The organism is Nostoc sp. DSM 114167, from assembly GCF_052692655.1.
Genome location: NZ_CP195116.1, coordinates 1,609,385 through 1,667,055, shown reverse-complemented (window position 1 = coordinate 1,667,055; position 57,671 = coordinate 1,609,385). Strand labels below are relative to the sequence as shown.

Below are 57,671 nucleotides of genomic sequence, written 5' to 3'. Positions count from 1 at the left end.
TAACGGTAATTTGGAAGGCTTACCGTATTTTAACTGTTTGCGCCCAGGATTCCTCATCTCTAGCACAACAAGTTAGAAAATAGAAAATGGGAATTAACACCTCTTAATTTATATTTAGAAAAAAAGCGTGTGAGTCGTCATGCAAATAGACCAGCCTTTTAAAATTAATGCTGCCCAACCAGACAAACTAAAGCAATTTCTTCCCAAACCTTTAATTATTTCCAGCCCAGTTACAGGTTGCAATGGTTTTTATTTTGCCTATCATCGCCAGTTAAACTATCAACTTCCTGAGACATCGCCTTTTCAGCACATTATTACCATTTACAGTAGAGAGTTTGAGGCAAAATTAAAAATTAACGGACACTGGCAAAGTAAATCTTATGCAACAACTGATGTGGGGATTTTTCCTGCTCACCAAATTTCTCCAGCAGTACAATTTAAACAGGAATTAGGGTTTATTCACTTGGGTTTTGAACCAACGATGATTACTCGTGTTGCTTACGAATCAGTAAATCCTGATGCAGTTGAAATTGTACAACAACTGCAAACTCACGATCCATTGATTCAACAAATTGGCCTGACACTCAAACAAGAAATAGAAACTAGTGGATTTGATAGTTCACTGTATATGGAATCAGCAGTAAATCTGCTGGCGGTGCATTTATTGAAACGTTACTCAACGCAAAAATTTATCATTCGAGAATACACAGGTGGATTACCAAAACATAAATTAAAAGAAGCGATCGCTTATGTCAATGATAACTTAGACCAAAATTTGTCACTTGCAGAAATTGCGGCGATCGCCCAGATAAGTCCGCATTATTTTGCTAGCTTGTTTAAGCAATCAATGGGAATAGCACCTCATCAATATGTCACCCAATGCCGAGTTGAAAGAGCAAAGTATTTACTTGCGAAGCGAGAATTATCAGTTATACAAGTCTCCCAATTAGTAGGATTTCAAAGTCAAAGTCATTTCACTAAGGTTTTTCGCAAATATATCGGCATCACTCCTCAAGCATTTAAAAAGCTACACTGAACTTTTCGGAAGATAACACTAGTTTTCGGAAGATTGCGTGAGACAGCACGATCTTGTTAAAGCTAGACTCAATAGTTATCACCACACTTTGAATCTGTAGTCAAAAAAAATGACACAACTAAAACCAGCCCAGGAAATGCCTGGTAGCTTTGGGCTACCCATTTTAGGTGAAACTCTCCGATTATTTGCTACCCAAGGATGGGGACTGGCGAAGAACTATGAACGCTATGGGCCAGTTTTTAAAACCAGCATTTTAGGAAAAAAATATGCAGTTTTGGTAGGAGTGGAAGCAAATCGACTAATTTTGCAAGAAAAAGCTGATTGTGTTTCTTCCTACTTAGGATGGAAAGTGTCTATGGAGCATATTTTTGGGCGGCCAATGATGCTTCAAGATGGTGAAGAACATCGCCGGACTCGTCGCTTAATGGCTCCAGCGTTTCATAGTAAAGCCATTGCTAATTATTTTGACATTATGCAAACTGAAGTTAACAAGTGCCTAGAAAACTGGGTGCAAAACAGTCCAATTTCCATCAAGAATGAATTTAATCAGTTAGCATTGCGAATTGGAATTCGGCTATTATTAGGTGTTCGACTACAAAACGAAGTTGAGCAAGTCGAACAGTTGTATAATACTTTGACGCAAGGAGCATTGGCGCTATTACGGTTAGATATACCGTTCACAAAATATGGTCGTTCTCAAAATGCTCGTCGTCAGTTGAAAGCTTTCTTAGAAAAAATTATCAGCGAACGTAAACTTCAAGGCAACTTAGAGGAGTCTTGTGATGTATTAGGATTGTTTTTGGCAGCATTAGATGAAGAGGGAAATGCTTTAGCCCAATCACAGATCGTAGACGAACTGATCCACTTATTAAATGCAGCACATTTCACTACTGCTACATCTTTAACGTGGGCAATGGTTGAATTGGCAGCGCGTCCCCAATGGCGTGAAAAACTTCGCCAAGAACTTATAGAAGTTGTCAAAGATGAACCTTTGAATTTGGGACACCTCAAGCAACTTAATCAAATGACTTATTTTTTCAAAGAAATAGAACGACTTTACAACCCCGCAGGTGTAGTGCTGTTTCGGGGAGTTGTAAAAGAAATTGAATATGCAGGTTATCGCATTCCTCCTGGTTGGGTGGTGATTGTTGCTCAAGGATTAACGCATCGCATGAGCGAGATTTATACTAACCCAGAAAGTTTCGATCCAGAACGCTTTGCCCCTCCCCGCGAAGAAGATAAAAAAGACTCCTTTGCTTTAATTGGTTTTGGTGGTGGCGAACATATATGCATTGGAATAGAGTTTGCCAAAATGGAAATGAAGATTTTTTTGGCAACGTTGCTGCAACGATATGATTGGAAAGTGACACCAGAATATGAACCTAACAACTATTATCAACTACCGTTTCAAGTAGAAGGAAAATTACAGGCGCAAGTCAGCAACATCGAATGGAGAAACTAAGTTAAAGACGCGATGAATCGCGTCTCTACAAATGGTTTATTTGTCGCATTCTTTTTTAAAATTTGTATAAATTATTCACTCAGTTTTTTTAAGCACAAATTGCTCCAGATCGTGATACTGTCCTTTGAAGAAGGCATACTGTTTCTGTATACCCTGACTGTGAAAACCTAACTTTTCTAGCAACTTTTTAGAAGCGATATTTTCCAGCATGACTTGGGCAATAACGAAACGCAAATCCATTTTTTCAAACCCAAATTGCAAGATAGTACTTACTGCCTCAGTCATAATACCTTGTCTCCAAAAAGTACTGGCAAGCTCATAACCGACTTCGGCTGAGTGTTCTTGTGGGTTCCAGGTAAACCCACAAGAACCAATCAAAACGTTGTCTTGCTTATGAATAATTCCCCAGCGAATTCCATCTCCTCGCTCAAACCGCTTGGCTCTACGTCCAATGAGAGCGTAGGCGTAGCCCGTCGTAGACATCGCTTTTTTAATAGAAGTGAAGGTATCAAGATCGTGAAACTGTGTCACGCTCGGATCGGAGAATACAGCAAAGGTAGCTTCAGCATCCTGTAACGTTGTCTCACGAAGAAGCAGCCTTGCTGTTTCTAATTGAGGAAAGGAAGATGGTAAAAAGCCGTTGCTCATAGTTGCGATGATCTGGGGTTAGAGCTAAATGAGCGATCGCCACCGTGACAAAACTATTCAAAAAGCTTAAGGCTGAATAGTCTTCGCCGACTGGTTAAATAACAAATTTCGTGACTTATCTGGATCGAGCGCTTGAGTTTTCAATGCTTCGGCTTTTTCGTAGGCGCGAATTGTTGCTGGACGCGCTTTAATTGTCTCAAACCAGCGCTTAAGGTGAGGAAAATCTTCTAAGTTTTGACTTTGGAGTTCATGTGGCACAATCCAGGGATAAGCAGCAATATCGGCAATGGAATAATCGCCAGCCACAAATTCTTTATCTGCTAGTTGCTTATTCAAAACTGCATATAAGCGTCCCGTCTCATTCACATAACGGTTAATCGCATATTCAATCTTTTCGGGAGCATAAGTACTAAAGTGATGATTTTGTCCCGCCATTGGCCCTAATCCTGCCATTTGCCAAAACAACCATTCTAAAACTTGAGTGCGATCGCGTAAATCTTGAGGGATTAATTTCCCGGTTTTTTCTGCCAAATATAGCAAGATTGCCCCAGACTCAAATACCGAAATTGGCGCACCTCCATCTGCTGGTTCGCGGTCAACGATCGCAGGCATCCGATTATTAGGAGAAATCTTCAGAAATTCCGGCTTAAATTGATCCCCAGCCCCAATATTTACAGGAATTATGGTGTATGGTAAGCCGACTTCTTCTAAGAAAATGGTGATTTTATGACCGTTTGGGGTTGTCCAATAATAAAGATCGATCATGGTTATTTTTCCTAAAATTGTGCGATTGTTTTGTAGGTTAATAGTGTGTTACAGACATCTCTTAATTACGAACTTGTACTGAGCGTAGCCGTTGGCGCAGCCTCTCGTAGAGAAGTATTACGAATTAGATTGTGGTGCTTTTGCGATCGCAGCCCAAACTCTGTGGTGAACCTGAAGAATTGGCGTAGGATATTGTGTTTCAAGCAATGTTGCCAATTCCTGGTCAAATACTTCTACCTTTTCTGGTGTCAAACTGGCTCCTACACCAGCACTAGCACGAATTCGTCCCCGCCAAGCTTCGTGTGTATAAGACACAAACATATCGTAAGAAAATGTGCGGATTTCTCGGAATCCTCCTTCGCCAATATCTTGTAACCACAGGGGATACAAACCATTACCACCGCCCAAATTCCACGCGGGATTATGAGCTTTGATTAGTTGTTCCGTTGCGTGAACTACATTACCTTTTAAGGGTATCCAATCAAAATGTGCGATCGCAAGCAAGCCATTTACTTTCAATATGCGAGTAATTTCCTTGACAGCACGCGGACGGTCAAACCAATGCCAACACTGTCCAGCTGTCACCACATCCGCACTGGCGTTTGGTAACTCGGTATTCTCGGCACTTGCAACTCGATAATCTACTTTAAGTTGCACAGATTCGCTTAACAGTCTGGCTTGTTCTAAAAGTGAGGCTGATGGATCTAGGCCAATTACATAAGCACCTCTATCGGCAAACCCCCGCGCTAGTGTCCCTGTTCCTGTACCGAGGTCAACAATATTCTGCCCTGGTAAACCTATACCATATTCAGACAATTTATTAAATAATGAACTAGGAAACCCAGCGCGGTGTTTTGCATAATCAGTAGCAGTTGCACCAAAATCAATTTTCATACCTACAAAACTATTCTTGTAACAATTGTCTAGGCTAGAAGTTCTCTACCCACGGACGTAGTTCTATTTCCCATGTCCAAGCACTGCGGGGTTGGCGTGAGGGCTGATATTCCATAATTCTGCACCTCAGACAAACTCATCTGTCCCCTTCTTTTTCCCCTTTTTTACTCCAGGCTTAGTACTCTTTGCCTATTGCGCGCGTAGTTGTTGAATAGACCTCTTGCAAAAGTAACTTTTGCACTCTTGCGGTCAAAGGGGAAAGGTCAAAGGGGAAAGGTTTTTTTATTCCTTTTCCCTTTCCCCCAAACCCAATTCCCTACAAATGCCAAGAAGTCTAATGTCGGCGGTGGAATTGTGGAAGCGGTTGTAAGTTTTAGCTAATCTTTCAGAGAATGCAAATTATCAAAATGTTGCTGCACATTTTATAACTACTTGCGATCGCAGCTTAATTTCCACACTTTTTTAGGGTAATGTATACAATGGACGGCTTCTATCGCCAGCAACGGAGGCAGTAACCCTATGAGCAGCATTTTCAGCAGGAGAAAAAAGATTTGAAAAGGGTTGGGGTTTAAGTATGACACTAATCCCCTTAACCCTTACCCATTCTTAACCGTTAAGCGCTTCTTCTTGATGGGTTTCGATAACGCAATCAGAAGTGGGGCGGGCAACGCAGGTAAGAACCCATCCTTCGTCAATTTGATCGTTGTCTAAGAAGTTCTGATCTGATTGGTCAACTGTACCTGAAATTAGCTTCCCGGTACAGGTAGAGCAAGAACCAGCGTTACAGGAATAGGGCAAGTCAAGCCCATTTTCCTCGTTAGCGATCTCTAGGATGTACTCACTATCAGGGACTTCAATTACGTGTTCGCCTGCGTTTTCTTCACCTTCTGGGATACGTAATGTAACTTTGTAAGTTGCCATGTAAAACTTCCTAACTCAATATAAACTCCATTTTCGATACTACGGGTTTATGTGCAGCTAGTCTAGAGTGAAATTTGGTTGATTATTTTGCATCTGAAGATGCTTAATTTTTATCGCAAGTAAGAGTACAAAATGCTGCGATCGCTTCAGCAAATCCCTCGAATGAATTATAATCTCTAGCCACGATAGAGACATTCATACCCAACTTTTGTGCATTAGCACTGGTGTAAGGGCCAAAACATGCAATAACACAATGTTCGTAATCGCTTTGCGAGTTGACCATTGTCAAAAAGCTTTCTACTTCCGCCGTGCTACTAAAGGCAATTACATCAATAATTCCTTCGCGCATCAGGTTTAATTCCATACCATAGATAGTTTTATCTAAACCCTGCGTAATATATGTGGGTACGCGAGTTACTTCTGTGCCCAATTGCTGCAAATCCCTAATTAAATTGGGTACAACATCAGGTTCAGGCAAACCCACAACTTCTGGAGCCGGGATCAGCACTTTTTTCTCGTGAATTTGCGGGAGTTTCGCTAATTCAGCCACAATTCCGGCTGGGCTAGATTCTGCTGGGATCAAATCCACCTTGTCACAAAAAGACAATAAGCTTTCTGCATCTTTTCCTAATGCACATAAGTGACATTTTTCCACCGCAGAGATGGGAATATGTAAATCATTTATGCGGTGAAAAAATGCAGTGATGCCATTTCTACTTGTAAAGACAATCCAATCAAATTCATTTATATCGGCTAAAGCGGCATCTAACTGAGTGTAGTTTGATAAATAGCAGGTTTCGATGGTAGGCATGAAAACAGGTAAACCACCTTTTTTGATGATTTGTTCGGATAACCTATAAGCATAATTTCTCGGTGCTGTTACTAAAATTCTCTTGCCATAGAGAGGTAAGTTTCTCGATGGAGTCAGCAGGTTGATTTGTTTTGATTGGGTGTGCATTTGTTTCTTGAAACAGAATTCAGGAGTCAGGAGTCAGAATTCAGCATGAATTCTGGATGACGGCTAGAGTGAGCGCTCACCTCGCTGTCGTAAGCTGAATAATATAGCGCAATACAAGATGTAGAGAGCAATACGCATATTGAAATATAGCGGTTCTTGCTTGAGTGAAGTATAAAAATTCAGCAACGCCAAAAAGCTGATATATAGCGATCGCCAGGTAGGTTAGGACATAAACTGAATATAAAACCTAGACACCAAGAGACTTTCAACCTTGTCCTCTGTCACCTGTTTCCTGTCCCCTGCTATAAATCCTAGCCATTTTTCTAGGGTGAATTCTCCCCATTTTTCCGATGTCATCTGTGTCGATCAAACGGCACGATATAAACATCTAAAAACGTTTGCGGGAAATCTTATGTCTTCATTACTGGCTTTGTCCAACAGTTTAGCTGATACCGTAGAACAAGCTGGGAGTGCTGTGGTTGCAGGGGCATGGTTATTAACTTTTGCAGATTTACTATCTAGACTAGGAGCAGTAGAACTACCAGTAGGTTCCGTCGCTGCGTTGCTGGGTTCACCGTTATTTATTTGGTTACTTTATCGTCGTTCTACTGGGTTTATTAAATTTTGAGCTAATAAGTAAAAATATCGGGAGTTTTGTCAACGATATAAACCAAAAGCAAAACCAGCCAAGCTTTCTTTCTGGAGATTTTGCTGCTGGCTGGTCATAAAATTAGCCGGAATAAGGATAAGCACAAATTCAAAAAAGGTCAGTTGACACTTTTCGAGCAGTGCCAAGTATTGGAATGCCCCCAAGTAGCAGAAGTGGCAAAGAAGTTTGTTCAAGCTAATAGAGCTTTTGACGGAAGTTGGATGAGTGAGATATGACTAACACAGTAGAAAAAAAATGAGAAATCCATTGGTCAATTGATGTATCTTAATAAGATATTACTATCTTGTTAAGATTAATGACCTCGACTTGGCTTTACCTGATGGGTTTCCAACTTCTACTCCCCCTCCATTTACTTTTTCTTCTTCCTTCTCTGACAGATTCGTGTACATTGGGTTTGGGTTGGTGAGTGCTGGAGCATCTTGTTTCATATCACACAGTTCTCCTTTTTTTAATTTATTTTTTATTTATTTCTAATAACACCATACTTCAAGTAACTATCTTTGCTAACCATTGGTTACATGACTTTAAAATACTTCAAGTAACTTTATAGCTAACGATTGATTAGATTAGTTTACATTATCTTTATCAGATTGTTTTAGTGTATTGTGCAAACTTCCTATAAGTGGCTAAAAACTTTACCCCCCACTACTTATATAACTTGAACTTTCATGCAAAGTAGTGAAAAGTGGATTTTGTAGTGGGATGTCTTGGTAAACCCGATGATACATGAGCCGCCTAATTCCTATGCCTCATCAACTTGCATTTATATATAAAACCTAGACACCAATAGACTTTCAACCCTGTCCTCTGTCACCTGTTCCCTGTCCCCTGCTATAAATCCTAGCCATTTTTCTAGGATGAATTACTCTCCATTTTTCCGATGTCATCTGTGTCGATCAAACGGCACGATATAAACATCTAAAAACGTTTGCGGGAAATCTTATGTCTTCATTACTGGCTTTGTCCAACAGTTTAGCTGACACCGTAGAACAAGCTGGGAGTGCTGTGGTTGCGGTGAATGGGGGTACACGTGTTTCCCCAAGCGGCATTCACTGGCGTAATGGCATCATTGTTACCTCTGATGAGTGCCTCCAGCGCTATGACGATATCACGATTACCTTATCAAATGGTAGCACTGCACCAGTAACACTCATCGGTCATGACTCTAGCACCGATATAGCTGTTTTTAAACTAGAAAATGCAGAAATACCTGTGGCCAAAGTTGGCGATGCTAAAACGCTCAAAGTTGGTCATCTCGTGTTAGGACTGGCAAGAGGTAGCGAAGGTGATTTAAGGGCGGCGATGGGTGCAGTAAGTGTGGTTAGCGGTACTTGGCGGAGTATGAGTGGCGGGAATATTGACCAATTTATCCGCCCAGATATCACCCTTTACTCTGGCTTTGCAGGTGGGCCGCTCGTAGATGCGGCTGGTTTTGTGGTAGGGATGAATACATCGGGGCGGCGTGGTACTGCTCTAACAATTCCCACTGCTACAGTCGATCGCGTAGTTGACCAATTAGTAGCAAAAGGACGCATTTCTAAAGGCTACTTGGGTGTGGGAATGCAACCTGTACGTTTACCAAAGAATCTAAAAACTGCTCTCAATTTAAGTTCGGCAACTGGGGTAATTGTTGTCAACGTTGAGGCTGCGGGGCCTGCTGACAATGCAGGTATACTGCTTGGCGATGTTTTGGTAACATTCGATGGCGTAACTGTGAGCGATACAGGTGATGTGTTGGCGCTGCTCAATAGTAGCGATCGCATTGGTAAAACTGTCAACGTGCAAGTTGTCCGGGGTGGAGTGTTAATTGAGTTAGCGATCGCAGTTGGCGAACGACCTACTAAGGAAGAATAATACCAATTTGGGATGGGTTAGAGAGACGCGATAAATCGCCGTCTCTACAGGTAATTGATCCATCAATTATTTATTGACAGACTACTAGCTTTGTCAAGATTTATCTAAATGTTTTGATTCATTCGACCTTTTTGCTCGGACGTTGAGCTTCTGAACTCGGAAGTTGCACCTTTTTACTCGAACGTTGAGCCTCTGAACTCGGAAGTTGCACCTTTTTGCTCGGACGTTGAGCCTCTGAACTCGGAAGTTGCACCTTTTTACTCGAACGTTGCACCTTTTTGCTCGAACGTTGCACCTTTTTGCTCGAACGTTGAGCCTCTGAACTCGGAAGTTGCACCTTTTTGCTCGAACGTTGAGCCTTTGAACTCGGAAGTTGCACCTTTTTGCTCGAATCGTCATTAGTCATTTGTATTTCTCAGGACAAATGATAGACGACAAAGGACAAATCACAAAGGACATCACTAGATTCTACTTTGACACGCTCAAAAACTGTATAACATGGCAAACACAACATTAATTAATGTCGCTGCTGAATTGACAGAGGTAGCTGCTAATCTACGTCTACGCACTGTCAAAGTAAAAAGCGGCTCTCAGGGAGTCGGTTCTGGTGTCATTTGGCAATCTGACGGATTAATTATCACTAATGCCCATGTGGCAACTAGCAACCGCGCAACTGTGGAATTGGCAGATGGAAGGGTATTTGATGCGGTGCGTACCCAATTCGATCCACAGCAGGATTTAGCAGCTCTGAAAATTGTCGCCACTGATTTAACTGCTGCAACTATCGGCAATTCTGAAGCGCTACGAGTGGGTGAATTAGTCTTAGCTGTGGGTAATCCCTTTGCTGACAGTGGCGCTGTTACCACTGGAATTATCCATGCAAAAAATCCACGAGCAGTTATGGCGGATTTGCAGCTGTATCCTGGTAATTCTGGGGGGCCACTTGCCGATTGTCAAGGCCTGGTCGTGGGAATTAATACGATGATTGTTAATGGTTTGGCTGTGGCGGTTCCCAGCAACACCGTTGAGCGTTTTTTACGAGGAAATAGTCGTCCGCAGTTGGGAGTTACACTGCAACCTGTGCTTTTAAGTAGGCGTAGCTTGGGTTTATTGGTGCTGTCAATTTTACCTAACAGTGCGGCAGAAAATGCTGGTATACAAATCGGCGATGTTTTAATTGGAGTTTCGGGGCGATTATTTACTAGCATGAATGACTTAAGCAAATATCTCCATGAAAGTAAAGGATCTGTGCCGCTACAACTCCTACGCGGTAAGCAGCAATTCGTGATTTATGTTGCCGTGCAGTCCGATAAAACTGCTGTGGAGGCGACATGATCCGAGTGATGGTGGTTGCTACTTCCCCTGTGGTGCGGGCAGGGTTATCAGCTGTGGTGACTACCAATCCTCGGTTGACAGTTGTGGGGAGTGCATCCGATTTGGATGTATTGGCGAGTGAAGTTGGGCAATTACAGCCGGATGTGGTGCTGGTAGATTTGAGCGGGAATTTTCAACAAGCGGTGTGGGAAAAATTGCTAGTTATTCAAGAACAGCAATATCCATTAGGAATAATCGTCATTGTTGAAGAACTCGACAGCATCGACTTAGAGACGGCGTTACGTTCTGGTATCCGCGGGATATTGCCTAATACTAGTACAGAGTCAGAAATTGTTGCGGCTGTGGAAGCGATCGCTTTTGGTTTGTTGGTGCTGCACCCAAATGCTGTAGAATTACTGTCTATCCGCGAAAAAATCGAAACAAATCCCGTACAAACCTTGACACCACGGGAGATAGAGGTTTTAGGAATGCTGGGATCGGGGTTGGGAAATAAAGCGATCGCAAAACGTTTGCATATTTCTGAGCATACCGTCAAATTTCATCTCTCGTCTATTTTTCAAAAGCTCACTGTCTCTAGCCGTACTGAGGCTGTTGCTGTGGGTGTGCGACTGGGTTTGATTATGCTTTGATCGATAGACTTCTTGGCATTGGGGGGAAAAGGGGAAAGGTTAAAGGGTAAAGGTATGGAATTTTCCCTTACCTTTAACCTTTCCCCAACATCTTATAAAAACAATTTTTGCAAGATGTCTATTAAAAACATGAGAGCATTATCAATGAAGAAACAATTACTTCTAAAATTTGAGTAAGAAAAAAGCACTCAAAGTTTTAAGCTAATGAGTACCAAAATTATATAAAATGTGAATGGAGTGTCTTCAGAGCATAAGAACCATATCAATAAAAAACTTTTGATAGGAACAAGTCAAATTCTCCTACCTCTATTGTGCATATCAGACATTTTATCGCTAACAAATTTATTAAAGGATCTTGGATAATATGAGTTTTCAAAAACATACTTCCAACATTGATAAAACGCAGGTCTTTTAAAAGCCGATGTCATCCCAAATTCCCAAAGTTTCCATAACTTTTGATCAATTAACTTTAATTCGTGATACAACATATGTTCTTCATAACATAAATCAAAGTAAAGCCACACATAACGCAGTAACTTCTCTTTTTCATCTTCTGTAAGAGAACCAAAGTCAAAGTTTTCATCAAGTATGTTTTTAGGTAGCTTTTCAAAAATTTCTTGGTATCGCTTTGTATATGCACTAATATTTGCAACTAGTAATTGCTGTTGGACACCTTTGTTCTGCATCCAAACAGCATAAAGAGAAATAACCACAGCAATAAGGGCAATAAGGTCACTTGTTTGCATTTTATTTTCCTATTAGTAAAAGTCAAAATTTGCTAAAAATATTTTCCTAAGTTGATGATTGAATTAACTGCATCTTTAAAAACAGCGTTAATGCCATCGACAACATCATCAATAGGATTAGAACTTACTAATTTATTAACAGCGAAATTAATATCGTGCAACTCACTGCTGTGCAATTTCTGGATGACGATAGCAGCAATATCATTTTTTACTTCTTCGATAGCTGTATCGGTGTTATAGTCAGCAGAAGCATTCAAACATTTGGTTGTCATTAGGGTCAGGGAATTCTTCTTAAAATCTTCTTTAAGTAGCTCTATAAATTCCTCTATTAAAGTAGGTGTCCATACAGGAATTCTCCCAAGTACTGATCCACCAGCAATTGAAAGAAGTGCAGGCGTACTAAGTCCGCCAGTTACAGCTATAGCTACTCCACCCACTATTAAAGACGCAACCACGAGATGCTTATTCTTTATTTCACCTTTATCTCTAAGCGAACAAAAAGCACATAATTCGGAGGAGCAATCCAATGAACTTCTAATAACATTGGCTATAAATGTGGAACAATTATTAGAAATTGCATGATACATTGAACCCTGTACTGTTTGGTAATATGTTAACATTTTATGTTCATTAAAGTCGGCTAGTTCAATAGTTCTATCTGCTTGACGCCCTTTATCTTTACATTCTTGATAATAACTGTAATTTGTAGAATCGGCAGATGGAACAAGGTCAACATTAACATATTTCTTTGTAGTGTCTTTCTCACTTATTTGAACTGGTGATACATCCTCAACTTTAATTGAATCTGATTCTGAGGATAGTAGACTTTGCAATGCATATTCTATCAGATGAGTCCGGGCATTATTATTCTCCAGGATAGGTCGATAACTAATGTCAGTATTGATATTATTTTCCAAAGAAGGTCGATGACTAATGTAAATATTGTTAATCTGCATTGAAACATGACCCACATCACTAAAAGTCAAAGCACTCAAGCCACTACTTCTAAAGGCTTTAGGATACCAGATATAAACTTTTACAGCCATAAGTCTTTTTCCTGTTCTAATTCTAATGGAATGAACAAGAGTTACTACACGGAACATTCTAGCTATTTCGGAAAAGATTTTATTTGTTCAGTCAGGTCTTGGCTACTATTGCAATTTGCTAAATTAGTCATTTTTAGATCAGTAATAACCGTACATTACATCGAATAATTATGTATTAATAGAAAATCTCAAGTGCATATACAAGTATAATTTAATTTCTATTTTCATAAAACTTAAGTATTGTTACATTTATTTAGCATTATTTTTTAGCTATGAAATAATCTGATGTATCTGACAAATCCTCAAAAAATTGCAGCACACAAATTAACACCAATCGCCAAGGTGTAATTCTTGGTTAACCATGAAGGATACAAAACGTCAAAGTCACTGTCACTATAAAGTGTGCCAATTTCATCTCGCAGCGTAAGATAAAGGTTCCCTTTGGAGAAAGCAAAAGCAGCATGGGTGACACGAACTCTTTACCTGGCACAGGACTGATGGGTTGCGGTTTGACATCATATCCCTAAATCTCTTGGATATATATAGTGCCAATCTTAAGGTGGCACTCTACGGAACTCCTGTCTACTTTTGACTTCGCCAACAGCGTCCATTAGTACTTGTGCGCGCTTTTTTGCTCAACAGACTTTTCAAACAGCTAAGTTCACGTCCTGCGGTCACGTGCGATCAACGCTGGGTTATGAGCCGCAAACTTAATATTTTCAAATGTTGAGCTTTATTTAGCCTTAGAGAACTTATGAGCTGGTTGGGAATGCTAAAGAAAGCACTTGATTGTCCTTTTGTTTGACAGTTATAGATAACGTTCATTAGCATCATGCCCAGTTCATCGTATTACTTAGGCTTAGAAAAATGATACCTGTCCTTCCCGGTTACAACTTTATTGAAGCTCTGCATGAAGGTGTGAATACTGTTATTTATCGCGCTTCCAAGCAGTTAGATCGAAGCCTTGCGATCGTTAAAGCCCTGAAAGCCGAGTATCCCAGCCTCGAAGAACTAACCCGACTCAGACATGAATATAAAATATCGCAGACATTAATAGATATAGAAGGAATTGTCAAGTCCCTAGCTTTAGAAAATCATCATAACGGTTTAGCCTTAATTTTGGCAGACTTTGGTGCAGAATCTCTGAAAAAGTATATTAGCGATCGCCAATTATCATTAACTGAATTTCTCACAATAGCCATTCAGCTAGCATCCACTCTCACTCAACTGCATCAAGCCAAAATTATTCATAAAGATATTAAACCTGACAATATCGTTATTAACCCAAAAACCGGGCAAGTTAAAATTATCGACTTCAGTATTGCATCGCGGTTAGAAAAAGAAAATCAAAGCATCAGCAATCCCAATTTATTAGAAGGCACTCTCGCCTATATGTCACCGGAGCAAACCGGAAGAATGAATCGGTCAATTGATTACCGTACCGACTTCTATTCTTTAGGCGTTACTTTTTATGAAATGCTGACAGGTTCGCTGCCTTTTAATGCCGCTGACCCTCTAGAATTTGTTCATTGCCATATTGCCAAAACACCAATAACCCCTCAAGAGTTCAATCCCAAAATTCCTTCAGCGGTTTCTGACATTGTAATGAAATTGTTAGCTAAAACCGCTGAAGATAGATATCAAAGCTCTCTCGGACTAAAAGCCGATTTAGAAACCTGTCTGACTCAGTTGCAGACGGATGGCGAGATTTCTCACTTTATTGTCGGTCAATTAGATTCATACAGTCAATTTTCGATCCCGCAAAAACTCTACGGACGGGAAATAGAAGTTGCTACTTTGTTAGAAGCATTCGATCGCGTCAGTTCTGGTAGTACAGAAATGATGCTAGTTTCTGGTTACTCAGGCATCGGTAAATCTTGCTTAGTTTACGAAGTTCACAAACCAATTGTCCGCCAGCGGGGTTATTTTATCTCCGGGAAATTTGACCAGTTCAAGCGGAATATTCCTTTTGCTTCTTTAATTCAAGCATTCAAAGATTTGATGCGGCAATTGCTAACAGAAACCGACGAGCAAATCGCTGTTTGGAAATCAAAACTAATAGATGCTCTTGGCTCCAACGCTCAAGTGATTATAGACGTTATTCCCGAATTAGAACGGATTATTGGCCCGCAGCTAGCAGTTCCTCAATTAGGATCGTCAGAATCACAAAATCGATTTAATCGGGTGTTTCAACAATTCATTCATGTATTTAGTCAACCCGAACACCCGCTAGTTTTGTTTCTGGATGACTTGCAGTGGGCGGATTCAGCTTCCCTCAAGCTGATCCAGTTAATTATGACCGACCCAGATAGCCAATATCTATTGCTAATTGGTGCATATCGAGATAACGAAGTAAATGCCACTCATCCTTTTATTCAGACCTTAGAGGAGATTCAACAGACTGGTGCGATCGTAAATAACATTATCCTCCAGCTATTGGATATCGCTCACGTCAATCAGTTAGTAGCCGATACTCTTCGTAGCGAACTTTTAAAGGTAAAGCCGCTAGCTGAGTTAATTTTTACAAAAACCCAAGGCAACCCCTTTTTCTTAACTCAGTTACTCAAATCTCTTTATCAGGATAACTTGTTATTATTTGACTTCGAGCGCGGTTTGTGGCAATGGAATATTGAGTTTATTCAGGGAGTTAATATAACTGATAATGTCGTTGAATTGATGGTCAGTCAAATTCAAAAACTATCTGAAAAAACCCAGAATGTGTTAAAGTTTGCCGCTTGTATTGGAGACAAGTTTACTTTAGATATGTTGGCAATTATTAATAAAACATCTCAGTCAGAAACAGCAGCCGATTTGTGGGAAGCTCTGCAATCAGGTTTAGTTCTACCCCTCAATAATTCCTACAAAACACCGCTCGTTTTCGACTCAGAACAAATGGAGACTGAGAATAAGCGATCGCCCATTACTCAGCCCCCATCACCCATTACCTATAAGTTCTTACACGACCGGGTACAGCAAGCGTCTTATTCTCTCATTCCAGACGATCGGAAAAAACAGACTCACCTAAAAATCGGCGAACTATTACTAATACATACCTCGGAAACGGACATTGAAGAAAACATTTTTGAAATTGTCAACCAACTAAATGTTGGTGCCGAATTCATTACCCAACAGCCTCAAAAAGATAGACTAGCTCAACTCAATCTTATAGCTGGACAGAAAGCAAAAGCAGCAACAGCTTATGAATCATCTGTTAAATATTTAAATGTAGGTTTGGAACTTCTTACAGCAGATAGTTGGCAATGTCAGTATGACATGACACTCAACCTCCATGTAGAAACAGCAGCAGTAGAATTCCTCAACACTAATTTTGAGCGAGCAGAAATGCTTTCTGATGTAGTTTTGGCACGGGCAAAAACCCTGCTCGATCGAGTCCAGGTGTATGAGACAAAAATGCAGTTTTATATTGCTAAAAACCAAATGCAAGCTGCGTTAAATACTGGAATGCAAGTGCTAAAAATGCTAGGGTTGCCTTTATCAGAAAACCCCCCAATGAGACTGACTAGATTGAATTTAGGAGGAAAACGGATTGAGGATTTAACAGAATTGCCAGAAATGACTGATGTTTATAAATTAGCCGCACTGCGAGTCTTAATCAATCTGATTCCTCCGGTTTATATTGCAGCTCCCGAACTTTATCCCCAGGTCGTTTTTAAAATGACCAATCTCTGTCTCAAATATGGAAACTCTCCTCTGTCAGCTTATACGTATGTACTTTATGGAATGTTCCTATGTGGCGCTTTTGAAGACATGGATTCTGGCTATCAATTTGGTCAGCTAGGCTTAAAGCTGTTAAATCAATTTAATGCCAAGGAGATGACAGCGAAAATTTATGAAACATTTAATTATTTTATCAGACATTGGAAAGAGCCAGCTATTAATACTATAGAACCGTTAATTGAGGGTGTCCAAAGAGGGCTGGAAACAGGAGATTTAGAATATGCTTCTTATTCGGCTTGTTTTTATTGTACGCATTTATTTTTTATCGGTGAAAATCTAGAAATAGCTCTCCAGAAACAGGCGCATTATATTGCTTTGATGCAAAGAACAAAACAAGAATTTCAAATTATTTATGCTAAGATAGTCCGACAAACAGGTTTGAATTTAATTAAAAAAACGGCTGAACCATATAGATTAATTGGCGAAAGTTTCGATGAAAATAAAATGTTGCCAATTCTGATAGATAGCAATAATTATATGGCTATTTATCCTATCTATGTTTCTAAACTGATTCTGGGTTATTTATTTAAAAATTACGATCGCGCTGCTGAGGATGCCCTGCTGGCAGAAAAATACGAACAAGGTGGACGAGCGTTGATGTACAAAGCCGAACACAAGTTATACTCCTCTCTGACTCTCTTAGCTTTGTATCCCAGTGCATCAAAAAGCGAGCGCCAAGAATATCTCAGCCAAGTGGTAGCGCAGCAGAAAAAAATGAAGCAATGGGCGTTGCATTCTCCTGCAAACTATCAGCATAAGTACGATTTAGTGGAAGCAGAAAAGGCGCGAGTATTGCAACAAGATGCCAAAGCGATCGCGTTTTACGATCGAGCCATAACTGGAGCCAGAGAACATGGATATATTCAAGAAGAAGCCCTAGCCTCGGAACTAGCAGCAGAGTTCTATTTTGCTTGTGGGAGAGAGAAAGTTGCTAATACCTACCTCAACGATGCCTACTATGGATATGGTTGCTGGGGAGCGAAGGCAAAAGTCAAAGACTTGGAAAAAAGATATCCTCAACTATTTCGGATATCAAAGCGCGAAACCGTCAGTACAAACGTGACTCGGATAATTAGCTCTACGAGTGAAAATGCTTCAGACTCGCTGGATTTAGCCACAGTTATGAAAGCATCTCAAGCTCTTTCTGGAGAAATAGTTTTGAGCAATTTGTTAACTAAGTTAATGACAATTGTGCTAGAAAATGCTGGCGCTCAAACAGGCTACTTAATTTTAGAAAAATCAGGAGATTTGTTAATAGAAGCATCAGGAGCAGTAGATAAAACTGATGTAACTGTGCTACAAGAAATCCCAGTATCAACTAGTCAGCAGTTGCCAATTTCACTGATTAATTATGTAGCTCGAACTAAAGAAAATGTTGTCCTCAGCAATGCAACTAGTGAAGGAACATTTACCACAGATACATACATCGCCACCCATAAACCTAAATCGGTTTTGTGTACACCGCTCATCCATCAAGGAAAACTTAGTGGCATTCTTTATTTAGAAAATAATCTTACCATTAGTGCATTTACATCAGATCGCTTAGAAGTATTACAACTGTTATCTTCGCAAGCAGCAATTTCCATTGAAAATGCTCGTCTTTATAAAGACTTAAAATTAGCCAACACTAACTTAGAAGCTAAAGTACAAGAGCGAACTTTAGAGTTACAGGAAAAAAATGTGCATTTGCAAAAAGCAGAAGAAATCGCCCAATCAGCCAACCGGGCTAAAAGTGATTTTCTTGCCAACATGAGCCATGAACTGAGAACACCACTTAATGGCATTTTGGGTTATGCCCAAATCCTCAAGCGTGAAAAAAGTTTAACTAACTCACAAAAAGATGGTGTGAATATTATTCATCAGTGTGGCGACCACCTCTTGAATCTGATCAATGACATTTTAGACCTCTCTAAAATTGAAGCGAGAAAAATGGAACTCCACCTAACGGATTTTCATTTTCCAGAATTTCTCGAAGGCATTGCCGAAATCTGCCGTATCCGTGCCGAACAAAAAGGTATTTGCTTAATTTTTGAACAGATTACTCAACTTCCTACAGGTGTCAAAGCTGATGAAAAACGGTTACGGCAAGCTTTGATTAACTTACTAGGTAATGCCGTTAAGTTTACTGAAACTGGAGGCGTGGCTTTCAAAGTCGGCTATCAGGAAGGTAAAATTCGGTTTCAGGTAGAAGATACAGGAATTGGTATGGCACCAGAGCAATTAGAAGAGATATTTTTGCCATTCCAGCAGGTAGGAGATCGCGATCGCAAAGCAGAAGGAACAGGATTGGGACTGGCAATTACCCGCCAATTAGTTCAGATGATGGGTGGCGAAATCCAGGTGAAGAGTACTTTAGGGAAAGGGAGCGTTTTCTTCTTTGATTTAGATTTACCTGAAGTTTCTCAATACGCTGATGTTGTCAAAAAAGTGCAACGAAACATCCAAAGTTTTAAAGGCGATAAACGGAAAGTTATTGTCGCAGATGATAGAGCAGAAAATCGGGCAATCTTGGTTAAGATGCTATCGCCTTTAGGATTTGAAATTATGGAAGCAATAGATGGTCAAGATTGCCTCAATAAAGCATCTGAATCGAATCCAGATTGTATCTTAATGGACTTGTTGATGCCTCAAATGAATGGCTTTGAAACTACCCGTCGCATTCGGCGATCGCCTGAACTAAAAAATGCGATCGTCATTGGCACTTCTGCCAGTGTTTTTGATTTCGATCTCAACAAAAGTAAAGAGGCGGGTTGCAATGATTTTCTACCTAAGCCTATTCGCATAACAGAGCTTTTAGAAAAGTTACAGTATCACTTAAAACTGGAATGGATTTATGATGATGGAGAAACTCAAGTATCTAAAGTTAATCAAGCAGAAAATTCTCAGCAATCATTGGTAACTCCTTCGACAGAGGAAATAGCTACTCTATTGAATTTAGCAATGAAAGGCGATCTTAAAGGTATTGTGGAGCGAGTTAATCAATTGGAAGAAATGGATGTGAAATATGCGCCTTTTTCTCTAGAGTTGCGTCAATTAGCTAAAGGTTTTCAGGTTAAAAAAATCCGTGAAATTTTAAAAAATATAGGAGTAAATTAATGAGTATTTCCAACATTGAAAATGGCATTATCTTAATTGTTGATGACAACCCGACAAATTTAGGAGTGTTATTCGATTTCTTGGCTGATTCTGGCTTCCAAGTTTTAGTAGCGCAGGATGGCGAGGATGCAATTGAACAGGTTGAATACGCTCTTCCCGATCTAATTTTATTAGATGTACTCATGCCTGGTATGGACGGGTTTGAAACTTGCCAGCATTTGAAAGCTCAAGAATCAACGAAAGATATCCCCGTAATCTTTATGACGGCGCTTTCTGAAACGGTGGATAAGGTTAGAGGGTTGAATCTTGGGGCAATAGATTATATCACTAAGCCGCTTCAGCATGAAGAGGTTTTAGCCCGTGTCAAAATCCATTTAAGCATCCGAAATCTGACGAAGAAACTGCAAGAGCAAAATGTGCATCTAGAGCAGGAGATTCAAGAGCGAACTAAGGCAGAGAACGCCCTCTTAAAACTGACATCTGAGTTAGAAGAACGCGTGGAAGAAAGGACATCTGCACTTGAGCAATCTAATCAGCTGCTGCAACAGGAAATTCAAGAGCGCATTTGTACAGAACAAGCATTGCAAGAATCAGAAGCACGCTATCGAGAACAAGCCAATCGCCTAGAACTCGCCTTTCGCCAACTTCAACAAACTCAAAGCCAACTGGTTCATAGTGAAAAAATGTCCAGTCTGGGACAATTGGTGGCAGGTGTCGCCCATGAAATTAACAATCCTGTCAACTTTATCTATGGAAATCTGACTCACGCCTATCAATATACCCAAGACTTGCTCGACCTCTTGAACCTCTATGCCAAGTACACTCCCTCACCTCTACCTGAAATTCAAAAGCTGACTGAGGCGATAGATTTAGAATTTTTGAGTGAAGACCTGCCCAAATTGCTGAGTTCGATGAAGGTTGGGGCTGACCGCATCCGCGAAATTATTCAGTCGTTACGGATTTTTTCCCGCGTCGATGAAGCCCAAATGAAGCTGGTAGATATTCACGCTGGACTAGATAGCACGCTGCTGATTTTGCACAATCGCTTTAAAGCCAGTTCTAACCAACTAGGTATTCAACTCGTTAAAGAGTATGGCGATCTACCGCTTGTGGAGTGTTATGCAGGACAACTCAACCAAGTGTTTATGAATCTACTGGCGAATGCAATTGATGCTTTGGAGGAGTATGATAAAGAGCGATCGCCCCAAGAAATTTACTTTTGCCGCAGCACGATTCGGATTCGCACCGAAGTAACTGACAATGAGTTTGTGACTATTAGGATTGGCGATACTGGCCCTGGTATGACAGAGGAAGTACGCGATCGCCTATTTGACCCCTTCTTTACAACAAAACCCGTAGGTAGAGGTACGGGTTTAGGCTTGTCGATTAGCCAGGAAATTGTTGTTTCTAAACATGGTGGTCAAATAACGTGTATTTCAGCACCCGGTCAGGGAACAGAGTTTATGATTAAAATTCCGCTGCGATCGCACCCTTTAGAATTGACTTTGGCTGCACCTTCCTATTTTGGCTCAACCAAAAACTTTTGAAGACGCTGATATGAACATTTTAATGCTATCTTCCACCTTTCCTTACCCAGCAACGCGTGGAGGAACCCAAGTTAGGACATTTAATTTACTCAAGTACTTGAGTCAACGTCATACTGTCACCCTCGCGACTCAACGCGAGGGTGATGTTACAGACGCAGAAGTAGCAGGATTACGCGATTGTGTAGATCGTTTAGCTATTTTTGAACGCCCGCCAGATTCCCAAACCACGGGAATATTGCAGAAAATACAGCGATTTGGCAGATTTTTGCAGCAGGGAACACCGCCAAGCGTACTTAACCGCTACTCAGTTGAGATGCAAACATGGGTTAATAACTGGGTGGAAGCGGGAAAATGTGATGTAATTACTTGCGAACATAGCGTCAATGAGATTTATGTGCAGCCACATTTTCAGAAACAGCTAAAAACCATTGTTAATGTTCATAGTTCTGTTTACGCTACCTGTCAGAACCAATTAGCAACAGGCATTTCCGAAAATTCACTCAGAGACAAAATTAATCTGCCACTTTTGCGGCGTTATGAGCAAAACTACTGCGCTAAATTTTCGGCAATTGTGGCGACAACAGCAGAAGATAAAATTCAACTACAAGAATTTAACCCCAATAGTGAGATTACAGTTATTCCCAATGGCGTAGATTTAGTTTCTTTCCCCAAGCGTACCACCGATCCCGGAGGACATCGCCTAATTTTTATTGGTGCAATGGATAATTTAGCAAATATTGATGCTGTCTGCTTTTTCAGCAATGAAGTTTTGCCAGAAATCCAAAAATTGTATCCCGATACTACTTTCGATATTGTCGGTTCTCACCCAGTGGCAGAAGTTTTGGCACTTGATAAAAAACCAGGAATTAATGTGCTGGGGCGTGTACCTTCGATGGCAGAATATTTACATCAAGCCACCATCTGCGTTGTACCGATGCGGACTGGGTTTGGTATTAAAAATAAAACTTTAGAAGCAATGGCAGCTGGTATACCTGTAGTAGCCAGCGATCGCGGCTTAGAAGGATTAGCTGTAGATGCTGCTGGTTATCCATTACGGGCATTACGAGCCAATAAACCAGCAGAGTACGTCACCGCTATTAGTCAACTATTCGATCGTCCACATCTGCGTTCAGAATTGTCTCACAATGGCAGGCAACTGGTAGAAACAGAATTCACTTGGGATATTGCTGGTAAAAGCTATGAACAAGTTTGTCTTGCCAGAAGTAATACTAATCCGTAATTTGTCATAACCCTATATCAGCTATCGCACCACAGTAACTGGTGTTCCCATATTAACCTGATAGAATAATTCTCTAACATCGTTGTTGTACATCCGAATACAACCGTGTGAGGCAGCCTTACCTACTGAATCAGGATTAGGGGTACCGTGAAAGCCAACCCAATTTTTACCGTTTGTCCAAAATCCAATCCAGTATTTGCCAAGCGGGTTTTCAGGGTCTCCTCCTGGGATAGCTTTACCTGTAAAAGGGTTTATCCAAGTAGGGTTTTCTAACATTGTACGCACTCGAAAATTACCAATTGGGGTTTCCCAGTCTTGGCGACCTACTGCTATGGGATAACTTTTAATTCGGTTTTTTCCTCGATATAGGGTTACTCGACGGTTGCGAAGGCTGATCTCTAGGTGAAGAGGTTGAATAATTAAATTATTATTAATATAAGCCGTTTGAGAGACTAAATTCTTGGTTGAAGTATGAGAAGGAACTCTTAGTTCAGAAGCTAAAGACATAGCCGGATTAAAATTTAATCCAGATGCACAAATAAAAATAACTAATTTATCTAATTGCTTAAACATTTTCAAATTTTAAATTCTGCCTCTCAATATTTTAGTACCAAATTAATTATCAATTATTTAATTTTTGAGCTGATTATACTCTGTACTTATTTGAGGTATCATTCTGATGAATAGACTATAAGACTCATATTTGATTTCTGAAAAAACTCAGTACACCCCTAAATCACTTTTTTCCTGTTCCACGTTCCCTGTTAAGAGTTCCCTCCCTATCGCGCTTGCGCTGCGCTTCTCTGCGAGACGCTTTGCGAACGCGCGCCACGCAAATATGTTCATTAATCAAATCGGATTCCTATAGTCTAGGATTAGATATGTAATTTTGTGAGGAAGGTAAAACAAAATTGTCAAAAGTAGTTGCAGTAGAAATCGAATCAATTGACATAGCATCTCATCTTTTCTACTGCATTTACTGTTGATAACAGTCATGATTTGAGATCATCTAAGTAGAGGAAGCAAGCTTAACAAGCTCTCTAGCCTGTATCGTATAGGGCTAAGAAATTACCAAAGCGCTCTGACACCTCCACCAGTGTTTTGTCCACCTGTAGTGTTGTTACCTCCTGTATTGTCCTGCGTTCCGGTAGTGCCATTATTTGGATACTGCTGCGTTCCGGTAGTGCCATTATTTGGGTACTGCTGTGTTCCGGTAGTGCCATTATTTGGGTACTGCTGTGTTCCGGTAGTGCCATTATTTGGGTACTGCTGTGTTCCAGTACCATTATTTATTCCATTAGTGCCATTATTTGGGTACTGCTGTGTTCCAGTACCATTATTTATTCCATTAGTGCCATTATTTGGGTACTGCTGTGTTCCAGTACCATTATTTATTCCACTAGTGCCATTATTTGGATACTGCTGCGTTCCACTAGTACCAGTTCCACTACCACTAGTGCCATTATTTGGATACTGCTGCGTTCCGGTGGTAGAATCACCTCCTGTAGATTGCCCTGCTTGAGAGTACAATCTATCACCTATGGGGGCTTGACTAGTTTCCAAATTTCTAGAGATGGGTTGGGGCAGAGCGTATACTGGAAGACTTATTAAAGCACCAGTACTAGCAACTCCCACGAGGCTAGCAAGCATTTTGAGCAAATTTTTACTGTGGTTTAAGTTCATTGGTATCTCCTGAAGCTGAGTTTGAAGTTAAATGGTTTTTATGCTAGTAAGCAATTTGTTGAAATATAGAAAAAGTTTTTCTATTTCTCAACTCTAAGCAAGGATTTCAATCAAAAGTATTGAGCCGATAAGTTGTTATTTAATTAACTAAGTTAGCTGAATTAATTCTCTTACCCTTCTGCCTAAGGTATAGTCTGGTATTAAATTAATTTGTGATAATTTAAACAGTATTTGTTTAGTTTATTGTTAATTAATCTATTTCTTTAGATATATGTTTAATGTACTACTTTATTTATTAAAAAATAATTTTTTAAATTTCATATAGCGTTTCCTAATCTAGCGAGGCTTAAGAGGATGTTTGAAAAGTTATGATTGATGTATCAAATATTTTTTACCCCACCCTAACCCTCCCCTTGTAAAGGGGAGGGAACTGGATTTTTCGGTTTCCCCCCAATACATCGGGGGGATTAAGGGGGGTGATTAAAATCACAGCCAACCACTTTTCAAACAACCTCTAACCTCACTCTCAACCTCTCTTTTTGGTAAAGCTATCCATTACCCAAATCGTGAGTTTTTTACTTTTACTAAAGAGTTATATATTTTAAAATAAGCTAATTGATATTTTCCGAGAAGAGCGGATTTGTTTTGTTTATAATCTCATCAATGACAGTTATCGAAAAAGGCAGAGGGCAGAATGAATACTGTCTTCTGCTCTCTGCCTCATGCCTTCTTCAATTAGATAACTTGAGAATCCTTTTGATTTTTTATTAGTAAATAAAATGCGTTTGCCCTACCACTAACTCTAGATAAATTGTTATTGTTGTTTATTGTCTTTTTGAAACAAATGTGCGGAGACGTTGTAATACAACGCCTCTACATCAGCCGTGCAAATTATCTTATCTAAATCGTATTGGTTTTTAGTTAACTGGTGAATAAACACGTCAATTATTGTCAAATCTAGTCGAACAACCTAACACAAGTAATTTCTTCTGCTTACGCTTCTTCTTATTTTTGAGAGTAATCAAATAATTATCAACGTAGCGAAAAGCAGCTGCACCGTCGTAATCAGCAATGGCTATAGCTTGCAAGAAAACCTTTGAGGGAATTTCAAACCCTAAATATTTTTCTGTTAAGATTAATAAATCTTCATTTGTGGCAGGAAAGGTAGTTTCTTCTGTATCTTCGGAATCAGAAAATATATCATCAATTAATGCTTTATACACTTTGTACCTCCCCAAAAGCATAAGATGCAAAGCCTGTAATGAAATTTAGCTGCTGATCGCGAGTTTGTAAGTTAACTGGGAGTTCAGTACCAGCACATCCGATTTCCCGTAAAATTTCCAAACAATAAGCACCGAGTTGAGTGTATGGAGCTTGCTCTAATTCTTGAGCTACTTCTAGAGCCATCTCCAGATTGACTTGGATAACCGTCTTTACAGGGTTGGTCATAAATCCGCCCTCATAAACTGGATGCTCTAAGTTTTGATCGCAAACACAAATAGCGTAACGGTGTTTTTGCGGAATTTATGAAGAGGAGAAATTAAAGTATCAGCGCATTTGCGGTAATGTACCCAAAATTATGCAAACTAGACCCAGAGTAGGCAATTTCTATCTAAGTGCGATCGCCTGCCAAAATACGTATAAATATCTACAATTATTCCCAGATTATTGCCAATATACTTACTTTTTGTGGGGTAAGCCACAAAACCCACCCCACAATATCGGATAATTTATTTGTTATAAATCATTGATATCTAGTCTTGCACAGTAGTTCCACAACAGAAGCAAGAGTCAGTGTTTTGACTTCTACCTCCTGCCTTCTTCAGGCTTTGACCTTAGCTTTAGACCAGACACCATTTTCATCTTCTTCGTATTGTTGGTGAATAGTCTCCCAAGCAGCTTGTTCGGCTGTGAACTCGTCACTTTTTTCATTGAGTACAGCATTATATCGTTCAATGAATGTACTCTGAGCTTCATCAGAAAGATGAGCGCGAACTTCAGGAGACAAGTCTGCTGGACTGTTACACTGTCCAGAACAAGGACGAGCCAGAGTTTTCTCAATCGTGTTAATTTCTTCGCCACCAGCACTTTCGAGCAGCAATTGAAATTCGCCAGTGCGATCGCTCGGAACTTCTGCCATCACGAAAAATTCGCCAGCTTGTAAGCGAGTTTGGTAGACAGCTGCTTTATCTTCTGGCATTCCCAAAGTAGTCAGAACCGATACTAGACCGGCACCTGCACTACCTGCGATCGCTCCACTAGCAGCCCCCAATAGCACTGCACTAATAGGCCCTGCTGACACGATTGGGCCGACAAAGGGAATAAACAATAAGCCTACACCCGTAAGCAAGCTGAGAAAGGAACCAAACAAAGAACCAAAAACTGCTCCTGTTCTCAAACCTCCCACTATCACATCTTTTTTACTAATAAAGCCAGCAATTCTGGTTTCCGACTGGAAATTTCTGCCCATGACCGAAATATGATCTCTAGGCACACCCCTGTCTAGTAAACGTCGAATCACATCATCAATTTGCTTCTGTTCTTTAAATACAGCAGAAATAGTACGTTCTGCTTTGTATACTTCTGACACTTAAAAACTCCTTGTACTATCTTGTTTTTGCAATGAAGATGACCAATCAATTTTTATATTGTTAGATTGATTGCACCGATCGGGATGAGCCACTGCACTAGACAGATTCCCCAGCCTACATAAATGAACCAGCCGCGTAGGCGGAATTCCGACTTGAGCGGACTGGCGTTAAGTGGGATTGGCGCATGAACCAATTTTCAATTCCCAAATTGGCAAGGTGAATGAGTAGATCCAGGCAGATTAATTCTTTCACATCAATTGAGGGAGGAATCGATCCTCCCTCAATTGATTTCACATACAGCCTTCACTAACTCAGATGTTATGAGCTATACACCTACGGGAGTCTTAGTCCCTGCTGTTGGCTGTCTGCCATCTGCATCTAGTGCCTCGCCTTCAATAAATGAACGCAGCATCCAAGCTATTTCTTCATGCTGTTCGAGTAGTCCAGTCAAAAAGTCGGCAGTTCCTTGATCGTGGAACTTTTCACCAGCCTGATCTACATGGTCTCTCAAATTACGAATAACCTGCTCGTGATCGTCCACTAAATTAGCTACCATCCCTGTTGCTGTGGGCACATTACCACCATGTTCCTTAAGGGTAGCAAGCTTGAGAAATCCTTCCAATGTACCAACTGGATAACCGCCCAAAGCGCGAACCCGCTCTGCCAAAGCATCAATATTTAAAGTCAGCGTTTGGTAGTGTTCTTCCCAAAGCTGGTGCAAAGAGCGGAACTGAGGGCCAACGACATCCCAGTGATACTTTTTGGTTTTCACCAGCAGTAAATAGGCATCTGCTAAATCCTGATTCAACAGATTAATTACACCTTGACGCTGTTCGTCTGTCAAACCAATGTTTATCGCACGCATTATTTTCCATCCCTAAGCAAACTTATTTATTAACTTGCCAAATTTTCCACATAATCCACATCAACCAAAGGAAACATTATGAGTTTAAATTAATCATCACATTCCATAGCTATACTTACACCTTAATAGGGATGAACATATTTTTATATTTAATTTCAGTTGCGATCGCCACATTAAAAAGTAGTAATGGGTGACTGCTTTCATGCAATCACCCATTACTACCAAAAAATTACTAAGATACTAACTCTGTTATTTACCTGTAATTTTGTCAAATAATTTATTTGCTTTTTCTTCGATAGTTCTTGCACCCTGAGAATTTTCAGGACGCTTCTGCTTATCAATATCAGCGGCTCCCTGAACCTCATTAAGTCCTTCGTTAGCCTCCTTTTGAGTCTTTTCCAATCCTTCTGGTGGTTCTTTAGCGGCTTCGTCAGTTTTGCGCTGAATGTCAAGCAGTTGTGTAGTACCTTCAGTAGGGTTACTTGGGTCGGTACCAATTGCAAAAGCAGGAAAAGCATTAGATAATAAGACTAGGGCACAAGTAAAGGCCACTACTAAAAAACGTACTGGACGTAAAAAAGATAAAACAGAAGTAATCATCTTCATTTGAAATCCTCCATAACAGCTTTAACAACGCAGAACTTTTAGTGAAAGAGCGAAGCATATACCTTTACTTACTCAGCAATTTTAAGCAATAATAAAACTGGCAAGCTCCGCTTCAACTTAGAAGTTCTTGAAAAACGAACCTGACGAAGAGATTTTTTGTATTTCTGCATCGAATTAGTAAGGGATAATAAGCAAATACCACCTTAATTCTTTAGCAAAATTATTAGATTTCATAATTGAAATCCTTCATTTCAGTTCCCTGTTTACACTTTTACTTTGAAAAAGCTAGGGTATGCATCAATCTCTAGAATGAATTTTACTACATCTTTAGTTAGAATAAAATCAGTCTCTAGGTATATCGACTTAATCTAGTTTTTTCAAGCTAAGGCTATACTATTTATGTTCAGTTAGCTGGACTTTATCAAATTAAAGGAATTGCAGGAAGATGCACTTTATAGGACATTTGTAAAGGATAAATTTATATAATTATATAAAGACTCTGCTTAACCCCTTCTAATAAATAAAAGGAGAAAAATAAATCTTTTTTTTAAACTTGATAAGTCTGCCTTATAACCTCTTCTATTGAATTTACGTGATGAAACATTTCTATTAATTCATGGGATCTTGTTTTTCGCTTTTCCAGCAGCACTTTTAAGGGCGTTAAATAATGAACATCTGGGTCATCTCCTAAAGCAACTTCGGCTGCTTGGAAGATTTTTGTCGCATTTTCAAAAATATCTTCGTTTTCAAACGCTTCTTTTGCAGAAAGTTGGTGTAACGCTGCATCGGGTGCAGTTGCTCTACCCAGTAAGGTTTCATCTAACACCAAACCTTTCAATAATACCAGCAAAGCTGCATAGATTAAAAAATTATCACAACTATCACAAGCCTTAAATTCGATGCGTCCCACTTCCGCCGGAATGCGGGCAATTTTTGTTAAGGCAGGTATGCTATGAATAAGTTGTTCTTCTTTTTGAACAAAAACCAGAGTAGCTGGTCTTTTGCCAGTTCTGATAAATGTTCGTACCGATAGTCCATCCCATAAACCTCCATTATAAAAGGGAGAGCTATAACTAAAAGGAACGATATAGGGACTGTAATAAGTGAATTTTCTGCCAATATCAATTACATCTTCAGTTGACAAATCTGCCACGGAAATATTTAAATCTGGCCCATAAGATACCATGTGAATATTAGCAGTTTGTTCGTCAGGATAAGCTTCTAGCTGTTTAATTTCATAATTGTTTAATGGGGGTTGAGGCTCAAAAGCTGGATTGTAGGGATTAAAACTTACCAAAACTGGTGATAAGCCAAAGTCAGCGGCAACCTGACGTAGCAAGTTAAAACTTTCTGATAATTCAGTAATAGCGCCTAGAATATTAGAATGGATAGTTGTTCTAATTTCAATACCTTTAACATGACAGTCTATGACTTCATCAGAATCCGCAAATCTTTCAAATCCCTCAATGTACCATCTCTTCATTTTAATACCCGCATCGCCAACGCGGAGTTGAGGATAGTCACTGGGGTATGTAGGTAGCCTTGCAATAATTTGATTGAAATCAGCAAATTTTGTGTGGGAGAAATCAGCAAATTTTCCCTCATTGTTCAAAAAAGCGACTTCATGTTCAATGCCAAAGAAAAACATTATATATACCTTAATTTTTTAGAGTTAACCTAATTTCACTAATGCCAAGCGATCGCAATTCCATAGAGAAGTAAGTAACATCAGTAAACGATTCATTAGAGAAAAGCGTCGGCGATATTTAGCTAGCAGGTTCGCATACTTAGAAAACTCCATCATTCTGTGGCGCAAATTACAGTCTTGAACCTTATAAATATTTGAGATACTCCAATCGAATTCACTTTAAGTATAAAAATTCTCAATAATCGTACAAATGAATTTTACCTTAAGACCGACTATTGCGATTTGAAAACTTCTCTGATTTATTTTTCTGTGCTGCTTCCACTATCTTCATAGTCACTGGTTAGGGTAGCGTAGTAGTGACTGAGGAAAGCTTGAGACATAGAGTTTATGACAAGTACCGTTCAATCCCCCTACAGCAGCGAACAGATTGCCGCTTGGTTGCGTGGACTGCTTACTATTGCTTGGGCTGATGGTAATTTTGACGACCAAGAACAGGAATTAATTGCCAGCATCACCGAAAATGAATTAGCTCCTAAAATTAAATTTGACTCACTAGAGGTAATTACGCCAGAGGAATTAGCCGCAGCGTTGGGTAAAAAGACACCAGCAGCAGAAAATTTCTTAAGGACAGCGATAATGGTAGCGATCGCAGATGGTACTTATTCTCCCAGCGAAGATGAGGTTCTGCAACAGTTCTGTCAAGCTTTGGAACAGCCACAGAAGTTACTCGAAGCCCTTCGCCACACTCTGGAATACCCACAGCAAATTACCCCCACTATCGCCAGCACTGGGCTGACAAAGCGTCAAATCAATGCCCTACACCCCCTGCAAGACTGGCTTGATGGGCTAGATATCCAAGACCCAAGAGTAGCCCGCTTTTTGTGTAAAATGATTCCCGCCCAGTGTCCCTTTGAACGGGATGTCACCCTATTTGGACGCAAGATTGTGCATATTCCACCGATGTGTAAAATTAACCCCTTATATGAGCAACTGGTAGGCTTACGTTTCCGCGCCCTCTCCTATTTAGCAGATAAATGTGGTGAAGATGTATCGCCATATATTTGAGTAGGGAAGCAGGGGAGCAGGGGAGCAGGGGGGCAGAGGGGCAGGGGAGACAAGGAAGACAAGGGGGACAAGGGGGAATTATTGAACAAGTCTCCCTTGTCTCCTCCTCTTCCTCGTCTACCTTGTCTCTTGTCCATGCCCAATGCCCAATGCCCAATGCCCAATAAATAGTTCTGTAATTGAGTGAAAAATCTAACTCTGCTTTTGGGAATACTTGATTTATTCACCTGACTAATCTAGAACTCAGGCATTATCAATATGAAATGGATGAAACCATCTTTATATTTTGTACCCTTTTCCTTACCTTTGTATTTGCTTTCTGCTTTAACAGCAGAGGTACAAGCTCAGTCGTACCATGCCAATAAAACTTGGCAAATTAGTCAAACATTTAAACCACCACAGCGGGGAAAACTTCCCGCAAGTGCTGGTGGTTCTACCCGTGGTAGCTCTTGCCTAAAAGGCAAACAACTAATAACTCCCTTAATACCTCCAGATAAATTAGGGCTGACATTTGCTCAACATCCAACATTTTTCTGGTATATACCTCCATCTCAACTCAAAACAGCCAAGTTTTTGCTTTTGACTGAAGACCAGAACGTATTTTATGAAACCTCTTTTACACTTCCAAATAAATCGGGAATTATTAGCTTTAAACTTCCTGACAGTGCCCCTGCACTCGCTGTAGGTAAAACTTATCATTGGTATCTAACAATTATTTGTGATAATCAAGACAATAGTGAAAATCCGACTGTAGATGGTTGGGTGGAACGCACTCAACCAGGAGCAACTTTGTCAGAGGCGTTAGCAAAGGCGAATTTGTACAAGTTGCCCACTATCTATGCAGAAGCTGGGATTTGGCATGAAGCGCTGACTAGTTTGGTGCAGCTACGCCGGACTGAGCCGAATAATTTCAAAGCGAGATTGGATTGGAAACAATTTTTCAAGTCTGTAGGTTTGAGTGCGATCGCTTCCGAACCATTGATTGATTGTTGCACATTTACGAAAGAAGGGCACGAGGCATTGGGCAGAGGGCATTAGGCTGAGGAAAAATTCTTAACTCCTAACTCCTAACTCCTAACTCCTAACTCAGCACTCAGCACTCAGCACTAAATATTATGTGGACAAAGCTGAAACCGCACATTTGGCAATGGTGGGGTGTTTTACTTGCTGTTCCCAATATTACAGCCCTGGTGATTGCAATACGCTTGACTGGATTACTGCAATTGTTGGAATTGGCAGCACTAGATCAATTTTTTCTTCTTCGTCCAAGAGAATCGGCTGATACCCGCATTGTCATAGTTGAGATTAATGAGGCAGATGTCCGCAAGCAGGGACAGTGGCCTATGCCTGATGGAAAACTTGCTAGTTTGTTAGAAAAAATCAAACAGCAAAAACCCAGAGCGATTGGTTTAGATATTTATCGTGATTTACCTGTAAATCCCGGTCATCAAGACTTACTTAAGGTGTTTAAGTCTACTCCTAATTTGATTGGAGTCCAAAAAGTCTCTGATACTATTGATAGTTCGGCGGTTGATTCATCTCCAGAACTGAAGAAACTTAATCAAGTTGGGTCGAATGATTTACCTATAGATGGAGATGGCAAAATTCGGCGAGCATTATTGTACGTAAATTTAAATAATGACGAGATTCTGGAAAGTTTTGGGTTAAAACTGGCATTGTTGTACTTGAAACCTGAAGGTATTACTGCCAAGCCATCGGCAACTAACTCTAATTACTTGCAGTTAAATCGGGGTATTTTCCCAATTTTTGAACCTAATGATGGAGGTTACGTCCGAGCTGATGCTGGAAGCTATCAAGTGCTGTTGAATTACCGAGGACGGATAGAGCAGTTTACTAAAGTTTCTCTTACTCAAGTGCAAGAGAATCTCATTCCACCAGATTTAATGCGAGACAAGGTGGTACTAATTGGTGCTACTGCTGAAAGTTTAAAGGATCTATTCTATACACCTTACAGCAGTAATGTGTTGACCGATCCGGAACGGATGGCGGGTGTGACAATTCATGCTAATTTGATTAGTCAAATTTTAAGTTCGGCAATGGAAGGCCGTCCATTAATTAAGTGTTTACCTGACCCGCTAGAATGGCTATTAATTTTGATCTGGTCAATTATTGGTGCTAGCTTGTGTTGGCTGCAACGCCACAGTAGCAACCAAAAAATCCTCATGGCTGTTAGTGTTTTATTCGCAGGTGGGGGTTTAATTGGTGGTAGTTTTCTGGCGTTTTTGGCTGGTTGGTGGATTCCCGTTATACCTTCATTGCTGGCTTTTGGAGGTTCTGCGATCGCACTTACTCAGTATATTGCCCAAAGTGCTACCGAGATGCGAAAAACCCTCGGCCGCTATCTAACTGATGAAATCGTCGCCAATATCTTAGAAACTCCATCTGGGTTAAAGCTAGGAGGAGAACGCCGAAAGGTTACAGTTCTCGTATCTGATTTAAGAGGATTCTCGGCTATTTCCGAACAATTGCCCCCGGAAGAAGTAGTAAAGATTTTGAATCTTTATCTGGGAATAATGACAGATGTGATTAACCAGTATAAAGGCACGATTAATGAGTTCATGGGTGATGGGATTTTTGTGGTGTTTGGTGCGCCAATTAGTCGCAAGGATGATTCTCAACGAGCCATCGCTTGTGCGATTGCCATGCAGTTAGCAATGCAGCAAGTGAATGAACAAAATCAGCACATGAATTTCCCAATTCTGGAAATGGGAATTGGGATTAATACAGGAGAGGCTGTAGCGGGAAATGTTGGTTCTCAAAAACGCGCTCAATATACAGTTATTGGCAGTCATGTTAATTTGGCTGCTCGAATTGAATCTTATACAGTGGGAGGACAAATTTTAATTTCCGAAAATACCTGTAAGGATGCCAATATTGACCTACAAATTGCTGGGCAATCACAAATAGAACCCAAGGGCATAAAACACCCTGTGACAATTTGTGAAATTCGTGGCATTGGTGGTAAATATAATTTATTCTTGCCTAAATATGATGAAGAAATGATCGTTCTTACTCAAAAAATACCTGTAAAATACTCCATTTTGCAGGGAAAACATGCAGTAGGAACAGTATTTATGGGTGAATTGATTAGCCTCTCAGAAAAAGGAGCGCAGCTGCGATCGCCACATTCTTTAGAACTCTTGAGTAATCTCAAACTCCAGTTATTGATTGAGGCAGAAATGGCTACAGAAGAAGATATCTATGCCAAGGCAATCGAACAGTCTAATGTTGACGAGCATCTTTTTCTGCTTCGGTTTACAGCAGTTCCCCCAAAAGCGATCGCAATTCTCAATGCACTGCGTCAACTAGGGTGAGATGAAAGCATCAATCTTGAAATGATAACAAATGGAGGTGTATGTAAATAGGGTAAACCGAAAAAGTAGGTAGTATAGCTTTTTCTAAAACAGTAACAATTGTTGCTGATACAATCAAGCGATCGCGGTAATATTTTGGACTTAAGCCCGATCTAACTCCAATAACTCATAATTTTCAACGAATAATTAATAATTCGTAATTTCTGCTATATAGCAACTCACTTGAGTTCTGGAGTTAAAAATATGATTTCTTCTAAAACTGAGATTCAATTACATCCTAAGAACAAATGACAAACGGAAACAAATTTCAAAGATTAGTAGAACTTGCAAATGATTATGGAATTATTTGCGAACCAACACCAGAAGAATGTTTGATTGCATCCTTGCCTGGAGACGATGATTTCTTATTAGCTTTTACTTGGTCTGGTACAGTTGAGGGAGAGCCGCCAGAGCATGAATTAATCGCAGTTAGCGTACAAGATATAGTCAAAGAAGTTACCGTTGCAGCTTGGCAGATTCCTTTTTATTTATTCGGAAACGTTTTAAGGCAAGCTCAGATGCTTGTCGCTGCTCACAAAGATTTTGTTAGCTAAGAGACAAGCTATTATCTCAAAACTGCTATCCCTGTCAACTGTCTGTGACAGGGATTTTTATTTCAACTACTGCTTTAAAGATTTAAGTAGGTAGACATAATTAAATATAAAATAAACTCCTAGTTTGTAGTGAGCGATTTATCGCTCAGAGCAAGGATAATCGGCACTAAAGTCCTTACTACAAACTTGAAATTTATTATGCCTAGATACTTATAAAATAAATCTGTTGAAAGCTTAAAAAGATCGCGATTGCTCGAAGTGTACTTGATTATAATGCGATCGTGCGGTTGGAAAAATCTAAATCAAGCGCTAGGGACGGAAGACCTTGTGCCCCTACAATCAATGTGGTTCAAATACATACCTGAAAACTGTTATAAAATGAGTCAACCGACAGATATTAACTTTCATCAAGACTACCGCAAAGATGAGCATCTCTGCGGTAGTTCTAAGTTAAGGTCTATTAAAGTAGAGTAAAAACAGCCAGGTCTAGCTTAATTTACTACTTTCAGTTATCCCCAATTCTAGAAAGTTTGAAAATTCTTGGACTTAACTAACCGAACGTTTCCACAACACTCAACATAAAATTAATCCGTTGCTCAAACTCCAGATTTTTGATCGATGCGACAAATTCATCCGTTTCACCAGGAAGTTGATAGTCGGAGGGCACTTGAATTATGCTTCCATCCTCCATTCCTTGTGCCAGCAGAAACCAAACGTCTAATTTGGCATTGGGACTTAGACTATTATAGGTTTGGCTGATATCGTTAGCTGCACCATTAATAATGTCGCGTTGTGCTTGCAGTTGCTCTTCTTTAGACAAGTCCAGGAATTTGTCAAACACTGCTTTGGCAGGCTGTTCAACGCTTGGAGGAGGTGCTGGTTGTAGCTGCTCTTTAAGATCGAGATAACCGAACCAAAGTAGGGCTAGCTGAGTATCTACATCAAAGCGTTGAAAAGTTTCTAAAGCTGGTCTTGTTGCTTCATCAATTGTGTAAGTCATAAAAAACTCCAACTAAGTTAAGGGTATTTTGCTTTCAACTTCATACAACTTAACGAACAAATACAGATAGATAACCCTACTTAGGGTAGGTATAGAACTTATTACATAAGACAGATATAGATAACTGAAATTGCTAGTTACAAAAATGCCTGCTTCGATGTATATGAAAGCTCTCAGCGATCGCTTGAAGGGGTTCCTGATTATGTAGTATAAGATGTAGCAATGAATATTTGCGTCATACTGTGGTGCGATGGCGTACCCGCCCACTGTAGGCGACATCAAAGGAAAACAAACAATCATGTTAGATTTGCTGATTCAAAACGGGTTAATTTTCGATGGCTTAGGCTCTCCACCTGTTCGCAGAGATATCGGCATTCAAAACGGACTGATTGTCACCCTCGCACCCTCCTTAACTACTCCAGTGCGTGAAGTGGTTGATGCTTCGGGGTTATGGGTGACACCGGGATTTATAGATATTCATACTCATTACGATTTAGAGTTAGAAATTGCACCAGGATTGAGCGAATCAGTGCGTCATGGTGTTACCAGCGTGGTTATTGGTAACTGTAGCTTGTCTGTTGCGATCGCCCAACCCCAAATCCTGGCTGATATTTTTCAGAGAGTAGAGACACTTTCCCATCGGCTGATTGCAAAATGGCTACAAAAGTCGGTTTCCTGGCAAACACCAGCAGAATATTTACAGCATTTGCAACAGTTACCCCTCGGCCCCAATGTTGCCCCAATGTTTGGACACAGTGCCTTACGCGCTCATGTGATGGGATTAGAACGCAGCTTAACTGTTCAGCCGACAAAATTTGAACTAAAACTTATGCAGCGCATAGCCAGAGATGCAATAGATGCTGGCTTTATTGGCATTTCTATTGATATGTTTCCCTGGCATCGGATGAGTGGAGAATGGCAAGGCTGCACAATTCCCTCTCAACACGCGAAATTTAAAGAATATGCAATGTTAGCGGATTTGTGTCGGCGGTGCGATCGCGTTTTTCAAGTCACACCCAATTTACAACGACTCGCTTCCTTTGTGGAGATTCTGCGGATGGGTTCAGGGATTGGACAAAAACCACTGCGGCTAACAGTTCTTTCAGCCTTAGATGCCGTACACGATCGCAATTTATGGCGAATATTTTCTCCCCTACTTTTTATTTGGAATCGGCTTCTAAATGGTAATGTGCGCTTTCAAACCTTAACCGAACCCTTCACCATTTACTCTGATGGATCTGTGACTCCCTTATTTGAAGAATTCTCCACAGGCGCACAACTCAATGGTTGTCAATCACGAGAAGAAAGGCAACAATTATGGGCATCAGAAATTTTTCGTCGTCAGTTTCGCCAAGAATGGCTCAGTAAATGGCGTAAATCATTCCATCGTCAGTTAGATTTAATGGAAGTTATTCACTGTCCCGAAGCAAGTTGGCAAGGGTTAAGTTTTGCCCAAATTGCTCGTCAAAAGCAACAAGAACCAGTGGATTTATTTATCCACGCATTACAAAAATACGATACAGATTTACGCTGGGTAGCGACGGGAGCGAACGATCGCTTAAAACCCCGTTTAGCGATGATGAAGCATCCGCATATTTTGCCTGGTTTTACCGATGCTGGCGCTCACGTGCGTAACCTGGGCTACTATGATGGAGCTTTGTCTTTGCTCAAACAAGCAGTTGCAACGAAATTTCTTTCACCGGAAGCTGCGATTTGCCGCGTTACCGGAGAACCTGCTGGTTGGTTTCGTCTTGATACGGGAGTTCTGAAAGTTGGTGCAAAAGCAGATATAGTTTTACTCGATCCCAATGCTTTAAATCAGCCAATTAGTCCGCAAGTGCAGATATCAGATCCAGTTTTAGATGGTGAACCTCGGATGGTTAAGCGCGGCTCAGATGAGATTGTGCAAGGGGTTTATATTAATGGAGTTCGGGTTGTTTGTAAGGGTGAAGTGAGCGATCGCTTGGGGCATGAAAAGTTGGGAACGGTTTTGTTTCCTTGTTGAATTATCTTAGAGGTTGTTTGAAAAGTGGTTAGCCGTGATTTTAATTGAATTACTACCCCCCTTAATCCCTCCTTTACAAGGGGGGAAACCGGAAAATTTAGTTCCCTCCCCTTTATAAGGGGAGGGTTAGGGTGGGGTAAAAAAATATTTGATATATCAACTATGACTTTTCAAACATCCTCTTACACAGAGGCGTAAAGACAAGTTTGAGAGTTTAGCATTGAATTGCTTTTACCCCACACCAGCAATCACCTGTCCAATATCTTGAGGAGTTGCACCTGTTGCTAACATTGCCCGGATCAACAATTCAATTGATACTGAAGCATCACCATTTTCAGCTTTAGCAATCCGAGGTTGGCTGGAACTAATCTTAGCCGCGAGTTCACTTTGAGTCATCAGTTTTTGCCGGCGCTCCTTCAAGTTTTGGCTGAGAGCTAGCTTAATTTCAACTAAGATATTTTCTTCGGGCGTTAACTCTAAAAAATCTGAAACTGTGCCAATTTTCCAGCCTTTAGATTCCAAACGTTCTCTCTTCGCTTGATCCATCACATTACTCCTGTTGATCGGTATCGTATTTGCTCAGACGCTTTTTGCAAACCTCAATTATCTTTTTGGATGTTGTTCTCGTTGTTTTATTAAAGACTTCAACAATCAAGATTGCATCGTCATCAATTCGATAAATGATTCTCCAGTTTTTATCTGTATCTCTAATACGTAATTCATGACAGTGAATTCCTATACTTGGCATAGGGCGTGAATGTGGCAACCCAATGGATTCACCTTCCTGTAATTGTCTGAGCAGAACACCCGCTTCTATGCGTGCTTCTTGAGTGAAAGGTGGGGTTTTAACTTCACCATGTAACCAAACTAAAGGTTTACTTTGATCTCCCATACTGTATTTATATCATATCTGATATATCGATATAATATACTATGAAAGGGAATTTTATCTGTAGAGCGATGCCTACAGCGATCGCACTCTTCGCACTAAACGGATATAGTTTTACTCGATCCCAATGTTTGAGATAAGGTGAAATACTTGTGAATTCAATAGTCCTAGAACTACAAAGAGATGCGCTCGACCCCTCTATTTCTGTCCTCAGTCTTCTCCGTAAGGCTTATGTGGTGGCTAGGAAGCTAAACATCAGGCAATTTCAAGAATGGATCGAGTTGGAACTTAATGGCTATAACGGGCATCCAATACCTAAATATCGCTCTGTGAGAGGTCAACTAAGAGCATTGAATCCCTATTATGGGTGGCAACAAATAGCCACAGATAACCAGAACATTTTAGATTTTTTTGAATACGTTTGCAATTGCTCTATTAGGCAATCAATTAGTGAACTATCTACTTTGACTAATGATACAGATAAGAAATTAGACTTCCAACTGCCGCCCACAGTAGAATCATTTTTGGCTTCTCTTGTAGATACTTCGGTAAAAGTTAGCATCAGCAACGCAAGCGTAAAAAGGATTGTGGAGTCTGTTAGAGATGTTATTCTTGAATGGGCTTTAAAGCTACAAGAAGATGGAATTACAGGCGAAGGAATGGTTTTTTCTCAAGAAGAGAAACAGACTGCTGCTAAACAAGATTATAGTGGTTTAATTCAGATTATTAATAATATAGAGCAGTCACAAATGCAAAATTCTTCATCAGAAAGTCAATCAAGCTCAGAATCCTTCAAAAATGACCTTCGTGGAGCAAACGTGGGCAATTTTGCAAACCAAGTTTCGGGTAACGCACGACAGCAAGCAAATCAGCATATCCATTTATCCGAACCGAAGAAGACTCTTGCGGAAGCAGCCAAGGAGATTCAGCAACTCTTGAACCAGTTAGAACAAACGAATCCGACTGCAACTGAGCTAGAAAAAGTGGCTTATGTTAACGATGAAACTACTCCAAGTTTCAAGCGTCGTGTCGCTGGTGCGCTGCAAGCAAGTGGTGAAACAGCAATTGACGAGTTGATCTTAGAGAATAAGTATCTTAAAGTTGTCAAAGCGGCTATCAAGGGTTGGTTACAGCCAGGTAGTTGAGTGCGATCGCTTTTCCTGTACGCTACGTTAACGAAACATAACGCACCATTTTTATGAGAGTGATACCTACGGTGGGTGGAGCGATCGCTTTATTCAGCAATTGTGCCTCACAGATAATCACTTCTCAATAACTTGTAAAATTTAAACAGCAAAAAATCCCTCAATTTTTATGAGTGAAAAGCTCCAGACCGAAAAAGACAAGCTACAGGCAAGCACTAGTATAGAGATAAATCAAGAAACAGAAAACGAAAAAGTTCTATGTCCTCATTGTCAGCGCACTGCTACAAACGGTATTAAATGTAAAGGTATTTGTGTCGCTGATAGTGACTATTAAGGTATAAAATTTATCGCTGTTCAACCATTGTCGTCATTACAAAAAATCGGTAGCATGAGGGTATAACTATGGTTATACCAATTTATGAAAACAGCTATTTCCATCCCCGATCCTCTCTTTGAGGCTGCTGAAGAATTTGCAAAACGCATGGGGTTATCCCGTAGTCAGCTTTATGCTGTAGCACTTCAAGAATACTTGCGATCGCATAAACCGGATCAAATTACTCAACAGTTAGATGCCGTATATGCCGATGAAGACAGTAGTCTCGCTCCATTGTTTATAAAGCTACAAGCTCATACTATCTCTGAGTAAAATTTATGATGTAGCGAGGTGAAAGTTGCTAAGGTTTTGATATGAATTATAATCCTCAACAAAGTTTGAAAAATAAGATTAATAATCAAATTTTGGATCATCCTTTTACAGACTATTGGGATATTTTTATTCTTAAACATCAACACCCAATTAATATTATTTTACACGTTTTAGGAATATTATTTTTCTACAATTTACTTTTTTATACTTGGAAGTTGCAAAACTTTTGGTTGCTCTTAGGCTTACCGTTAACTCAATTATTGGGATTAACTGGACATTTTTTATTTGAGCGCAGCCATATTGATTTACAAGATGCTGTATTTTCTTGGCGAGCTTCTTATTGTTTAGGTAAAATGTTATTTAGAATTTTGACGGGTAAATATCGAGATGATATTCGCCAACGACAAGAAATATTAAATAATTATTTATCAAACAATTATGCAAGTATTCAATAATTGGGATGTAATTGCTAAGGGTTGGTATATTGCCTGTGCTAGTCATGAAATCCCTAAAAAAACAGCAAAATCTGTAGAAGTATGCGGTCATAAAATTGTCATTTTTAGAGGTGAAGATGGGCAAGTACGGGCTTTAGATGCTTATTGTCCTCATTTGGGAACAGATTTAGGAATTGGGAAGGTTGATGGTAATTGGATTCGTTGTACATTTCATCATTGGGCATTTGATGAAACAGGAATTTGTCAAAATATTCCCTGTCAATCAGAAATTCCTGCTCAAGCTAAATTGCAAGCTTATGCAACAGAGGAAAAGTATGGATTTATCTGGATTTATCCAGATGCTAAAGCACCAGAGGGAGTGGCTGATTTTGATGAATTGAAGGGAAAAGAAATTGTTGCACAAGCTGATATTGCATTTACCAGAGGTTGCCATCATCATATTTGTATGATGAATGGGATTGATGCTCAACATTTAAAAACAATTCATCATCTAGACATCAAAATGGATTTGTCGCTATATCGCAACGAATTAGGCACACAAATAGACTTTACAATGCGGGGGCAATTCCCTCAAACTACTTGGAGAGAAAAGTTAGGTCAAAGATTTCTGGGTTCTACATATCAATATTCAATGCGTTATGCTCATGGTTGCATTGGTTTGTTAACAATGATGAAAGATGTTAGCCTTTTTCCGCCACTGTATATGATATATGCTTATACTCCAATTGCACCTGGAATAACTATAATTCAACCGATTTATGTAACGGAAAAACGTCAAGGTATTCTAGGGTATCTGCTTAGTCAGTTTTTGCTATTCTGTACTCGCTTGGCTTATTATATGCTTAGAGATGAAGATGGCAAAATTTACGATAATATTCGCTTTAATCCGAATTTACTCCTTAGTATCGATCGGCCATTAGCTGAATATATGAAGTATGTGAATCAGCTAGAACCGTCTCGATGGTCAAAAAATAGAAGTATAGAATAGTAGATTGGGTTAGCGATCGCGTAACCAACAAAAGCTTTGGTAATGTTGCGTTTTGTTTCTCAATCTTAATACATCTTAATTATTTTGTAGAGTGCGTGATTTACATCAACTCTGATTTAAAAGGTGCAAGATGTAAATACAGAATTGTAATGTAGATAACCATTCTGGAATCTGTCACATTGCACCGTAAATTTACCATAATGGTCGATAAAGTTTTAATTAAATATAATACAAATCGAGTTTAGGTAATTTCCGCGCAATGAAGAGTTTGCTGATTCCTGTTGAAAATTTGCAACAAAGCGATCGCACCGCCATGTATGCTTTGCTGCAAAATCACTTTCAAGGTATAACCTGGGATGGTTTTGAAATTGATCTAGAGCGCAAAAACTGGGTTTTGTTGTTGAGAGATGAAACATCCAACGCACTCAAAGGATTTTCAACTTTGCTGTTATCCCAAAAGACTTTTTTGGGAGAAAAAATTAGTGTGGTGTATTCTGGCGACACTATTGTTGATCCTAGTGCTTGGTCGAGTACAACACTACCACGTAGTTGGATTGCCGCCATCAATTTTCTTCGTCAAAATTATGCAGAAAATAAACTTTACTGGCTACTAATCTGCTCTGGTTTTCGCACTTATCGTTTTCTCCCTACTTTTTGGCAAGATTTCTATCCGCGTTATGATGTCACAACACCTACTGATGTTAAGCATCTAATGGATAATTTGGCACAGGAATATTATGGTAACTTATATCAAGAAGCAACTGGTATTGTCCGGTTTCCACATCCCCAAATTTTACGGGAAGGGTTGATTGAAATTCCATCAGGACGACAAACTAATCCTCATATCCAGTTTTTCGAGGAAAAGAATCTTGGCTATCGGTTAGGCGATGAATTAGTTTGTTTAACTGAAATTAATTATGACAATCTCACTCGTTCTGGACAACGGATGTGGAAGTCAGAATCATCGTTACAATTTGTGCAAGATTGTGTTCTTATTTAATTTTTATGCCATCTAGCAACCCACATTTAAACTTTAATAATCCAACACAATTTATAGAGGGATGGTACTGGACATTACCATCAAAAAAATTAAAGCTTGGCCAGGTAAAAGCTATAACTTTGCTAGGTAGAAATCTGGCAATTTATCGGGGAGTTAGTGGTCAGGTAGTAGCTATAGATGCTTATTGTCCACACATGGGCGCTCATTTAGCAGAAGGTAAGGTAGAAGGTGATGGAATTCGCTGCTTTTTTCATAATTGGAAGTATGATAGTCGCGGAATTTGTGTAGATGTTCCTTCTCTCGGAAAACCGCTACCTGTGTGTATTAAAACTTGGCATACAGCAGAAAAGTACGGCATGATTTGGGTTTGGGTGGGAGAAGAAAAGCCAAGTTCGCTGCCTTTTGTACCAGAACTAGAACAAACAGATTGCGATCATATATTGGGGACTCGATTTGTCAAAAACTGCCATCCCAATGTCTTACTAATTAATGCGATTGATGCTCACCATTTCAATACAGTACACAATTTACCTTTAGAGATTATATTTTATTCTCAAAACCTCAACCCCAATGCTATTACCTTCAGCAACACTACACGGGGAGGGGATGATTCCTGGTTAATTCGCCTGATTCGTCCTCTATATCGCAACGAAGTTACTTATAGTATGTGTTACTGGTATGGCAGTACTGGCACTGTGACGCTAGGGCCAGATTTTCTGCACTTCTACATTATATTTACACTGCGAATGATTGAAGGTGGTAAAACTGAAGGGCAAACAATTCTTGTTACTCCCAAGCGTCCGGGATTTTGGGGATGGGTTTTAAATCGTGGTTTGTTATGGTTAACTCAGCAAGTTGGTAATTACTTTGCAAAAGGGGATACACAGGTATTTCAAACAATTCAGTTTGATTTAAAGACTCCTACTAAAGCAGATCGATCTATTCTGGAATTTATTCAGCACGTTAATCATCAAAAAGCCTTAAGCTGGGGAAATTGGGAAACTGTTAATTATCCAAATATTCAAACCCCAATTGAACAGGAAAAAAATGGATTTAAAATATAACATTGTCGGTCTCGATCTACCACATACAGATTCTGATAATCGTTTGCGACGGATATTAACAGCAGCTTTATCTAATCAGAATAATTATAATAATTATCCACAATTAAATTATTGGGATGCTGATTTTTTTAACTTACATCAAGTCAAAATTTTTCAAGAGTCTAATATTACTGAACAATCTGCTATTCTGGGACTTGCCAACCGTAGTCTGTTAGAAGAATCATATTTCATAGAGAAAGCAGGCGTTGGCTACATGGCAAAAATGGTACTGTTAGCAGAAACAGTTGAAGAACGAATGCTTTATGGATTGTTTACGGCTGATGAAGCTACCCACCTTCATCAAATTAGCCATTTTTTACCAGCAATGGAAGTAACTAATACGGACGATCCGTTTTTGCACTTACTATCAGAAGTGGTTGAAAGTGCAGATAAAACAGTTTTATTGTTTGTGCTGCAAATCGTTTTAGAAGGATGGGGTTTAAGTCATTATCGGCGTTTAGCAAAGGAATGCCGCTATCCAGTTTTAGCAGAACTTTTTTCTAGTTTTTTACAATCTGAATCCCGTCATCACGCCACGGGAACCACCTTGTTTAATCAAATTACTGTTTCAGCATTCAGTCAAACAACAATTCTTGATGTATTGGTACAGTTTTTGTTTATGGTACAGGTGGGGCCGCAAAGTGTACTAACAGCAATCGAACAAGTTAAAGGACATCTGACGCGATCGCAAAAAATCCAAGTTCTAGAAGAACTAGATACTCAAACCCATAGTGGAACGCGATTACAAATATTGCGATCGCTCATGGGGATAAAATCAGCCCAGTCTATTCTGCAAATTTTGGAAGAACGCGGAGCCTTTCAACCTTTCCCCGCCTATCTATGTGTGTAATCAAGATCAATCTTATCTCTGCGTTAAATTAAAACGGATATGGAAAAAACTATTCATCGCAAATTACAAATTAACCACACTCGCAATAAACAGCAAGACCATACTGCTTTAATGGATGAAGCTGTCACCAATTTTCGCTATGAAGATTGTCAAAACGAGTATTGGAATCCAGAAGAGTTTTCCCTATTATACGGTACACCTTTATGGGAACAGTCGAGCCAACATCAGCGTATAATTTTGAACCAACTTTACTGGGTAGCTTATTACTCACAAATTGTTTCTGCTGAAATTGCCACGATCTTTTTCAATCAAACCAGTGCAGCCGGACTTTACGCACAAGAAGATTTCCGCTTAATCTGCGATACATTAGATTTGGAATCTGCCCAAGAGCGATCGCACATTAACGCTTTCCGCACAATTGCCAAACAGGTTGAACAAACGTTATTTGGGGAACTTATCTTTACCTACCCCATGCGCGGCCCCTTTACAGAAACGATGGTTTATGCTGACACCAATGCTCTAAAAACTTGGTGGAAAAAAATTCAACTTCAATACTTTGGGCTAATTTCTGCGAATAATACTTTTTTGGCTTGTCAGTATTTCACAGTCCGGGGAGTGCGGACACTAAACGGCAAGTTAGTGCAGCACAAACTCAGCAATTATTATCAAAAACATCCCCATCCTGAAGCGGCTCCTATTCCGGCTAAAGTCTCCTATTATCACTTCATGGATGAAAGTTTTCATTTCAATAGTTCGACAATTATATCTCACGATGTTGTCACTTGCCTGAAGCCACCGACTGCTTTTGAGCGACTCGTTGCTAATTTAGGATTGCTGGGATGTCAGCGCGATCATTTTCATTTTTCGGCTGCAATAAACGGGATTTTTTGGTATGATCCGGCGCTGTATAGTAAGATTTATCGGGTGTTGCGATCGCTAATTTTTGAGATGAGTGATATGGATGCTAAAGAAATGATGCGCCGTTGTTTTACAGAAGAATCGGAAGGATTACAGCGCAGTTTTTCAACTCATCAAGAGGCGATGAAATCTTATCAGGTGTATGTTGAAAAGCTTGATTATCTTTGGCAACGTAATCGGGATATGTCACTGATGGCGACTAACTCAGTTTCTCGATATTTGGCAACTCAAAAAAAGGCATTTCAAGGTTTTGAATATAAAGAGGATTTATTTTTATCTCACGCAGAGACGCAGAGGCGTAGAGGGGAATTGGAGAGTGTTGTTTAGGTAATATTGTTGTGTGTTATGACTGATTTCTGTCAGATATCGTTTCCAGAAAGTGATTTTGTTCCTATAATTTTGGAATGTCATCAAAATTTATCTGAACATCTCACAATTCAGAATTCACCTGTTTTGTTTGGTTGTCGGACTGGTATTTGTGGCACTTGTTTGATTGAAATTATTGGTAATATTCCTCCTCCCCAACTTGATGAACAGGAAATGTTAGAGACTTTAGCACCTAATAATCCTCATGCGCGGTTAGCTTGTCAGATTAATGTTACAGGTAATATTGAAATTCGTAGAATGTAAAGATAAATTTAGTTAAACTTAGTTTAAAGACTTAGTTGAATAAAATCGTGGAAACTGTAAATATCCATCAAGCTGAAACGAATCTCTCACAGCTTTTGTTGCGGGTAGAGCATGGAGAAGAAATCATTATTTCTGACAGAGGCATTCCTGTTGCCAAATTGGTTCCGTTTCGCGCCTCATCAAATCGCCGCGATAGTTTAGGACAGGATAAAGGGCGTTTTGTAGTGCCAGAGGACTTTAATGCTCCTTTACCGGATGAGATGTTGGTAGCATTTGACGGCGGTGAGGAGTGAAACTTTTGCTAGATACGCAGTGCTGGTTATGGTGGTTTGCCCAACCAGAGCGTTTGAATGAGGAGGCGATCGCCCACATTGCTGATGAAAACAATGAATTATGGTTATCAGTTGCCAGTATTTGGGAAATAGGTATAAAAGTTGCTATCGGCAAGTTGCCACTCCCAGATCCTTTAGACAGTTATATTTCTAGTCGGATCGCACAGTTAGGAATGCGATCGCTGGAAATTACAGCGTCTCACGCTTTACAAGCGGCTGCTTTACCGTTGCATCATCGAGATCCTTTTGACAGAATGTTGATTGCACAGGCTCAGATAGAAGAAATGATGCTTGTCAGTGCCGATTTAATGTTCAATAAATACGATATTTCCCTGCTTTGGGCTGCCAAATCGTAATATTTTACTTGAATGGTTCTTGCTTGTGGTGCAACAATTTGCCAATATGTATGTTATTAAACTGGCGAGCGCACTTGTTTGTTTTTGGAAAATGTGATATTTTCTACATATCCACACAAATTAGCTCAACTAGCATAAGAGGATATATCGGTTTCTTCAAGTTTTAATTCTTTAGGTTCAAAGCTTGATTCAAGTTTATCCAACATCTCTTTAAATCCTTCTAAACGAGTACCAAACATTAAATAAAAACTATGTAAAGGCAGATTAGAAACTAATACAGAAAATCCTTGCATTTGTTTAGACTTCAAATTGAGAAAACGATTCCGTAGTTCCAGAATCTCAGGGTTACTTAAGAATAACTTTAATTTGCCGTTTGTATCACATCCTATATCGATAAGCATCCGAGCGCTATCTACTGAATCATCTAGATCCATATCCTCACTGAGGATATTTGCAACAATTCTTTGGTAAGAAAATGGTGTTAATGGATCGTTATCACCATCAGAGGCAGAAATTGCTAATACTTGTTCCTATAGTTTGGATATGCTTGTGTCTAATTGGGCAAGTGTCTGAGAAATTTCCCGAAAACTTTGATGCCAATCTTTTGGAAAAGTGTGTTCGCTCTTGTATACCCAAGCACGAGAAATAAAATTATATGCATGTTGTAATATCGTTTGTAGCTGGATTTCAATGCGTGTAGGATATACCGAACGTGAGTAATGACCCTGAAATTTAACTACTATATGTCTCGCTCTATATCCATTACTTTTTTGAATAGCTTCATCTAGCTCGATTATTAAGTCATTAGAATCTGCTTTGCGTGATAAAAATCTGGCAAGGACATCAACTTCTTCAAAAGTTGCAAGAACAATTCGTATGCCAGCAATATCCTGCATATCAGAGATGTTTAAATTTTTCAATTTACGAGACTTTTCTAAGGCACTTTCATAAGTTTTCAAACGACTTTGAACAGAGTAAACGTTCACACCTTTTACTTCCTCTAGAAAGAAATCAAGCTCTAGTCGAAGTTGGCGTAATGCTCTATCGTAAGGTTTTATAAATTTAAGATACTCAGTTATGTTCATGATAGTGAAGACTTTATGTAAGTTATAGCTCAATATCTAGCACTTTATATTCAGCAATATCTTAACGGCTTCTTAGCGCAATACACCAATATTAGCTTCTGAGGTTGCCATAATTTAAATACGATCGCTCTCACCCACTATGCAATTTGCAGACTTTTGGTATATTGTCGCACTCAGCAACCAACTACAACCTAACAAGGTATTATCACGTAGCATTTTAGGAGAATGGTTAGCGATATTTCGCGGTGAAGATGGACAACCTGTAGCTTTGCGCGATCGCTGTTTACACCGCAATAGCCGTCTATCTACAGGTAAAATCTGTGATGGTGCTTTGCAATGTCCCTATCATGGTTGGGTATATGACGGTGCTGGAAATGTTATTGCAGTTCCAGCCGAGGGAGATGATTTCAAACCTTCCCCACAGCGTCGAGCCAAGTGTTACGCTACCAAAGAACAAGATGGCTATGTTTATGTGCGGTTAGCTGATGCCCCAAGCGTCGATCTTGAACCCTTTTCTATGCCTCACTACCAACAAACAGGATGGGAAACGGTGCGGGTAATTAACCGTTTTGCGAACAATGTTACTAATTGTGCAGAGAACTTTATTGATATTCCCCATACGGCTTTTGTTCATCCTGGGGTTTTCCGTACTTCTCGCCAACAAAAGTTAGAGATGACTGTAGAACGCTGCAATGGTTCGGTTTTGGTGGAGTATCGCAACGAAAATAGTAACTTGGGATGGTACAGCCGTTTTCTGAATTTGCAGAATGCAGAGATTAAACATAGCGATCGCTTTTATATGCCAAATATTACCTCTGTAGAGTATAAAATGGCACGCAATCGCCATTTATTCATTACCAGTCAATCTATTCCAGAAACCGATAATTCAACCCTGGTTTACACAGATGTCACCTATAACTACGGTATCTGGAATAAGTTAGCGCGTCCCTTTGTGCGGTGGACTGCTCAACATATTATCCGTCAAGACGTGGAAATTTTAGGTATTCAGGGGCAAGCGATCGCTAAATACGGGACACAATTTTATAATACACCTGCGGATACAATTCATATATTTGTCGAGTCAATTATCGCAGCTATATCTCGTGGAGAAGATCCGCGTTTATTGCCAAATCAATCAGTAAAAGTTACATTTTGGGTTTAAAAAATAATATCATCTCCACATAAATTAGTTATGATTTTCCCAGTCATTTTTCCTTGTTCAATCCATCACAGCTAACACAGCTTTTGGCAATAACTTATCTTTAAACCAAACAATTCTGGCGGGGACATCATTTAATTTTACTCCCGCTTTCTCTAAATTAAGTCGCTCAGAAATTGCCAAAATTAAATCATCACGCCCAGCCCGCCGCACCTGAGAAAACTTCTTTTGTAAATATTCTGGTCGCCAATAACCAACAATTTCTAATAAAAAAGTACGTCCATCAGAATGTACCAAGCGAAAATCAGGAATCATCACACTACCAGGAATTGGTATTAAATCAACTTCTCGCTCTAAAGCCCAACCACTTTTCAATGCATCCCATTTATCAGCAAAAGATGCTTCTAACATACTATCGTAGGGCTTACCTGGTGGATAGTGAGATACTAAACCACATTCAGAATTAAGAGTAAAACGTCCAGTTTTCCAGGTATTTGTATAAGCGTCACGGGTTTGCAGAATCGAAGAAAGACTCCATTTAGTAACGTGAAGTAAAGCCGGAATAAGTTTAGCGATCGCTAACCCATATCGCGTACTAGGATTAAACAAACTCGTCGGCCCGTCAATGGTAATTGTAAACCCGTGGTCAGCATCACCTTCAATATAAGCCATTAATTGAAACAACTTTAAATAGCGAAATAACAACTTATATTCTCCCGGAACATTCCGGTGAGCATTTAACACCAGTTGACTGGCCTTATAAAACACACCTTGCACCTGAGATAAGTTATATCTATTTAATAAATCTGGCGCTGTTGGTGCATCAAACACAGTCAAAATTTTATTTTCAGATAAATCAGCATATAATCCATTCCGAACCTGTTCTAACAAAACTTCCCGCTCAAGTTCTTGAGTTAACTCATCAGCAATTTTACTCAAAGTAACTTGGGTTGATTCTCGACTATAAACAGACTTTGCTGCCAAGGAAAATACCCGTTCTCTTAACATCTGTGGTTCCAACGGACTAACTACCTCAAAAGTGCAAAAACTGCTTTTGAGAATATAAGCTAACCCCCGCTTCACCCGATAATCTGTAGAATCTCCTTCAAAATCAGTCAATTGTCGCTCAAGCACACCTTGAGTCTTCCCCACTGCTGATTGAAAATAATTAATTAACTCAATCGCCAAATCTGAAGTTGCTCGATCAATCTTCAGTCTCTTCGGAACGATCTCCTCCCCGTTTTGGCGATGCATCAGTAAGTCTGTCGGTAACATCTGAATTTTGGATTTTAGATTTTGGATTTTGGACTGAATAATTAATTTCTAACTGTTCCGCCGCCTTCAAACTCCGTTCCTTCCCACTCCCATAGACAACCTGCAAATTCCCTTTTTTCTCCCCTTGTCCCCTTGTCTCCTTGTCTCCTTGTCCTCTTCTCCTAGCCGAAGTCCCCTCCTCACTCGTATCCTCCGCCACCACCTCATACAAAATCGCCTGTTTATTCTCAATATTTCCCTTCCGTAAAACTCTACCCAACCGTTGAGTATACTCCCTAGCCGAACCAGTCCCCGATAAAATAATTGCAACAGTTGCCGCCGGGACATCAACACCTTCATTTAACACATGAGAAGCAACCAAAGTATTATATTTACCCTCTCGAAACTTGGTTAATATCTCATGCCGTTCTTTCACAGGAGTTTGATGAGTAATTGCCGGAATCAGCAACTCTTGAGAAATGCGGTAAACCGTCGCATTATCCGCAGTAAAAATCAAAATTCGTGATGGATAATGTTCTGCTAATAAATTAATCAGAATTCGCAACTTTCCATCAGTACCCAAAGCAATCTCTTTCGCTTCTCGATGCGCTAACATTGCCCTACGTCCAGATTGCGATCGCGCACTCATTTGCACGAACATTTGCCAACCTTGCAAACTTCCCAAAGAAATCTTTGATTGCTTCAAAAAGTCGTTGCGAGTTTGAATTAACTGGTTGTATCTTTCCCGTTCAAGTTGCGATAACTTTACCTTAATTTGGACAATTTCATGCTCTGCTAACGCCTTTCCTGCCAAATCTTCAGCGCGTTTGCGATATACTTCTTGACCAATGAGGATATTTAAGTCAGCGTGCTTGCCATCAGTACGTTCCGGTGTCGCGGAGAGTCCCAGGCGATAAGGTGCGATCGCATATTCTGCAATTACTCGATTAAAATCTGTTGGTAAATGATGACATTCATCAAAAACAATCAATCCATATTGATTTCCCAACGTCTCAGCGTGAATTGCGGCGCTATCATAAGTTGCAACTAAGATAGCTGTTCGATCCCGCGAACCACCCCCCAGCAATCCCACCTCAGCATCGGGGAAAGCCGCTACTAAATGTGCATACCACTGATGCATCAAATCCAAAGTTGGTACTACAATCAGCGTCGTGCGTGGCGTTGACTGCATCGCCATTTGCGCCAAATAAGTCTTTCCCGCCGCCGTGGGAAGCACAACCACCCCTTGCCTACCCGCTAGTTTCCAAGCTGCTAGCGCCTCAGTCTGGTGGGAATAGGGTTCCATTTCCAGAGTAGGAACCAAATCTACAGGATAAAATTGCTTGGCCTCATCGATAAAATTCACATCTTCCGCTTGTAGTGCTTCCACTAGCGATCGGTATCTAATTGCTGGGATGCGGAATTTTTCAACTCTATCATCCCACGTAGCATAGTCCATCCAACCTTTACCGCGTGGTGGTGGATGCAAAATTAATGTGCCACGATCAAAATTTAATGTAGGGGTACGAGCCATTTGAGAGTGCTGAGTGCTGAGTGAGGAGTTAAGAGTTAGGAGTTAGGAGTTAGGAGTTAAAAGTTATTCTCTCTTATCTCCCTTATCCCCCCACTCCTTTGATTACTAATAACGCAAAAAGTGCATGATTCATCCAACTAACTCCGACAAAACCCAACTAGATGCGCTCATTAGTCATGGAATGTCCTATCGGCAAACCAACAATAACCTGTCCGAATCCTACAAAGAACAGCGACAGAGCTTTTTGCTGAAACGGTTGCAATTGCAGGCGCAGATTATATTAATAGCTGGCTTGACTTTAATTGCTTTTTTTCTTTGGGTAAATTCACAATTAGAAGGCAAGATATACGCCTTTAAAATTGGTCTTGTAGTAGAATTATTCACTCTTATTTGTTGGGGTTTATGCAAAACTTCTATCGGTCGCCGTTATCCTGATTTAATTTTTTTAAGTTTGTGCTGGTCTGTAACTTGTGTTGTCCAAATTGATATAGCTTTGCTGTTCAATAATTTAGAACCGAGAAGCCATATTTGGACTTTGATGTTTATCACTCAAGCTACAATCATTCCAGTCCAATGGTGGATGCATTTAATATCTCAAATCGGCACAATACTTTGCTATTTAACTTTATATATTGTATATAATCCTATCTTGAAAAATCCCTTAGCTTTTTATATTGAGCAAGGATTATATTTATTTTGGACTTGCATAATTTGTGTTTTCTCTGTTTATTTATACGAACGATTACGAAAAAAAGAATTTTACGCTAGTAAGGCAATGGAACTAGCGCAGCATAAATCTGAACGGCTGCTACTAAATATTTTGCCAGAGATGATTGCAGAACAATTAAAACAACAGCCAGCAACTATTGCCGATAACTTTCTGGAAGTTACGGTGCTATTTGCTGATATTGTTGGCTTTACAGAGCTTTCATCTCATACCTCCCCGGCGGAATTAGTCGAGTTATTAAATACAATATTCTGTCTATTTGACCAATTAGCAGAACGTCATGGGGTAGAGAAAATTAAGACCATTGGCGATGCGTATATGGCTGTTGCGGGGTTGCCAAATCAATCTAACAATCATGCTCCAGCAATAGCTGACATGGCTTTGGATATGCAAAATGCTGTAGCTACTTTTAACGAAGAAAATAACCAATCCTTTAGCATTCGTATTGGCATTAGTACAGGGCCAGTAGTTGCAGGGGTGATTGGGCTGAAAAAGTTTGCCTACGACCTCTGGGGAGATACAGTCAATATAGCTAGTAGAATGGAATCACATGGTATTGCAGGTAGTATCCAGGTTTGTGAAGTAACTTATCAACTTTTAAAGGATAAATATTTATTGGATAAACGAGGTTTAATTAAAGTGAAAGGTAAAGGTGAAATGATGACTTATATACTAAAGGGAATTAATTTAAAAACTTAATAAATAGAAGTCAGAATTAATAATTCAGAATATTTTACCATTGAACATTTGTTAAAACTCAGTTTTACTACTTTAGATAGATTTGCAGCAACTAACTGATTAGGTGGGTATTTTTCCGATGCATAATTTAGGTGTTGAGCGAGGTCTAAGACGATCTGTGACGCTCGATAACTCGCTAATGCTGCTATCGCCCTTGGAAGAAGACTCGCTATCGGCGTCACATTTTCTAGCTGATTTTGGGAATAATCCTTTAGCTAGCTGCATAAAAGGAGAAGCCACATTGAGAGGAACACGTTCTCTTCTAGCGCCTTATGTTGTGGCACTATTGGCTGTTGGTAGCGTATTGCTATTAACACTATTGCTACAGCCACTACTCAAACCAAGTATTTTTCTGCTATTTTTTGCTGCCGTAGCGGTTAGTGCCAGGTATGGCGGTATGGAAGCAGGGTTACTGGCTACTGCTTTGTCTACTTTAGCCGTCAGCTACTTTTTCTTAGAACCAGTGTTTTCGCTCTTGGTTGCAAGTCTAGACAACATACTGCCCTTAGGCTTGTTTGTGCTGGTAACAACAATTATTAACTTGCTGAACCTAGAATTACGCACTGCCAAACAACATCTTCAAACGAGTTTGCAGAAACTACAGGTGAGCGAAGCCAGATTTAAAAGGTTGGTAGAGTCCAACATTATTGGGGTAATTGTAGCCAATATGGACGGGGCGATGCCTACGGCGGTCACTGAGCTTTGTCGAAGTGCGGGCTACACCTACGCAGAAGCTAATGATGCTTTTTTACGAATGGTAGGTTATTCTCAGGAGGATTTGCTAGCAGGACGAGTCAGATGGCACGATATGATCCCACCAGAATATATTGAAACTAACAACAGTGCAATCGCAGAACTCACAACTAAAGGCGTGTGTCAGCCTTTTGAGAACGAATATATCCGCAAAGATAAGAGCCGCGTTCCTATTCTGTTAGATTCTGCTTTGTTAGAAAATAGCCAAAATGATATTATTTCTTTTGTGATTGATATAAGCAAACGCAAACAAGCAGAACTTGCCCTTTCCAAAAGCGAAGAACGCTACCGCACTTTTTTGGAGCAGAGTTCAGAAGGTATTTGGTGTATCGAACTGGAAGTACCAATTTCAATAGATTGTCCAGAAGATGAACAAATTCAACATTTTTACCAATATGTTTACCTGGCAGAATGCAACAATGTTATGGCACAGATGTATGGCTGTTCTCGTGCCGAAGAAATCATCGGTGTCAGATTAGGAGACTTTCTTGTTGCCTCCGATCCACATAATATTGCATACCTGCGTAACTTTATCCGTTCTAACTACCGACTAATTGATGCCGAGTCCCATGAAATAGATAAGCAAGGTAATTCCAAATATTTTTTGAATAATCTAGTGGGAATTGTCGAAAATGGATTTTTAGTCAGAGCGTGGGGAACTCAACGCGATATTACAGAACGCAAACGAGCGGAAGCAGCACTCCGTCAACGAGAAGATGAACTGCGCCTAATTACTAATGCTGTGCCCGTCAAGATTTCTTATGTTGATAGCGAGCAGCGTTATCGCTTTAATAATAAAGAATATGAAGACTGGTATGAGCTTCCTGCTTCCGAAATTTCTGGTAAACATATTAGAGAAATTTTGGGAGAGTCGGTTTATCAGTCTATTCTTCCTTATGTAGAAGCAGTACTTTCAGGAGAGCAAGTAACTTACGAAACCCAATTACCCAATAAAGATGGCACAAACCGTTACGTGAATGTCACTTACATTCCCCAATTCAGTCAAGAGGGGAAAGTTGCAGGATTTGTTGCCCTTGTCACAGATATTACACTTCACAAGTTAGCAGAAGCAGCTCTCAAACAAAGCGAGAAACGGTTAAAAACACTTACCGAAAAAGTCCGCGTGATTCCTTGGGAGGTAAATGCCAATACTGGGAATTTTACTTACGTAGGGCCACAAACTGTTGAGATTCTAGGCTATCCATTGTCAGACTGGTACACCGATAATTTCTGGGAAAAAAATATGCATCCAGAAGATCGGAAGTGGGCTATTGAGTATTGCCAAGAATCTTCTCTATCACTAAATAATTACGAATTTGAATACAGAATGTTGGCTGCTGATGGCAGAGTTGTCTGGCTATATGACATTGTAAATGTAGTGCGGGATGAAAATGGGCCGCAGCTACTGCATGGATTCATGATTGATATTAGCGATCGCAAGCAAGCAGAGCAAGAACGCGAAGAACTGCTCAAACGCGAACAAGCAGCACGCGCCGATGCCGAAACTGCAAACCGAATGAAGGATGAGTTTCTCGCCACACTCTCCCACGAACTCCGTACACCTCTCAATGCTATACTCGGCTGGACGCAGCTACTTAGAACTCGCAACTTCGATCGAGCTACTACTGACCGGGCACTAGAGACAATTGAACGTAATACTAGATCCCTGGCACAACTAATTGAAGATGTTCTCGATGTATCACGAATTATTAGAGGCACACTCCATTTAAGGATGGAGCGGGTTGAACTTGTATCGCTTGTAGAGGCGGCAATTGATACTGTGTATCCAGCAGCCCAGGCTAAAGAGATTAGCATCAAATGTAAATTCGACCCGAAAGTAGAGATAGTTGTGGGCGATGCCAACCGCTTGCAACAGGTTGTGTGGAATTTGCTCTCCAACGCCGTCAAGTTTACACCCAAGGGCGGCAGGGTTGATGTGCAATTAGAGTGCATTGAATCTTACGTGCAAATTCGGGTGAGTGATACGGGAGCGGGAATTGCTGCCGAATTCCTACCCCATGTATTTGAACGCTTTCGTCAAGCTGACAGTTCCAGCACGCGATCGCATGGCGGACTAGGATTAGGGTTAGCGATCGTCCGTCACTTGGTAGAATTACACGGTGGTACAGTGTTAGCCCAAAGTTCAGGAATTGGACAGGGGGCGACATTCATTGTCAGTCTGTCAATGAAAGCTATTTAGGAGGCAGGAGGCAGGGGGCAGGGGGCAGGGGGCAGGAGGCAGGGGGCAGGAGGCAGGGGGCAGGGGGCAGGGGGCAGGAGGCAGGGGGCAGAAGTTCTTTTATTTTGAATTTTGAATTTTGAATTTTGAATTGATTTCTCCTGTTCTGTCTGGCTTTCTTAATTTTGAATTTTGAATTTTGAATTTTGAATTGGTATTAGTGTTTCCCAATCTAAATCTGATGCTATTTGAGCAAGTTTATCTAAATCAGTCAGGTTATCTAGATAGGGTAAGCAGCCTAAAACTGGCGTGTTAGTAAGTGATTGAATCAATTGAGATGGTGTCCAATCGGCTATTTCTGCATCCGTTCGAGGTTGTACGCAGTTCAAAACAATGCCTTTGAGATTGACGCGCGATTGTCTAGCTAATGCTACATTCGCCACTGCTTGAGCGATCGCACCCAATCTCACTGGTACTACCAATACCGTTGGTAAATGCCATTCCCCCGCTAAATCAGCTACCGTTAATTCTTCAGTTATTGGCGAACCTAACCCTCCCAAGGCTTCTATAAGTACAAAATCACGCTGCGATCGCAACTTAGACAAAGCTTGCCACACAAGTGCTAAATCTACTTGGCGATTTTCCCGTGCTGCTGCTATAGGCGGAGCCAGAGGTGCTTGAAAGTATAAAGGTGTAATTTCTTCAGCAGATTGTTCTAGCACGAATAGCTTTTGATACCACTCGCGATCGCCAATCCCCGATTGAATTGGTTTCATAATTCCCCAGCGACGCTGCGGGTAATATTTTTGCCAATAAGCTGCTAACGCTGTTGTTAAAACAGTTTTACCAGCTTCCGTATCAGTTCCAGTAATCAGTAGTGTGTTTAACATTAATTTCTTTGGCCAGAAAATGGTTGTGTTCCATCAGTCGGCGGCAAAGTCGGCGCTTCAGTAA

General features: G+C 40.1%; 55 protein-coding genes (1 of these 55 cut by a window edge). 28 read left to right on the top strand and 27 right to left on the bottom strand.

The window, feature by feature from the left end:
• The first annotated feature begins 139 nt into the window (after positions 1 to 139).
• Positions 140 to 1,036, top strand: a complete 897-nt coding sequence (locus NSTC731_RS07065) for a helix-turn-helix transcriptional regulator (RefSeq protein ID WP_445630190.1) — start codon at positions 140 to 142, stop codon at positions 1,034 to 1,036.
• Positions 1,037 to 1,145: 109 nt separating this feature from the next.
• Positions 1,146 to 2,498, top strand: coding sequence for a cytochrome P450 (locus NSTC731_RS07060; RefSeq protein WP_445630189.1), 1,353 nt, complete (start codon positions 1,146 to 1,148; stop codon positions 2,496 to 2,498).
• Between the two features lie 75 nt (positions 2,499 to 2,573).
• On the opposite strand, the gene NSTC731_RS07055 is transcribed toward NSTC731_RS07060, so the two are convergent.
• The 5 genes from NSTC731_RS07055 to NSTC731_RS07035 all read right to left on the bottom strand — a co-directional run bounded on the left by NSTC731_RS07055 (position 2,574) and on the right by NSTC731_RS07035 (position 6,684).
• Positions 2,574 to 3,146 carry a GNAT family N-acetyltransferase gene (locus NSTC731_RS07055; protein ID WP_445630188.1) on the bottom strand — a complete coding sequence of 191 codons (573 nt, stop codon included), beginning with the start codon at positions 3,144 to 3,146 and terminating at the stop codon, positions 2,574 to 2,576.
• Positions 3,147 to 3,212: 66 nt separating this feature from the next.
• Positions 3,213 to 3,911, bottom strand: a complete 699-nt coding sequence (locus NSTC731_RS07050; RefSeq protein ID WP_445630187.1) for a glutathione binding-like protein — start codon at positions 3,909 to 3,911, stop codon at positions 3,213 to 3,215.
• Between the two features lie 117 nt (positions 3,912 to 4,028).
• A complete protein-coding gene (locus NSTC731_RS07045; RefSeq protein WP_445630186.1) occupies positions 4,029 to 4,805 on the bottom strand; it encodes a class I SAM-dependent methyltransferase in 777 nt (258 codons plus the stop codon).
• Between the two features lie 606 nt (positions 4,806 to 5,411).
• Positions 5,412 to 5,726 (bottom strand): ferredoxin, encoded by a 315-nt coding sequence (locus NSTC731_RS07040; protein ID WP_445630185.1) that lies wholly within the window; start codon positions 5,724 to 5,726, stop codon positions 5,412 to 5,414.
• A gap of 103 nt (positions 5,727 to 5,829) precedes the next feature.
• On the bottom strand, positions 5,830 to 6,684 hold the full coding sequence (locus NSTC731_RS07035) for a uroporphyrinogen-III synthase (protein WP_445630184.1): 855 nt from the start codon (positions 6,682 to 6,684) through the stop codon (positions 5,830 to 5,832).
• A gap of 328 nt (positions 6,685 to 7,012) precedes the next feature.
• Between NSTC731_RS07035 and NSTC731_RS07030 the strand changes: the two genes are divergently transcribed.
• Positions 7,013 to 7,312, top strand: coding sequence for an iron chelate uptake ABC transporter family permease subunit (locus NSTC731_RS07030; protein ID WP_445630183.1), 300 nt, complete (start codon positions 7,013 to 7,015; stop codon positions 7,310 to 7,312).
• A gap of 984 nt (positions 7,313 to 8,296) precedes the next feature.
• A complete protein-coding gene (locus tag NSTC731_RS07025) occupies positions 8,297 to 9,208 on the top strand; it encodes a S1C family serine protease (RefSeq protein WP_445630182.1) in 912 nt (303 codons plus the stop codon).
• A 118-nt stretch (positions 9,209 to 9,326) separates the two neighbouring features.
• Here NSTC731_RS07025 and NSTC731_RS07020 read toward each other — a convergent pair whose 3' ends face one another.
• Positions 9,327 to 9,614 carry a hypothetical protein gene (locus tag NSTC731_RS07020; protein ID WP_445630181.1) on the bottom strand — a complete coding sequence of 96 codons (288 nt, stop codon included), beginning with the start codon at positions 9,612 to 9,614 and terminating at the stop codon, positions 9,327 to 9,329.
• Positions 9,615 to 9,706: 92 nt separating this feature from the next.
• On the opposite strand from NSTC731_RS07020, the gene NSTC731_RS07015 reads away from it, so the two are divergent.
• Together NSTC731_RS07015 and NSTC731_RS07010 are read left to right on the top strand one after the other, a co-directional pair.
• The gene (locus tag NSTC731_RS07015; RefSeq protein WP_445630180.1) at positions 9,707 to 10,543 is read left to right on the top strand and encodes a S1C family serine protease; all 837 of its coding nucleotides are present in this window, start codon (positions 9,707 to 9,709) and stop codon (positions 10,541 to 10,543) included.
• On the top strand, positions 10,540 to 11,172 hold the full coding sequence (locus NSTC731_RS07010; RefSeq protein WP_445630179.1) for a response regulator transcription factor: 633 nt from the start codon (positions 10,540 to 10,542) through the stop codon (positions 11,170 to 11,172). Before NSTC731_RS07015 ends, NSTC731_RS07010 begins: the two co-directional genes overlap by 4 nt.
• Before the next feature lie 290 nt (positions 11,173 to 11,462).
• Here the strand turns inward: NSTC731_RS07010 and NSTC731_RS07005 are convergent, their stop codons facing one another.
• Positions 11,463 to 11,918 (bottom strand): hypothetical protein, encoded by a 456-nt coding sequence (locus tag NSTC731_RS07005; protein ID WP_445630178.1) that lies wholly within the window; start codon positions 11,916 to 11,918, stop codon positions 11,463 to 11,465.
• Positions 11,919 to 11,950: 32 nt separating this feature from the next.
• Positions 11,951 to 12,964, bottom strand: a complete 1,014-nt coding sequence (locus NSTC731_RS07000) for a hypothetical protein (protein WP_445630177.1) — start codon at positions 12,962 to 12,964, stop codon at positions 11,951 to 11,953.
• A gap of 867 nt (positions 12,965 to 13,831) precedes the next feature.
• Here NSTC731_RS07000 and NSTC731_RS06995 point away from each other — a divergent pair.
• The 3 genes from NSTC731_RS06995 to NSTC731_RS06985 are packed head-to-tail and all read left to right on the top strand — an operon-like array spanning position 13,832 to position 22,585.
• Positions 13,832 to 19,798, top strand: a complete 5,967-nt coding sequence (locus tag NSTC731_RS06995) for an AAA family ATPase (protein ID WP_445630176.1) — start codon at positions 13,832 to 13,834, stop codon at positions 19,796 to 19,798.
• The gene (locus tag NSTC731_RS06990) at positions 19,798 to 21,345 is read left to right on the top strand and encodes a hybrid sensor histidine kinase/response regulator (protein WP_445630175.1); all 1,548 of its coding nucleotides are present in this window, start codon (positions 19,798 to 19,800) and stop codon (positions 21,343 to 21,345) included. The genes NSTC731_RS06995 and NSTC731_RS06990 overlap by 1 nt, the downstream gene beginning before the upstream one ends.
• Before the next feature lie 10 nt (positions 21,346 to 21,355).
• Positions 21,356 to 22,585 carry a glycosyltransferase family 4 protein gene (locus tag NSTC731_RS06985; protein WP_445630174.1) on the top strand — a complete coding sequence of 410 codons (1,230 nt, stop codon included), beginning with the start codon at positions 21,356 to 21,358 and terminating at the stop codon, positions 22,583 to 22,585.
• 21 nt (positions 22,586 to 22,606) lie between these two features.
• On the opposite strand, the gene NSTC731_RS06980 is transcribed toward NSTC731_RS06985, so the two are convergent.
• The 10 genes from NSTC731_RS06980 to NSTC731_RS06935 all read right to left on the bottom strand — a co-directional run bounded on the left by NSTC731_RS06980 (position 22,607) and on the right by NSTC731_RS06935 (position 30,134).
• Positions 22,607 to 23,158 carry a L,D-transpeptidase gene (locus NSTC731_RS06980; RefSeq protein ID WP_445630173.1) on the bottom strand — a complete coding sequence of 184 codons (552 nt, stop codon included), beginning with the start codon at positions 23,156 to 23,158 and terminating at the stop codon, positions 22,607 to 22,609.
• 495 nt (positions 23,159 to 23,653) lie between these two features.
• Positions 23,654 to 24,268 carry a hypothetical protein gene (locus tag NSTC731_RS06975; protein WP_445630172.1) on the bottom strand — a complete coding sequence of 205 codons (615 nt, stop codon included), beginning with the start codon at positions 24,266 to 24,268 and terminating at the stop codon, positions 23,654 to 23,656.
• 941 nt (positions 24,269 to 25,209) lie between these two features.
• The gene (locus NSTC731_RS06970; protein WP_445630171.1) at positions 25,210 to 25,491 is read right to left on the bottom strand and encodes a hypothetical protein; all 282 of its coding nucleotides are present in this window, start codon (positions 25,489 to 25,491) and stop codon (positions 25,210 to 25,212) included.
• Positions 25,484 to 25,717 carry a hypothetical protein gene (locus tag NSTC731_RS06965; RefSeq protein ID WP_094352841.1) on the bottom strand — a complete coding sequence of 78 codons (234 nt, stop codon included), beginning with the start codon at positions 25,715 to 25,717 and terminating at the stop codon, positions 25,484 to 25,486. Before NSTC731_RS06965 ends, NSTC731_RS06970 begins: the two co-directional genes overlap by 8 nt.
• Before the next feature lie 373 nt (positions 25,718 to 26,090).
• Positions 26,091 to 26,858: a ChaB family protein gene (locus tag NSTC731_RS06960; RefSeq protein WP_445630170.1), complete on the bottom strand. Its 768-nt coding sequence runs from the start codon at positions 26,856 to 26,858 to the stop codon at positions 26,091 to 26,093.
• 115 nt (positions 26,859 to 26,973) lie between these two features.
• Entirely contained in the window at positions 26,974 to 27,153 is a 180-nt protein-coding gene (locus tag NSTC731_RS06955) for a hypothetical protein (RefSeq protein ID WP_445630169.1), read from the bottom strand.
• 31 nt (positions 27,154 to 27,184) lie between these two features.
• Positions 27,185 to 27,724 carry a Dps family protein gene (locus NSTC731_RS06950; protein ID WP_445630168.1) on the bottom strand — a complete coding sequence of 180 codons (540 nt, stop codon included), beginning with the start codon at positions 27,722 to 27,724 and terminating at the stop codon, positions 27,185 to 27,187.
• A gap of 249 nt (positions 27,725 to 27,973) precedes the next feature.
• A complete protein-coding gene (locus NSTC731_RS06945) occupies positions 27,974 to 28,330 on the bottom strand; it encodes a hypothetical protein (protein WP_445630167.1) in 357 nt (118 codons plus the stop codon).
• 547 nt (positions 28,331 to 28,877) lie between these two features.
• Entirely contained in the window at positions 28,878 to 29,978 is a 1,101-nt protein-coding gene (locus tag NSTC731_RS06940; RefSeq protein WP_445630166.1) for a glutamate-cysteine ligase family protein, read from the bottom strand.
• Between the two features lie 24 nt (positions 29,979 to 30,002).
• Positions 30,003 to 30,134: a hypothetical protein gene (locus NSTC731_RS06935; RefSeq protein WP_445630165.1), complete on the bottom strand. Its 132-nt coding sequence runs from the start codon at positions 30,132 to 30,134 to the stop codon at positions 30,003 to 30,005.
• 231 nt (positions 30,135 to 30,365) lie between these two features.
• Here NSTC731_RS06935 and NSTC731_RS06930 point away from each other — a divergent pair, with 231 nt between their 5' ends.
• From NSTC731_RS06930 to NSTC731_RS06915, 4 genes are all read left to right on the top strand, one after another.
• A complete protein-coding gene (locus NSTC731_RS06930) occupies positions 30,366 to 31,043 on the top strand; it encodes a Mo-dependent nitrogenase C-terminal domain-containing protein (RefSeq protein ID WP_445630164.1) in 678 nt (225 codons plus the stop codon).
• A 258-nt stretch (positions 31,044 to 31,301) separates the two neighbouring features.
• Positions 31,302 to 32,081: a DUF928 domain-containing protein gene (locus NSTC731_RS06925; RefSeq protein ID WP_445630163.1), complete on the top strand. Its 780-nt coding sequence runs from the start codon at positions 31,302 to 31,304 to the stop codon at positions 32,079 to 32,081.
• A 77-nt stretch (positions 32,082 to 32,158) separates the two neighbouring features.
• Positions 32,159 to 34,378: a CHASE2 domain-containing protein gene (locus NSTC731_RS06920; protein ID WP_445630162.1), complete on the top strand. Its 2,220-nt coding sequence runs from the start codon at positions 32,159 to 32,161 to the stop codon at positions 34,376 to 34,378.
• Positions 34,379 to 34,665: 287 nt separating this feature from the next.
• Complete coding sequence (locus tag NSTC731_RS06915) at positions 34,666 to 34,971, top strand: hypothetical protein (RefSeq protein ID WP_322673668.1); 306 nt, start codon at positions 34,666 to 34,668, stop codon at positions 34,969 to 34,971.
• A gap of 550 nt (positions 34,972 to 35,521) precedes the next feature.
• Here the strand turns inward: NSTC731_RS06915 and NSTC731_RS06910 are convergent.
• A complete protein-coding gene (locus NSTC731_RS06910) occupies positions 35,522 to 35,971 on the bottom strand; it encodes an orange carotenoid protein N-terminal domain-containing protein (RefSeq protein WP_445630161.1) in 450 nt (149 codons plus the stop codon).
• A 250-nt stretch (positions 35,972 to 36,221) separates the two neighbouring features.
• Between NSTC731_RS06910 and NSTC731_RS06905 the strand changes: the two genes are divergently transcribed.
• Complete coding sequence (locus NSTC731_RS06905) at positions 36,222 to 37,976, top strand: N-acyl-D-amino-acid deacylase family protein (protein WP_445630160.1); 1,755 nt, start codon at positions 36,222 to 36,224, stop codon at positions 37,974 to 37,976.
• Positions 37,977 to 38,207: 231 nt separating this feature from the next.
• Here NSTC731_RS06905 and NSTC731_RS06900 read toward each other — a convergent pair whose 3' ends face one another.
• The gene (locus tag NSTC731_RS06900; protein WP_334716995.1) at positions 38,208 to 38,522 is read right to left on the bottom strand and encodes a helix-turn-helix domain-containing protein; all 315 of its coding nucleotides are present in this window, start codon (positions 38,520 to 38,522) and stop codon (positions 38,208 to 38,210) included.
• Between the two features lie 4 nt (positions 38,523 to 38,526).
• The gene (locus tag NSTC731_RS06895; protein ID WP_445630159.1) at positions 38,527 to 38,868 is read right to left on the bottom strand and encodes a type II toxin-antitoxin system RelE/ParE family toxin; all 342 of its coding nucleotides are present in this window, start codon (positions 38,866 to 38,868) and stop codon (positions 38,527 to 38,529) included.
• Between the two features lie 149 nt (positions 38,869 to 39,017).
• On the opposite strand from NSTC731_RS06895, the gene NSTC731_RS06890 reads away from it, so the two are divergent.
• From NSTC731_RS06890 to NSTC731_RS06840, 11 genes are all read left to right on the top strand, one after another.
• Entirely contained in the window at positions 39,018 to 40,010 is a 993-nt protein-coding gene (locus NSTC731_RS06890; protein WP_445630158.1) for an AbiTii domain-containing protein, read from the top strand.
• Positions 40,011 to 40,428: 418 nt separating this feature from the next.
• Complete coding sequence (locus tag NSTC731_RS06885; RefSeq protein WP_445630157.1) at positions 40,429 to 40,656, top strand: ChpI protein; 228 nt, start codon at positions 40,429 to 40,431, stop codon at positions 40,654 to 40,656.
• A 41-nt stretch (positions 40,657 to 40,697) separates the two neighbouring features.
• Positions 40,698 to 41,111 carry an Mpo1-like protein gene (locus NSTC731_RS06880; protein ID WP_445630156.1) on the top strand — a complete coding sequence of 138 codons (414 nt, stop codon included), beginning with the start codon at positions 40,698 to 40,700 and terminating at the stop codon, positions 41,109 to 41,111.
• On the top strand, positions 41,095 to 42,099 hold the full coding sequence (locus NSTC731_RS06875; RefSeq protein WP_445630155.1) for a Rieske 2Fe-2S domain-containing protein: 1,005 nt from the start codon (positions 41,095 to 41,097) through the stop codon (positions 42,097 to 42,099). The genes NSTC731_RS06880 and NSTC731_RS06875 overlap by 17 nt, the downstream gene beginning before the upstream one ends.
• Positions 42,100 to 42,358: 259 nt before the next feature.
• The gene (locus NSTC731_RS06870; RefSeq protein WP_445630154.1) at positions 42,359 to 43,099 is read left to right on the top strand and encodes a hypothetical protein; all 741 of its coding nucleotides are present in this window, start codon (positions 42,359 to 42,361) and stop codon (positions 43,097 to 43,099) included.
• 5 nt (positions 43,100 to 43,104) lie between these two features.
• Positions 43,105 to 44,163: an aromatic ring-hydroxylating dioxygenase subunit alpha gene (locus tag NSTC731_RS06865; protein ID WP_445630153.1), complete on the top strand. Its 1,059-nt coding sequence runs from the start codon at positions 43,105 to 43,107 to the stop codon at positions 44,161 to 44,163.
• On the top strand, positions 44,147 to 45,052 hold the full coding sequence (locus tag NSTC731_RS06860) for a ferritin-like domain-containing protein (protein WP_445630152.1): 906 nt from the start codon (positions 44,147 to 44,149) through the stop codon (positions 45,050 to 45,052). Before NSTC731_RS06865 ends, NSTC731_RS06860 begins: the two co-directional genes overlap by 17 nt.
• Before the next feature lie 39 nt (positions 45,053 to 45,091).
• Positions 45,092 to 46,297 (top strand): P-aminobenzoate N-oxygenase AurF, encoded by a 1,206-nt coding sequence (locus tag NSTC731_RS06855; protein ID WP_445630151.1) that lies wholly within the window; start codon positions 45,092 to 45,094, stop codon positions 46,295 to 46,297.
• A gap of 18 nt (positions 46,298 to 46,315) precedes the next feature.
• Positions 46,316 to 46,600, top strand: coding sequence for a 2Fe-2S iron-sulfur cluster binding domain-containing protein (locus NSTC731_RS06850; protein WP_445630150.1), 285 nt, complete (start codon positions 46,316 to 46,318; stop codon positions 46,598 to 46,600).
• A gap of 47 nt (positions 46,601 to 46,647) precedes the next feature.
• Complete coding sequence (locus tag NSTC731_RS06845) at positions 46,648 to 46,893, top strand: type II toxin-antitoxin system Phd/YefM family antitoxin (protein ID WP_445630149.1); 246 nt, start codon at positions 46,648 to 46,650, stop codon at positions 46,891 to 46,893.
• On the top strand, positions 46,890 to 47,288 hold the full coding sequence (locus NSTC731_RS06840) for a type II toxin-antitoxin system VapC family toxin (RefSeq protein WP_445630148.1): 399 nt from the start codon (positions 46,890 to 46,892) through the stop codon (positions 47,286 to 47,288). The genes NSTC731_RS06845 and NSTC731_RS06840 overlap by 4 nt, the downstream gene beginning before the upstream one ends.
• Positions 47,289 to 47,413: 125 nt before the next feature.
• Here NSTC731_RS06840 and NSTC731_RS06835 read toward each other — a convergent pair whose 3' ends face one another.
• Positions 47,414 to 47,722 (bottom strand): hypothetical protein, encoded by a 309-nt coding sequence (locus NSTC731_RS06835; protein WP_445630147.1) that lies wholly within the window; start codon positions 47,720 to 47,722, stop codon positions 47,414 to 47,416.
• A gap of 96 nt (positions 47,723 to 47,818) precedes the next feature.
• A complete protein-coding gene (locus NSTC731_RS06830) occupies positions 47,819 to 48,373 on the bottom strand; it encodes a hypothetical protein (protein WP_445630146.1) in 555 nt (184 codons plus the stop codon).
• 139 nt (positions 48,374 to 48,512) lie between these two features.
• Here NSTC731_RS06830 and NSTC731_RS06825 point away from each other — a divergent pair, with 139 nt between their 5' ends.
• The gene (locus tag NSTC731_RS06825) at positions 48,513 to 49,535 is read left to right on the top strand and encodes an aromatic ring-hydroxylating dioxygenase subunit alpha (RefSeq protein WP_445630145.1); all 1,023 of its coding nucleotides are present in this window, start codon (positions 48,513 to 48,515) and stop codon (positions 49,533 to 49,535) included.
• A gap of 57 nt (positions 49,536 to 49,592) precedes the next feature.
• On the opposite strand, the gene NSTC731_RS06820 is transcribed toward NSTC731_RS06825, so the two are convergent.
• Together NSTC731_RS06820 and NSTC731_RS06815 are read right to left on the bottom strand one after the other, a co-directional pair.
• A complete protein-coding gene (locus NSTC731_RS06820; protein WP_445630144.1) occupies positions 49,593 to 50,807 on the bottom strand; it encodes a DUF790 family protein in 1,215 nt (404 codons plus the stop codon).
• Positions 50,737 to 52,320 (bottom strand): DEAD/DEAH box helicase, encoded by a 1,584-nt coding sequence (locus NSTC731_RS06815; RefSeq protein WP_445630143.1) that lies wholly within the window; start codon positions 52,318 to 52,320, stop codon positions 50,737 to 50,739. Before NSTC731_RS06815 ends, NSTC731_RS06820 begins: the two co-directional genes overlap by 71 nt.
• A gap of 124 nt (positions 52,321 to 52,444) precedes the next feature.
• On the opposite strand from NSTC731_RS06815, the gene NSTC731_RS06810 reads away from it, so the two are divergent.
• Together NSTC731_RS06810 and NSTC731_RS06805 are read left to right on the top strand one after the other, a co-directional pair.
• On the top strand, positions 52,445 to 53,746 hold the full coding sequence (locus tag NSTC731_RS06810; RefSeq protein ID WP_445630142.1) for an adenylate/guanylate cyclase domain-containing protein: 1,302 nt from the start codon (positions 52,445 to 52,447) through the stop codon (positions 53,744 to 53,746).
• Between the two features lie 280 nt (positions 53,747 to 54,026).
• Positions 54,027 to 56,738: a PAS domain-containing sensor histidine kinase gene (locus tag NSTC731_RS06805; protein ID WP_445632038.1), complete on the top strand. Its 2,712-nt coding sequence runs from the start codon at positions 54,027 to 54,029 to the stop codon at positions 56,736 to 56,738.
• 158 nt (positions 56,739 to 56,896) lie between these two features.
• Here the strand turns inward: NSTC731_RS06805 and bioD are convergent, their stop codons facing one another.
• The gene (gene bioD, locus NSTC731_RS06800; protein WP_445630141.1) at positions 56,897 to 57,607 is read right to left on the bottom strand and encodes a dethiobiotin synthase; all 711 of its coding nucleotides are present in this window, start codon (positions 57,605 to 57,607) and stop codon (positions 56,897 to 56,899) included.
• Positions 57,607 to 57,671: the final stretch of a protein kinase domain-containing protein gene (locus NSTC731_RS06795; protein ID WP_445632037.1), read on the bottom strand. It continues 1,660 nt past the right edge of the window; 65 of the gene's 1,725 nt are visible here — the last part of the coding sequence; its start codon lies off the right edge, out of view; it ends in the stop codon at positions 57,607 to 57,609. Before NSTC731_RS06795 ends, bioD begins: the two co-directional genes overlap by 1 nt.

What these genes read in the sequence shown, in the direction of transcription:
- NSTC731_RS07010 (WP_445630179.1), top strand. Translation starts at nt 10,540, where the DNA reads ATGATCCGAGTGATGGTGGTTGCTACTTCCCCTGTGGTGCGGGCAGGG.
- NSTC731_RS06900 (WP_334716995.1), bottom strand. Translation starts at nt 38,522, where the DNA reads ATGGATCAAGCGAAGAGAGAACGTTTGGAATCTAAAGGCTGGAAAATT.
- NSTC731_RS06820 (WP_445630144.1), bottom strand. Translation starts at nt 50,807, where the DNA reads ATGTTACCGACAGACTTACTGATGCATCGCCAAAACGGGGAGGAGATC.
- NSTC731_RS06905 (WP_445630160.1), top strand. Translation starts at nt 36,222, where the DNA reads ATGGCGTACCCGCCCACTGTAGGCGACATCAAAGGAAAACAAACAATC.
- NSTC731_RS06950 (WP_445630168.1), bottom strand. Translation starts at nt 27,724, where the DNA reads ATGCGTGCGATAAACATTGGTTTGACAGACGAACAGCGTCAAGGTGTA.
- NSTC731_RS06880 (WP_445630156.1), top strand. Translation starts at nt 40,698, where the DNA reads ATGAATTATAATCCTCAACAAAGTTTGAAAAATAAGATTAATAATCAA.
- NSTC731_RS07035 (WP_445630184.1), bottom strand. Translation starts at nt 6,684, where the DNA reads ATGCACACCCAATCAAAACAAATCAACCTGCTGACTCCATCGAGAAAC.
- NSTC731_RS06870 (WP_445630154.1), top strand. Translation starts at nt 42,359, where the DNA reads ATGAAGAGTTTGCTGATTCCTGTTGAAAATTTGCAACAAAGCGATCGC.
- NSTC731_RS06945 (WP_445630167.1), bottom strand. Translation starts at nt 28,330, where the DNA reads ATGAAGATGATTACTTCTGTTTTATCTTTTTTACGTCCAGTACGTTTT.
- NSTC731_RS06995 (WP_445630176.1), top strand. Translation starts at nt 13,832, where the DNA reads ATGATACCTGTCCTTCCCGGTTACAACTTTATTGAAGCTCTGCATGAA.
- bioD (WP_445630141.1), bottom strand. Translation starts at nt 57,607, where the DNA reads ATGTTAAACACACTACTGATTACTGGAACTGATACGGAAGCTGGTAAA.
- NSTC731_RS07045 (WP_445630186.1), bottom strand. Translation starts at nt 4,805, where the DNA reads ATGAAAATTGATTTTGGTGCAACTGCTACTGATTATGCAAAACACCGC.
- NSTC731_RS06810 (WP_445630142.1), top strand. Translation starts at nt 52,445, where the DNA reads ATGATTCATCCAACTAACTCCGACAAAACCCAACTAGATGCGCTCATT.
- NSTC731_RS06920 (WP_445630162.1), top strand. Translation starts at nt 32,159, where the DNA reads ATGTGGACAAAGCTGAAACCGCACATTTGGCAATGGTGGGGTGTTTTA.
- NSTC731_RS06990 (WP_445630175.1), top strand. Translation starts at nt 19,798, where the DNA reads ATGAGTATTTCCAACATTGAAAATGGCATTATCTTAATTGTTGATGAC.
- NSTC731_RS07055 (WP_445630188.1), bottom strand. Translation starts at nt 3,146, where the DNA reads ATGAGCAACGGCTTTTTACCATCTTCCTTTCCTCAATTAGAAACAGCA.
- NSTC731_RS06835 (WP_445630147.1), bottom strand. Translation starts at nt 47,722, where the DNA reads ATGGATCTAGATGATTCAGTAGATAGCGCTCGGATGCTTATCGATATA.
- NSTC731_RS06915 (WP_322673668.1), top strand. Translation starts at nt 34,666, where the DNA reads ATGACAAACGGAAACAAATTTCAAAGATTAGTAGAACTTGCAAATGAT.
- NSTC731_RS06975 (WP_445630172.1), bottom strand. Translation starts at nt 24,268, where the DNA reads ATGAACTTAAACCACAGTAAAAATTTGCTCAAAATGCTTGCTAGCCTC.
- NSTC731_RS06875 (WP_445630155.1), top strand. Translation starts at nt 41,095, where the DNA reads ATGCAAGTATTCAATAATTGGGATGTAATTGCTAAGGGTTGGTATATT.
- NSTC731_RS06850 (WP_445630150.1), top strand. Translation starts at nt 46,316, where the DNA reads ATGACTGATTTCTGTCAGATATCGTTTCCAGAAAGTGATTTTGTTCCT.
- NSTC731_RS06825 (WP_445630145.1), top strand. Translation starts at nt 48,513, where the DNA reads ATGCAATTTGCAGACTTTTGGTATATTGTCGCACTCAGCAACCAACTA.
- NSTC731_RS06830 (WP_445630146.1), bottom strand. Translation starts at nt 48,373, where the DNA reads ATGAACATAACTGAGTATCTTAAATTTATAAAACCTTACGATAGAGCA.
- NSTC731_RS07005 (WP_445630178.1), bottom strand. Translation starts at nt 11,918, where the DNA reads ATGCAAACAAGTGACCTTATTGCCCTTATTGCTGTGGTTATTTCTCTT.
- NSTC731_RS06895 (WP_445630159.1), bottom strand. Translation starts at nt 38,868, where the DNA reads ATGGGAGATCAAAGTAAACCTTTAGTTTGGTTACATGGTGAAGTTAAA.
- NSTC731_RS06860 (WP_445630152.1), top strand. Translation starts at nt 44,147, where the DNA reads ATGGATTTAAAATATAACATTGTCGGTCTCGATCTACCACATACAGAT.
- NSTC731_RS07040 (WP_445630185.1), bottom strand. Translation starts at nt 5,726, where the DNA reads ATGGCAACTTACAAAGTTACATTACGTATCCCAGAAGGTGAAGAAAAC.
- NSTC731_RS06855 (WP_445630151.1), top strand. Translation starts at nt 45,092, where the DNA reads ATGGAAAAAACTATTCATCGCAAATTACAAATTAACCACACTCGCAAT.
- NSTC731_RS06865 (WP_445630153.1), top strand. Translation starts at nt 43,105, where the DNA reads ATGCCATCTAGCAACCCACATTTAAACTTTAATAATCCAACACAATTT.
- NSTC731_RS06925 (WP_445630163.1), top strand. Translation starts at nt 31,302, where the DNA reads ATGAAATGGATGAAACCATCTTTATATTTTGTACCCTTTTCCTTACCT.
- NSTC731_RS06815 (WP_445630143.1), bottom strand. Translation starts at nt 52,320, where the DNA reads ATGGCTCGTACCCCTACATTAAATTTTGATCGTGGCACATTAATTTTG.
- NSTC731_RS07015 (WP_445630180.1), top strand. Translation starts at nt 9,707, where the DNA reads ATGGCAAACACAACATTAATTAATGTCGCTGCTGAATTGACAGAGGTA.
- NSTC731_RS06940 (WP_445630166.1), bottom strand. Translation starts at nt 29,978, where the DNA reads ATGTTTTTCTTTGGCATTGAACATGAAGTCGCTTTTTTGAACAATGAG.
- NSTC731_RS06965 (WP_094352841.1), bottom strand. Translation starts at nt 25,717, where the DNA reads ATGACCAACCCTGTAAAGACGGTTATCCAAGTCAATCTGGAGATGGCT.
- NSTC731_RS06935 (WP_445630165.1), bottom strand. Translation starts at nt 30,134, where the DNA reads ATGATGGAGTTTTCTAAGTATGCGAACCTGCTAGCTAAATATCGCCGA.
- NSTC731_RS07020 (WP_445630181.1), bottom strand. Translation starts at nt 9,614, where the DNA reads ATGACTAATGACGATTCGAGCAAAAAGGTGCAACTTCCGAGTTCAAAG.
- NSTC731_RS07025 (WP_445630182.1), top strand. Translation starts at nt 8,297, where the DNA reads ATGTCTTCATTACTGGCTTTGTCCAACAGTTTAGCTGACACCGTAGAA.
- NSTC731_RS06885 (WP_445630157.1), top strand. Translation starts at nt 40,429, where the DNA reads ATGAAAACAGCTATTTCCATCCCCGATCCTCTCTTTGAGGCTGCTGAA.
- NSTC731_RS06910 (WP_445630161.1), bottom strand. Translation starts at nt 35,971, where the DNA reads ATGACTTACACAATTGATGAAGCAACAAGACCAGCTTTAGAAACTTTT.
- NSTC731_RS06930 (WP_445630164.1), top strand. Translation starts at nt 30,366, where the DNA reads ATGACAAGTACCGTTCAATCCCCCTACAGCAGCGAACAGATTGCCGCT.
- NSTC731_RS07060 (WP_445630189.1), top strand. Translation starts at nt 1,146, where the DNA reads ATGACACAACTAAAACCAGCCCAGGAAATGCCTGGTAGCTTTGGGCTA.
- NSTC731_RS07000 (WP_445630177.1), bottom strand. Translation starts at nt 12,964, where the DNA reads ATGGCTGTAAAAGTTTATATCTGGTATCCTAAAGCCTTTAGAAGTAGT.
- NSTC731_RS06980 (WP_445630173.1), bottom strand. Translation starts at nt 23,158, where the DNA reads ATGTTTAAGCAATTAGATAAATTAGTTATTTTTATTTGTGCATCTGGA.
- NSTC731_RS07065 (WP_445630190.1), top strand. Translation starts at nt 140, where the DNA reads ATGCAAATAGACCAGCCTTTTAAAATTAATGCTGCCCAACCAGACAAA.
- NSTC731_RS06985 (WP_445630174.1), top strand. Translation starts at nt 21,356, where the DNA reads ATGAACATTTTAATGCTATCTTCCACCTTTCCTTACCCAGCAACGCGT.
- NSTC731_RS07050 (WP_445630187.1), bottom strand. Translation starts at nt 3,911, where the DNA reads ATGATCGATCTTTATTATTGGACAACCCCAAACGGTCATAAAATCACC.